Origin of the sequence: Bradyrhizobium stylosanthis, from assembly GCF_001641335.1 — a bacterium.
Lineage (GTDB): Bacteria > Pseudomonadota > Alphaproteobacteria > Rhizobiales > Xanthobacteraceae > Bradyrhizobium > Bradyrhizobium stylosanthis.
The window spans coordinates 2,240,593-2,295,670 of sequence record NZ_LVEM01000001.1; the positions used below are offsets into that span (position 1 = coordinate 2,240,593).

The following is a 55,078-nucleotide window of genomic DNA, read 5'->3' on the forward strand; positions in this document are numbered from 1 at the left end:
TATCTTTGATATCTTTGAGGGAAAACGTCTGCGGGACTACAGTGTCATAGGACTTGCGGTAATAGTCGTCGATCGCCTCGCTCATCTCCTGTGTGGGGCATCGTAGGAGAATGTCTTGCTTGATAGCCAAACCCTCTCTTCCCCAGCGTGCGCGAAACGCAGCGAGACGATTGTCCGCATGCACCTGAAGTTGCTGCTTGACGCCGTCCGGCAGGTCAGCCCACCTCGCCGTCAAGGGTATATCCGCGAGAATGACGGACACGCCGCTGCCGCCGGACTGAGCGGGTTCGATCCATGGACCGCACTGAGATTTTGAACCTTCCGCGGCTTGCGCGCGAGGTTCAAACTGGAGAGAGATAGCCAGCAACAGCAGCGACGTTAGAATCCGCATTTTGGCAGTCGCCATGTCGCTCCCCGAAATGCCTTTGACCCAAGTTCGGGTCCCAATGTCGATATGAAAACAATGAGCAAAAATGCTCCGCAGCGGCTTGAGGCGGCGGAACGTCATCACAGAAAGACTACCTCAGCTTGTCACAGCTTTTAGTTGCACGCCAGAGAAACCTTAGCCGCAGCCGGAAGGCTGCTTCTGGAAGGAGCTAGTCCAGCACCTCCACCGTCGCCGAGCGTCCCGCGACCAGCGAGACGTTTTCCGGCACCGGGTCCAGCGCAATGCGCACCGGGACGCGCTGGGCGAGCCGCACCCAGCTGAAGGTCGGATTGACGTTCGCAAGCATGCTGGCGCCCTCGGCGCGGTCGCGGTCCTCGATGCCGGCGGCGATGCTCTCGACATGGCCTGACAGCGTCGCCTTCTCGCCCATCAGGCGGACCTGCACCTTGTCCCCGATGCGGATGCGCGCGAGTTTTGTTTCCTCGAAATAGCCTTCCACGTGCAGCGTGTCGGTATCGACCAGCGCCATCACGCCCTTCCCGGCCGTGACATAGGCGCCGGGGCGCAGATCCATGTTGGTGATCACGCCGTTCACGGAGGCGCGGACCTCGCTGCGGTCGAGGTTGAGCTGGGCGACGGCGCGGTCAGCGACGGCCGCATCGAAGGACGCCTTGGCCTGCAGCTGGGTGGCCAGCACCTGCTCCTGCTTCTGCTGCGAGACCGCATCGGTCGTCAGGGTGCTGTAGCGCTTCAGGTCGGCGTTGGCCTGGTCGAGCGTCGCCTGATGACCCGCGACCGACGCATCGGCCTGCCGCAACGCCAGCGCGAAGCGTTCGCGGTCGATCCGGAACAGGACATCGCCGCGACGGACCTTCTGGTTATCCCTGACCAGCACCTCGGTGACGAAGCCGGAGACATCGGGGGCGACCTGGACCACATCGGCGCGCACGCGGCCGTCACGGGTCCAGGGCGATTCCATGTAATAGACCCAGAGCTCGCGTCCAACCGCGAGCGCCAGGACGACGGCAATGACGGTCAGCGCGAGGCGGCCGAGCCAGGCAAGATTGCCTTTCATGAGAGATACTCCGAAAGATAGACGACGCCGCCGAGAAGGCAGACGAAAATCGCGAAATCGAACAGCGCGCGGTGCCAGACCAGCCGGTAGAGGTCGAAGCGCTGCATCAGCCGGCGCAAGATCGCGCTGAGCACGTAGGCGATGATGATCCACAGCAGCAGCGCCGGCACCAGCACGCCATAGATGTCGATCACATATCTCATGCCGCAACGCTCTCTGCGCGCGGCCGATAGGCCGGCGCGTCCGGGAACAGGCCGCGGCGGATACCGACGAGGCCGATCAGGGCGTCCTCGCGCGCGCTGTCATTGGGATCCTTCACCGCCTGAGCCAGCGCCCGGTCGACGCTGATCAGCAGCTCGGCCGGCATGCCATGACCCGCATAGCTGCGGCAGGCCATGGCGAGCCGGTCGAGCATGTCGTCGATGACGGCAATGGTGGATACCGCCAGCCCATAGCGGGCGCGGCGGAGGTCGATGATGTTGATGCCGATGCGGAGCTGCACCAGGCTGTCGGCATCGCGGCGGTCGCTCTCCGAGAGGAGGGCGATACGCTGCACCAGCAGCCCGAGCCGATGCAGCATCAGGCCCGCGAACTCCGCGCGGTCGCGCTTGCCCCGCCGCTCGGCCGCGACCGCGATGGTCTTCCAGCCGGACAGAACCAGGCGATTGGCGATCCATTCTGCCCCCACCCCGCGTGCGATCCGCGTCACCAGCTCAGCGATGACGACGCCGACGAAGAAGGCGACGGCGGAATTGGCGTAGGAGGCGAAATCCGCGTTGTAGGTCGATTGCAGCGCCAGCAGCGTCGCGGTGTTGGCCGCCAGCGCCATGCCGGTGCCGGCCGTCGCCGGCCGGCTGATCAGGAAGCCATAGAGCAGGAAGGTCGGCGCCAGCGCCACGACCAGGACCTCGAGATGCGAGATCGCAGGCACCAGCGCGAACAGGTAGACCGCGACCACCACGATGGCGACCAGCGACCACAGGCCGAAACTGCGGATGAAGCGCGCGGGCTCGTCCTGCGCGGCGAAGAACGAACACGCCACCGCCGCCATCATCGGTGCCGATGCGCCATCCGGCCAGCCGGTGCCGATCCAGAATGCGCAGCAGATCAGGATGGCAATGGCGGCACCGGCCGCCGACCACAGCGCAAGGCCGCGATCCCGATGGCGCACGGGCGCAGCACCCGCCTCGGAATGGAAGGCAAGTTCGACGGTCGCGACGTTGCGGTTTTCGGCAATCGCCTCAGTCAGCTCGCGGCAGTCGCGCGAGAGGTCGACGAGCTCGCGCAACCGCGACAGCAGGCTGGTGACGATGATCCGCTCCCAGTCGGCGCTGTCGTCGAGCAATGCCTGCCGCTCGGCGATCATGGTGCGGATACGCTCCGCCGGCTGCCGCTCGCGGACGTCGCTTACGATCCATTGCGAGAGGTCCTCCAGCAGCCGCATCAGCTCCGGCTGCCGGCGCAAGGCCTCCTCCCCCAGTGCCGCCAACCGGTCCTCCAGCGAGGCGATCACCGGCAGCAACATCAGCATGCGCAACCGGATTTCGCCGAGACCATTGACGGCGTTGCGGCCTGTCAGCCGGTCATAGGCAAGATGGGTGGAGAGCGTGTCGATCTCGACGATGTCGGTCGCGAGCTTGAGCCGCTTGCCGCGGCGAAATTCGCCGGTGCCCTCGCGCAGCAGCACCGCCTGGCTGAGACGGCGCGCGTCCAGCAGCCAGGCCTCGACGCGATGGGCGACCGCGGGCGCGACACTGCGCGGAAAGACGATCGTGGAAACAAGGCTGGCGCAGATGATGCCGAGCGAAATCTCCTCGAGCCTTGCTACCGCGGTGTCGAAGATGGCACCGGGCTCGGACACCGAGGGAAAGCCGATCAGCGCCACCGTGTACCCGGCCAGCATGAAGACATAGCTGCGCGGCGTGCCGTCGAGCAGCGATAGATAAAGGCAAAGCCCGACCCAAAGCGCGATGGCAAGACACAGCAGTTCGGGCGCGTCGATCAGGTTCGGCAACAGCACCACCGTCATGACGGCGCCGACCAGCGTGCCCATCACGCGGAAGAAGGCTTTCGAGCTGGTTGCGCCTGCCAGCGGCTGCGAGGTGATGTAGACGGTCGCCATCGCCCAGTACGGCCGCGGCAGATCCATCGCGAGCGCGATGACGAGCGCCAGCATCGACGCCGCGAACGTCTTCAACGCAAAAATGAGGTCCGCATGGCGGACCAGGAACGGCTCGTCGGCGCGCATGGCTATTTCGTCTCGGAACCAGTCTTGACGTCGTGCAGGCGACTGGCTCGCTGTTCGATGCGCTGAAGAGTCTCGAATGCTATCGCAAGTTCCTCGGGCCCGATATCCCTCAACAGGCTGGCCCGAACACGCCGCAGGATCCGGTTGGTCTCCTCGACCTTCGCCGCACCCGCCTTGGTCAGATGGAGCGTTTTGGCACGGCGATCGGTCGGGTCTTCCCGGCGCTCGACCAGGCCCTCGGCCTGAAGCAGGTCGATCAGGCGCACCAGCGACGGCCCTTCGATACCGAGCTCATCGGCGAGCACGCCCTGGCGGACATTCTCGCCCTGACGCGACAGCACCAGCAGCGGGATCGCGGTCGCGTAGGACAGGCCGTGATCGGACAGCGCCTGATCCGACTCGCGTCGCCAGATCCGGCCGAGACGGGTGACGAGCCGGCCGATTTCAGCGTGGATATGGGCCTGCGACGGAGCCATGCAAATTAGATAGGACACGAACTATTAGTTTGCAACTATATATCCCTGCATCACGGCGGTGATCACGCAGAAGCGAACGAGGACGGGCGCGATGGGACCGGGTTCCCCGGCACATGCAGCGGAGAGGATGGCCGGCCACAGCGCGCTGACGCTGGTGCCGACCTTCGTCGTCGTGGCCGTGGATGCCACCGGAATGGGGATCATCCTGCCCTTGCTGCCGTTCTATTCGCAGCGGCTCGGCGCCACGCCGTTCCTGCTCGGCGCGCTGATCTCGGCCTATGCCGTCTGCCAGCTCATCGCCGGTCCCGTGGTCGGAATTCTCTCGGACCGCTACGGGCGGCGGAAGGTGCTGGTCGTCAGCCAGATCGGGACGTTCACCGGTTTCGTCCTGCTTGCACTCGCCGGCAATCTGACGCTCGTATTCGTGGCGCGGATCATCGACGGCCTGACCTCCGGCAATATCTCGGTCGCACATGCCTATGCGGCCGAGCACAGCGCGCCCGCGACGCGCAAGCAGGCGCTCGGCATGACCAGCGGAGCGATCGGAACCGGGCTCCTGCTCGGGCCCGCGCTCTCGAGCTTCCTCGTGCATTACGGCCAGACCGCGCCGGTGTGGGCCGCCGCCGCGCTGTCCCTGATCAGTATCCTCGCGACGATCGCCCTGCTCCCGCCGGATCATCCGGCGTCCGAACCACGCTCCCGGCATCGCATCCCCGAGCCGACGCTAGCTCGAAGCCTGCTCGGCCTACGCTACGCCTGGCGGCTGCTCGGCCTGCTCGTCGTGTTCTTCTTCGTCAACGCGATGTTCCTGTCGCAGATCGGCCTGTTCCTGTCGGCCCGGTTCTCCTGGGCCGGCCATGCCTTCGGCGCGCGCGAGCTCGGCTGGATGTTCGCCTATGCCGGCTTCATCAACATGGTGGTCCAGGGCCTGCTCATCACGCGCATGAGCCTGATCGCCTCCGACCGCAGTATCGTGATGGCCGCGTTCGCCTGCATGGGACTCGGATTTGCAGGTCTTGCGTCCCGCGACAATGTCGGCCAGCTCGCGGTCAATCTGACGCTGATCATCGCCGGCACCATGTTCGCGCGGAGCACGCTGACGGCTGAGTTGTCGCGAAGTACCGCGATCAACCGCCAGGGCATGATCATGGGCCTCAACCAGTCGCTGATGTCAGGCGCGAATATCGGCGCCCCGCTGGTGAGCGGCGCGCTGATCGGTCATCGGCTGTTCGTCCCCTGGGCGCTTGTCATGGCGGTAATCGCGGCAATCGGCGCGGCGCTGGCCGGCCAGCTGCTGGACACGCCGCGGACGCGCTAGCGCCCCTCGCCTCACTTCACCAGATAAACGTCCGGATCGGCGCTTGAGCTCGGATTCTTGAAGGCGGCTCGCAGGGCCGGCGACATCGGGACATTGTAGTTGATGCCGTTCGGCGGCGTCGGTGCTTCCAGCCACTTCCGATAGAGCACCTCGATCTCCGGGCTTGCATAGAGCTCGGCCGTGGCGCGATCGGCCAGCGCCTTGAACGGCGCGTCCTCCCGCCGCAACATGATCCCGAAGGGCTCGGCCTTCGCGAAGGTCTCCTCGCTGATCATGAACAGACCCGGCTCCTTCGAGCGCGCAATGGCGACCGCAAGCTGGACGTCGTCGAGCGCATAGGCCTGTGCGCGGTCGGTCTCGAGCAGCAGGAACGCTTCGGCCTGGTCCACCGCCGGCATGATCCGGATGCCGAGATTGCGCTCGGTGTTGACCTTGGCGAGCTGGTTCAAATTGACCGAGCCGGCCACGGCCGTGACGGCCTTCCCCTTGAGGTCGTCAATAGTGTTGATCTTGGCAGCCTTCTTGGCCGCGAAGCGCGTTGCGCTGAGGAAGTGCGTGTTGGTGAAGGCGACCTGCTTCTGGCGGTCGGCATTGTTGGTGGTCGCCGAGCAATGCAGGTCGAGCGTGCCGTTGACCATCAGCGGGATGCGGTTCGACGAGGTCACGGCGACATAGTCCACGGCAATGTCAGGCATCGCGAGCTGCTTCTTCACGGCGTCGACGATCTTGAGGCAGATGTCCATGGCGAAGCCGACCGGCTTCTGGTTGCCGTCGAGATAGCTGAACGGGACCGAGGCCTCCTGATAGCCCAGCGCGATCTTTTTCGTCTCCTTCACCTTCTGGAGCGTACCCGTGAGGTCCTGGGCTGAGGCTGCGCCGGCAAGACATGTCACGGCCAGAAGAATGGTGGGAAGACGCATCGGGAGGCTCCTCTTGGGGTCATCGACTACGGTCGAGACGCTATCCCGCTGATAGCCTACCGGCGCGCCAAGCGCCAGATGAGGCAGGGTTTAGCAGCTATCGCCTTTTTCTATACTTCCCGGTCGCGGCTTGGTGCTTCATTGGCAGGTGAGCTGCTGCTCGAACCAGCCGCTCAGCCGATCCGACAGAGACGGCCACATCCGCTGGAAGCTGCCCAGCTTGCCGACATTGCTGCGGTACATCGCCCGCAATTCGTCCTCGATGGCCGGCAGGTCGACGCCCACGCAGACCCCGTCCCGCGCGATCGTTCTGCCGGCGACAACGACCTCCTTCACAAGGGACGCATTGCCGCGCGCGAACAGCAGCGCCATGGGATCGACCGGTATGATCCGGTCCCGATCCAGCCGGTCGAGATCGATCACGACATAGTCGGCCGGATTGCCGGCGACGAGCTCGCCGGTGCCCGGCGCGCCGGTGGCGCGGCGCCCGTTGCGAACGGCGAGCGAAAACATCTCGGCCGGCGTCCATGTCGCCTTGAAGCCAAGACCGCCATGGGCGAGCTGCACCAGCCGCATCTCGCGCAGGATGTCGTCGTCCTCGTCCAGCGCCAGCCCGTCGACGCCCACCGTGATGGCGCAGCCGCATCCGTGCGCGGCGGCGATCGGCGCGAGCCCGGAGCGCAGATGCATGTTCGAGCTGAAATTGGTAACGATGCGCGCACCGGAGGCCGCGATCATCTCGAGCTCGTCCGGCCTTGCGTGGATGCAATGCGCCAGCGTCAGCCGCTCGGAGAGGAAGCCGATGTCGCGCAGCCAGCGCACCATGTCGGGAAAGTTTTGGTCGGCCCAGGCGCGCTGATACACCGTCTCCAGCAGATGCATGTGGATGCGGCGGCCGGTCCGGGCCGAGTTCTCGGCCACGGCTTCCAGCAGCGGCTTCGAGCACCATTGCACGCCGGCGGGGCCGAGCTGCACATCGACCATCGGCCCGGCGATGGAAGCGGCAATCGCGTCGGTCAGCTCGATATAGGCCTTGGGCGGCATCGGCGCGCGGACGAAGAGGTCTTCGATGGTCTTGCGGTCATCACTGGGAAGTCCCGCAAGCACCGGCTCGGCATCGCCGTAGACGATCGGATTCTGGTCGCGCACGGCCATTGCAAACGCGATGCGGATGCCGACGTCAGATGCCGCCTTGGCGACGGCCTTGGCCTCGTCGACTATCGGCATCGTTCCGCTCGGGCGGGTGTAGTGCACCATCATGGCAGCACAGCCGGCCTTGGCCGAACGCGCCAGTGCAGAGGCCGCGGTCAGATAGGGGGCGACCGGCGTGCCGAGCGCGGTGCGCAGGATCCAGCTTTCCAGGGGCATGCCGACCGCGCCGAAGGACGACGCAGTGGCGCGGGCATGGTCATGGGCGTTGACGAAGGCCGGAATGACGAAGGAGCGAGGCTCGCCCCCCGCTCCTTCCACAATGCCGGTGATGACACCGCCGTCGTGCCGCAGCACGACGTTGTCGCTGGTGCCGCGCTCAGGTCCACGGAACAGGCTGGTTGCCGAAATCTCCGTGGCCATGGGCGTCTCCCCGAGATCAGTTGGCAGTATACACCAACTCCCGCTCGGCGCGCGGCGGCAGGAACTCACGCGAGAACACTTCGGCCGGCGTCGGCGCGCGGGCGAGCTGATAGCCCTCGACCACGATGCCGATGGCGCGCGTCATGCGGTCGTCCTTGACATCGCCGATGCCGATCTCCTTCATCTCCGGCGAGACGATCAGCTTCTCGAAGGAATATTGCAGCCGGCGCTTCTCGACGCCGACGTCGATCAGATTGTCGTAGTTCAGCGCGGCCTTCATGCCGGCATTCTGGTCCTTGGCGACCGCGATCGCGCCCTTGTTGATGGCGCGCACGAGGCCGGCAACGGCCTTCGGGTTCGACGCGATCAGCTTCTTGGAGACCATCACGCCGTTGGAATAGAGATCGAGGCCGTACTCACCGAACGAGAACCATTTGAAGTCCTTGTCCGGGTCCTGGCGGTTGAGCACCAGGTTGAAATAGCTGGTGATGTTGAAGACGAGCGCGGCGTCGATGTCGCCCTTGATGAGCATCGGCTCCTGCAGGTTCGGCGCCATGTTGGAGATCTTGATCTTCTCGCCGTCGAGTCCGTTCTTGCGCGTGAACACCGGCAACAGGCGCGTCGTCGGCGTGCCCTGTGCTCCGCCGAGGGTGTGCCCCTCGAAATCCTTGATGGTGTTGATGCCGCTGGTCTTCTTGGCGACGATCGCGAAGGGCGGCTGGTTCCACATCATGTAGACCATGACGGGTGCTTCCTGCGGCTTGGTCGAAGCGTTCTGGATGATGGCGTTGACGTCGCCGAAGCCGGCGTCATAGGCGCCGGACATCACGCGCGTGACGGTGGCGCCGGAGCCCTCGCCCTGGTCGATGACGACGTTGAGGCCCTCCTCTTTGAAATAGCCGTTGTCCTTGGCGTAGAAGAACGCGGCGTCGCTGCCTTGCGTCTTCCAGCCCAGCGTGAACTTGATCGTGGTTTCCTGGGCCATCGCGGCGCCCGTGGACAGGGCCAATCCCAGCAGCGCGGCAGTTGCTTTTCTCAACATCGAGATCTCCTCAGCTTCGTTGCGTGACGGTTGGAAAAATCAGGTGGCGATCACGTCGTTCTTGCGCGTGGCCCAGCCGGTGACCTGCCCTTCGATCAGCGAGAACACGACGTAGAGGGCGACGCCGAGGCCGGCGAGCACGAACAGGCCGGCGAACACCAGCGGCACGTTGAAATTCGAGGACGCGGTCATCATGACGTTGCCGATGCCGCGGTTGGAGGCGACGGTCTCCGACAGCACCGCGCCGACGAACGCGTAGGAGATCGCAACCTTCAGCGAGGCGAAGAAGAACGGCATGGTCCGGGGCAGACCGACGTTCCAGAGGATGTCGAACTTGCTGGCGCCGAGCGCCTTCAGCACGTCCTCGAGCTCGGGCTCGGTGGTCGCAAGGCCGGTGGCGATGTTGACGACGATCGGGAAGAAGCAGATCGACAGCGCGGTCAGCACCGCCGGCACCGTGCCGGAGCCGAACCACAGCACGAAGATCGGCACCACCGCGACCTTGGGGATCGAGGAGAAGCCGATCAGCAGCGGATAGCAGGTGTCATAAGCGGTCTTGGAGACCCCGATGATCGCGCCGAGGGCGACACCGAGCGCGACACCGAGGACGAAGCCGAACATGGTGGTGGCGAGCGTCTGCACGATGTGCGGCCACAGCACCGGAAAGCGCTGCACCAGCGTCACGAACACCTGCGAGGGCCGCGGCAGCACCAGGTCGGACATGCCCGTCATCAGGCAGAACAATTCCCAGGCGACGAAGAACAGCACGATCAGGCCCGCCGACCACGCCTTCTGCCTGATATCGATTCCGAACATCAGCCCGCCCCCTGTTGGCTAGCGCTGCGCGCATCCTCGATGAAGGCGCGCAGCTTCTGGTTCAGCGCGACGAAATCCGGCTCGAACGTCATGGCCACGGTGCGCGGGCGCGCAAACTCGACACGGCTGTCGTCGAGGATGCGGCCGGGACGCGCGCTCATCACGCAGATGCGGCTGGCGAGGAAGCCGGCCTCGCGCAGATCGTGCGTCACCAGCAGCACCGTCGGCTTGTGCGTCATCCAGAGGTTCTGGAGGATCGCCCACAGCTCCTCGCGGGTGAACTGGTCGAGCGCGCCGAAGGGCTCGTCCAGCAGCAGCATGCGCGGCTCATGGATCAGCGCGCGGCAGAGATTGGCGCGCTGGAGCATGCCGCCGGACAACTGCCAGGGATATCGGCTGCCAAACCCCTTGAGGCCGACCTGCTCCAGCAGCGCATTGGCCTTGTCGCGGAATTCGGTCTTGCGCAACTTGCGGAAATTCGAGCGGAACGGCTCGACGATCTTCAGCGGCAGCATGATGTTCCGCTCGATCGTCATCCACGGCAGCATGGTCGGGTTCTGGAACGCCATGCCGACCCGCAGCGCCCGCGCCGCCACCTCGCGGCCGCCGACGATGACGACACCGCTGGTCGGCTGCACCAGACCGCTGACGAGACGCAGGATGGTCGATTTGCCGCATCCGGACGGGCCGACCAGCGCGACAAACTCGCCGTCGGCGATCCGAAGGCTGGTCTTCGATAGAGCGGGCACGGCCCGGTCGCCGCGCCCGAAGGTCACGGACGCCTCGGACAGCTCGATGGCGGTGACGGCGGTGCCTTCCGGAACAGGCTGGCCGTCAAACTGGTCATTGGGTTGCATGCGCATCACAGCCAAAGTGCATGCAAGCTGGATGCCAGCCGCCGTCCCAAGCAAAATCAACGATCTGGCAGATCCCGGCGCCGGACGGGCGGATTCGATTTAGGCAATCCAGACATCAAACTGCATGCAATTGGTGCGCTGAACTGGCGTGCGCCTGTGCTATGGAGAGCCGTCACCCCCTACAGGATTCGCCGATGGCGGCGCGCGCAACCAGCAAGACTTCCGAATCGTCCGACAAGGTCAGCGTGATCTGCCGCGCGCTCAGGCGCGCCATCATCGAGCAGGCACTCGAGCCCGGCGCAAAGCTGCCCGAGGACTCGCTCGGCGAGCGCTTCGGCGTCAGCCGCACCATTGCGCGTCACGCCCTGGGGCAGCTCGCCGCCGAGGGCCTGGTCGAGCTCCGCCGCAATCGGATCGCGGTCGTTGCGACGCCGAGCTGGCAGGAGGCACGCGATGCCTTCGACATCCGCATCGAGCTGGAACGGCTCGTGGTGCGGCAGCTCGCGGGCAAGCTGACCAAGGCCCAGATCGCCGAGCTGAATGCCCATGTCGACGCCGAGGATCGGGCGCGCGGCGGCACGGATGCGGTCTCGATCCGCCTCGCCACCGAATTCCACATCCTGCTGGCGCAGATGACGAACAGTCCGATCCTGGTGCGCTATGTCAGTGAGGTCGCCTATCGCTGCTGCCTGACGCTGTCGCTCTACAGCCGGCCGCATTCCACCGAATGCGCCATCAACGAGCACCGCGCCATTATCTCGGCGCTCGCCAAGGGCGACGAGGCCAAGGTGATGGACTTGATGCATCATCACCTGGATTCCGTGGCCAATCGCGCGTTGGTGGCTCCCACCCCGCAGCGCGGCCGCGATCTGCTCGATATTCTCGCGCCCTATGCGGACGACGCCGCGAGCGACCGCGTCGTCAAGATGCCTAAACTGGCTCGAAGGGGCTAGGCTTCAATCCCGCGCTGGACGAGGATGCGCTCGGCGCTGTCGTTCCAGACATCCATCTTCACGATCTGCCCGCCCTTCACGACGAAGCGGTCGACATAGCGGTTGCCCTCGAAGGGCGTGCCGTCCATCCACTCGCCATAGAGTGTGCCGACGCTGTAGACGACGGTCTCGTCCGCGCCGGGGCAGACGTCGAACCGGTCCATCTTCTTCTTCACCCAGCGATAGCGCTTCGCATTGAAGCCGGTCGGCCCGCGCGGATGATCGAATTCGCGCCCGCCGGTGAAAGTGATCACCGTACCCGGCTTCATGTAGGCTGCTGCGGCGTCGGGATCGGGTATCATCGACGCCGTGAGATAGGCCTCCACGATCTCGGCATCGGTCATCGGGCGTTCGGCTTTTGCGGGGGCGGACATGGCGGGTTCTCCGGAGCGCCGGCATTCTACAATTCAGACCTCAAAGTGAATGCACATTTTTTGAACAATTCCGCTATAGAATTGCACACAATCTGGAGCTGCCTGCTCCCCCGGCTTCCGCTAGGCTAGCACACCTGAAACTGACGCCATGACCACCCAAGCCGCCTTTGACCTGATCTTCCGCAACGCGCTGTTGCGGTCATCCGCCGCACCCGTCGATATCGGCGTGACGGGCGGCCGTATCGCCGCGATCGCGCCCAGCCTCGCCTGCGAGGGCGTCGAGATCGACCTCGGCGGGCACCTCGCCCTGCCCGGCTTCGTCGACACCCACATCCATCTCGACAAGGCCTGCCTGCTCGGCCGCTGCGGGCACAATCATGGCAGCGTCTCGGAGGCCATCCGCGCCGTGGCCGGGATGAAGAAGGATTTCACCGTCGAGGACGTTTACGCGCGCGGCGCCCGCGTGCTCGAACGCGCCATCGTGAACGGCACGACGCGGATGCGCACCCATGTCGAGATCGACCCGCGCATCGGCCTGCGCGGCTTCGAGGCGGTGAAGGCGCTCAAGCGCGACCATGCCTGGGCGATCGACCTCGAACTCTGCGTCTTCCCGCAGGAAGGCCTGACCAACGACCCCGGCGCCGAGGAGCTGCTGATCCAGGCGCTGCGCGACGGCGGCGAGGCGATCGGCGGCTGTCCGTATATGGACACCGACCCGAATGCGCATCTGGAACGCATCTTCGATCTCGCGCAGGAGTTCGACATCGACGTCGACCTGCATCTCGACTTCGACCTCGATCCGTCCTGGTGGCATCTCGACGAGGTCTGCCGCCAGACCGAGCGGCGCAACTACGGGGGCCGCGTCGCGATCGGCCACGCCACGAAGCTGTCGGCCTTGCCGCCAGAGCGAATGAAAGCGGCGACCGCGCAGCTGGCGAGATCAGGCGTTGCCGTTACCGTGCTGCCCGCGACCGACCTCTATCTGATGGGACGCGAGGCCACCCACAATGCGCCGCGGGGGCTGACGCTCGCCCACAAGCTCGCGGGCGACGGCGTGCTGTGCTCGGTCGCGACCAACAACGTGCTCAATCCCTTCACGCCGTTCGGCGATGCCTCTCTGCTGCGGATGGCGAACTTCTACGCCAATGTCGCGCACGCCTCGGTCAGCGATTTCGACACCTGCCTGGATCTGGTGACCGAGCTGCCGGCGCGGCTGATGAACCTCGATGACTACGGCATCAAGGTCGGCAATCCCGCCGACCTGATCGTGCTCGATATCAAGGACAGCCGCTTTGCCATCGCCGAACTGCCCGACGTGATGATGGGATTCAAGGGAGGCCGGCAGACGTTTGAACGGAAGCGGCCCACGCTGCTCCGTCCCGAACGCTGAACGCCCTTGACGTCCCGGCATCTTGCGCCTTGCGCGCAGGTCGCGCGACACTCATCCCAATCCATCACGGAGGAACCAAATGGCCTTCGACACCATCTTCCTGAACGCGCGGCTTGACGGCGGCGCCCGTCATCATATCGCGGTCAAGGACGGCCGCATCGCCGCGATCGCTCCGATCGACCAGCCGCCGGCCGGGGCCGAGACCATCGACCTCGACAACGCCCTCGTCGTTCCCGGCTTCGTCGAAGGCCACATACATCTCGACACCAGCTTCTATGGCGACGTCTGGCGGCCGCACAAGCCCTGCACCGATGGTTTCAACGTGCATGAGCGCGTCGCCTTCCAGGCCCAGAACATGGCCGAAGCGGCGCCGACGGACGTGCGTGCGCGCAACCAGCTCGATCTCTGCATCGGACACGGCACCACGCAGATGCGCAGCCACGTCATGGTGGACGGCTCGGTCGGTCTGAAATCGCTCGAGACGATTCTGCGCGTGCGGGACGAATACAGGGGCTTGATCGACATCCAGCTCGTCGCCTTCCCCCAGAGCGGCATCCTGGCGAGCCCGGGCACGCCGCAATTGCTGGACGAGGCCATCGGGCTCGGCGCCAATCTCGTCGGCGGCCTCGATCCGGCGAGCTTCGACCGCGACGTCGAAAAGCATCTCGACGTCGTGTTCGGCGTCGCCAGCAAGCACGGCGTCGATGTGGACATCCATCTGCACGACATGGGCACGCTCGGCGCCTTCGAGATCGAGCAGATCGCGGCGCGCACCCGTGCGCTCGGCATGGAAGGCCATGTCGCCATCAGCCACGCCTACGGGCTCGGCGATATTCCGGCGGACTACCTCAAGAAGATCGCCGACAACCTGGCCCGGTCCGGCGTGGCGATCATGACCAACGCCCCGGGCGCCCGGCCCTTCCCGCCGATCCTCGCGTTGCGCAAGGCCGGCGTCACCGTGTTCAGCGGCAACGACAACATCCGCGATTCCTGGTGGCCGTACGGCGACGGCGACATGCTGCGGCGGGCGACCACGCTCGGCTATCGCTCGGGCTTCAACATCGACGAGGAACTGCGTGCCGCGTTCGACGTCGTCACGGAGGCCGGCGCCAAGGCGCTGCGGCTCGAAGGTTACGGCCTGCGCGTCGGCGCCAAGGCCGATTTCGTCACGCTGCAGGCGGCGCACGTTCCCGAGGCCGTGGTTGCGGTGCCGCAGGGCCGCGCCGTTTACAAGGCAGGTATGCTTGTCGCTTCTAACGGTACGATTGTCGGGAAACGTCGCTGATCGCAGGGCCTTCGAGGCGGTTTTTCCGCCGATTTTCCCGAAAATCCGAGTCCGGTAGAATCCCGGACCGTAACCCAACGCATTGTGAGAACGGCCGCGCTGACCGTACTTGGACACGCGCACTGATCATCTGCGTTCTTTTGGGGAAGTTATGGATATGTTCAGCGCATTCAGCAGCATTGATTACCGTTCGATCCGGGCCAGCACGCCCGCCGAGGCGGCCGTGAAGCGATTGAACGGCATCGGCGAAGTGCTCTCCAGCCTCGATCTCTCGGCGATCCACACGCAGGACGAGATGGCCCGCGCTTTGTGGACACTCGACACCGCCGACAAGTGCATTCGCATGATCCTGACCGAGTTCGGAACCGAGCGCACCAGGGACGTCGTCCGCGAGGCCGCGAGCCTGACCGATTTGATCGAGCAAGCCCGCGACGAAGTCTCCAGCCATCGCGACGGCGGCTAGCCTCTGAGCTGAGCAGCCGCGCGGGGTCTACCGCTTGATCTTCGCCAGGATGCGATCCGCCTCGGTGCGCCAGTCGGCACTACGGGCGAACGCCTGCGTTCCCTTTGTCCCGAACAGGCCCTCGTCAGCGAGATCGGCAACCCAGGCCTGACGCTCGGCCGTGCCCTGCGCGGACCAAGGCGTCAGCCCCGCCTCGCGCACGGTCTCTGCGACCTCGCGCACTTCCTCGGCGCGGCGGCGGCCGTGCTCGATCACGCGCTGGAAGCAATAGGCGCCCTGCTTCTCCCAATCGATGGCGGGGAATGTCTCGGCGAGTGACGCCAGCACGGCGTCTTCGACACCATAGGCGCGCGCGGTCGTAAAACTCTCGATGACCATGGCCTCGAGGCCCTTGATCATGATGCTGCGGCACATCTTCACCGCCGAGGAGACGCCCAGCTTGTCGCTGGCGACCTTGGCCGCAAAACCAATCGCATTCAGGAGCGGCTCCAGCTCTCTTGCGCCGGCGCCTCCGAGCAACAGCGGCACCTTGATCCGATACGGCGGCACCGACGTCATCACCGCGCCCTCGACATAGCGCCCGGCCGCGCCGTCGATCAGCGCCGCGGCGCGCTGCTTGGCACCGGGTGAGGCCGAGTTGAAGTCGAGGAACCAGGTGCCCTGGTTGAGCGCAGCTCCGCAGGCCTTCGCGACCGGCACGGCCTGGCTCGCAGTCACCGCGGAGATGATGAAGTCGGATTTCGCCGTCAGCTCGGCGTGGGAGGCCGCAAGCGTCACGCCGTGCCTTGCGGCATGCTCCTGCAGCGGTGCGCCCTGCTCGCCGCCGAGCTTGATGTCATAGGCTGAGACCTTGATGTCCTGCTGGCGCAGATCCTCGGCCAGGATCCGGCCGACCTCGCCATAGCCGACCAGCCCTATCTGCCATCGCTTCGGATCAGCCATCAGTTCAATCCTCGTGTCGTGGCGTCGAACAGCTCCTCGACCGCATAGCGGCGCGGGATCAGTGCCTGCTGGAATGCGTAGTCGACGATCAGCTCGAGCGGCTTTCTGTTGGCTTCGATCCCGAATGGCAGGAGATCGGGTGTTGCCGCCGGCCCCACCTGCTCCTTGTTCCGCTTTAGCAGATCATAGACGCCGGCAACGACATCAGGACGCGATTTCGCGAGGCTCTCGGTCACGACCACGAGATGATTGACCGGTACGACACCGCGCCGCGCATACCATTTTGCGGCTTCCGCGGCCGGATCGGGGAAGATCGGCTTCAGCTTGGGATTATCAGAGGTCTCGCCGAGGACGGCATCGAGCTCGCCATCGAGCAGCATCTGCAGCACCTTCTTGTCCTTCGGCGCGCGCTCGGTGGTGTCGACATATTCGGCGACGTGCGGGTCCTCGAACGTCACCCATTTGATCTTGTCGAGATCAACGCCGTAATCGTTGGCCAAAATGCCCCTGATCCAGGCGCCGGTCGTCGTCGTGAACGAGCGGATGCCGACGCGCTTGCCTTCGAGATCGGAAGGACCGAGCGTTCCGTGCGCGGGATTGTAGAGCGCGTAGGAATGCTGGAAGCGGCCGAGCATGGTCGCCGGCAGCAGCACCAGCGGCTTGCCATGGGCTTTCGCCATCAGATAGGTGACGATCGCCATCTCGCAGACGTCGAACGCCTGCTCGCGCACCATCGGCTTGAACGCCGTGTTGGTCGGCGCGTACTCGATGAAGTCGAGATCGAAGAGGTCGGAGCGGAGCGCGCCACTCTTCACCGCCTGGACGTGAGGGTGGCTGCCGATCACGGCCTTCAGCTTCGGACGATCCATCGGTGCGCTCCGTGACTTTCTTCAGACGTCCTCGGGATTGTCGACATAGACGAGCCCGGCCTTCGCCAGTGCCTCGCGCATGCTGTACATGTCGAGGCCCAGCTCGCCCGAGGCCAGCCGCTTGCGCTTGCCGCCCTCGTCCGCGTTGCGCTTCTTCGCCTTCTCGGCGACCTCGGCGGCATAGCGCTTCGGCACCACGACGACGCCGTCGTCATCGGCGACGATGATGTCGCCGGGATCGACGTTGACGCCGGCACACACCACGGGGATGTTGACCGAGCCGAGCGTGGCCTTCACCGTGCCCTTGGCCGAGACCGCGCGCGACCACACCGGGAAATTCATCTCGTGCAGCGCTTTGACGTCGCGGCAGCCGGCATCGATGATCAGCCCCTGCACGCCGCGCGCCTGCAGCGAGGTCGCGAGCAATTCGCCGAACATGCCGTCGGTATTGTCGGTGGTGCAGCCGACGACGAGGATGTCGCCCTTCTTGCACTGCTCGACAGCGACATGGATCATCCAGTTGTCGCCGGGCTGCGCCAGCACTGTGACGGCGGGACCGGCAATCGACGCGCCCGCCCAGACCGGACGCAGATATGGCTTCATCAGGCCGATGCGGCCATAGGCCTCGTGCACGGTCGAGACACCGTACTCCGCCATCCCCGCGGGATCGGCTCGCTTGATGTTGCGAACGACGACGGGCTTCATGCCAGTTCCTCCGCGACGGTCGGGAACAGGCGCTGATAGGCCTCGCCATAGGTCATGGGCACGCCGGTGTTGCGGCTGCCCTGGATGCCGCGGTTGAGTGCCACGCGCTCGTAATATCCCCAGAGATGCTTTTGCGCGGCGAGGATCTGGAACGCCTCGTACTTCTCCTTCCAGACCTCGTCGATCTTGAGCAGCAGGTCCGGCTTGTAGTTACACTGCTCGGGCTGGTGCGGCTCGAACAGGAACACCGGCGGCGCGGAATATTTGTACTGCGCGCCGGGCTTGTGGCCCATCGCCTGCGCCACCACGCGGGTCTCCTGCGCGAAATGCGCCGCGTTCGGATGGTCGAAATTATAGGGGTCTTCCAGCGCGTGGGTCAGCACGAAGCTCGGGTTGAGCTCGCGGTAGATGTCGACCATGCGGTCGAAATGCGCTTCCGTCAGCTTCAAGGGATAGTCGCCGCAATCGAAGAACTCGATCTCGGCACCGAGCAGCTTGGCCGCCCGCTCCGCCTCGTCCTTGCGTCCAGCCTTGACCGATTCCAGCGTCGCGCCCTTCTCCTTCCAGGCGAACTGGCTCTCGCCGCGCTCGCCGAAGGACATGCAGACGATCTTCATGCGATAGCCCTTCTTCGCATGCAGCGCGATGGCACCGCCGGCGCGCCAGACGAAATCGCCGGGATGGGCAGTGACGACAAGACCTGCTTTCATGGGAGAACTCCCCTCTTTCTTTCGTTCGTAAACATCATAAGCCGCCCGCCTCACGCCGGCAGCAGGTTCATTTCAAGCGACGGCGGCCGCAGCGTCCTCGCCGTCAAGCACGCGTCTCAATCGCGCGCCGTCGAGCGCACCTTCCCATTTGGCGATCGCGATGGTCGCGACCGCGTTCCCGATCAGATTGGTGGGCGTCAGCCCCTGCGACATCAGGCGGTGGATGCCGAGCACCAGCGCCACGCTCGTCACCGGAATCGTGCCGGTGGCCGACAGCGTCGCCGCGAGCACAACGAAGGCGGCGCCCGCGATCCCCGCCGCGCCCTTGGAGGTCACCAACAGGATCAGCAGGAGCTCGATCTGCTCGCCGAGCCCGAACGGCGTGTTGGTCGCCTGCGCCAGGAACACCGAGGCGGCGGCAAGGTAGAGGCAGGTGCCGTCGAGATTGAAGGAGTAGCCGGTCGGGATCACCAGCCCGACCACGCTCTTTTCGCAGCCGGCCTTCTCCAGCTTGGTCAGCATCCGCGGCAGCACCGTCTCCGACGAGGTCGTGGCGATGCAGATCAAGAGCTCTCCCCAGATGTAGCGGATCAGCTTGAGCAGCGAGAAGCCGCACAGCCGCGCGACGGGGCCGAGCGCGATGACAATGAAGACGACGCAGGTCAGATAGAAGCCGCCCAGGAGCTTGCCGAGCGAGGCCAGCGATCCGACGCCGAACTTGCCCACCGTGAAGGCGATCGCGCCGAACGCGCCGATCGGCGCCGCCCACATCACGAAGCCGACGACGGCAAACACCATCCTGGCGGCGATGTCGATCAGATGCACCAGCGGCGCGGCCCTCTCGCCGAGCTGCACCAGCGCAAAGCCGCACAGCACGGAGATGAACAGCACCTGGAGGATGTTGCCTTCGGCAAAGGCGCCGATGAACGTCGCGGGTACGATGTTCATCAGGAACGGCACGAAGCCGATGGCGCCGGTCTGCTTGACGTAAGGCTCGATCGCGCTGGCATTGATGCTGGCGGGATCGATGTTCATGCCGACGCCGGGCCGGAGCAGGTTCACGGCGACGAGACCGATGATCAGCGCGATCGTGGTCATGATCTCGAAATAGATGATCGCCTTCACCGCGACGCGCCCGACCCGTGCCATGTCGGCCATGTGCGCAATGCCGTGCACGACGGTGCAGAAGATGATCGGCGCGATCAGCATCCGGATCGCCTTGATGAAGGTATCACCCAGCGGCTGCATCCTGGCGCCGGCCTCGGGATTGACGATCCCAAGCGCGATGCCGGCCGCCATGGCGATGAGCACCTGGATCCAGAGCTCCTTCCACCAGGCGCGGCCGCGCGGCTTGTCGATCGCGATCGCCGTCATCGGTCGAACTCGAACAGGCGCGCGGGGTTATCGACCAGGATCTTCTGCTGGAACTCCGGCTCCGGCGCGAACAGCGGAATGAGATCGACGAGGTCGCCGTCATTCGGCATCACCTTGACGTTGGGATGCGGCCAGTCGGTGCCCCAGATGACGCGGTCGGGCGCGGTCTCCAGGATCTTTCGCGCAAACGGCACGGCGTCGGTGAATGGCGGGCCGGCCGACGAGACGCGCTCGGAGCCGCAGATCTTGACCCAGCACTTCTCGTCACGCTGCATCAGCTCGATCAGGATTCTGAACGGCAGCTGGTCGAGCCCTTCGGACGCCTTCACCCGCCCCATGTGGTCGATGGTGTAGCTGAGTGGCAGCCTGGTCAGCATGTCCGCGTATTCAGGCAAATCGATCGCGTCGAAATGCAGGTCGATGTGCCAGCCGAGCGGCGTGACCATCGCGATGATGCGGTCGAACACGCGCTTGTCGGGAACGCCGCCGAGATGGCGGACGAAATTGAAGCGGCAGCCGCGGAAGCCGCCCTCGTGCAGCACGCGGAGCTCGCGCTCGGTGATGCTGTCGTCGATGTTGGCGACCGCGCGATAGGCTCCATTACTCTGCGCAATCGCATCGAGCGCCACGCTGTTGTCGGTGCCATGCACGCTGGCATTGACGATGACGGCACGCTCGACGCCGAGCTTTGAATGCAGGGTGCGAAAATCCTCCAGCGGCGCATCGGGCGGCGTGTAGGAACGGTCAGGCGCATAAGGATATTTCGCGCCGGGCCCGAAGATATGGCAATGCGCGTCGCAGGACAGTTTTGGAAGCTTGAACTTCGGCGTGCGCGTATTCGGATCGGGCGGCGGAATGGTCGGCGTGTACAACATCGTCATCACTTCAACCGCCGAACGAGAGTGCTTCTTCAGGCCTTGCTGGTGACAGCCGGCCGCCGCCGTGCCGGTGCGGCCTGGTCGAGCGCCGGCGCCTGGAACGCGGCGACGGTGGCCTGCACCAGCTGCTCGATCGCGCCCGCGGCATCGCTGCCATCGGCCTCGCCGCGCGACAGGCGCGAGACGCGGTCCGGCGTCACCAGCGAATAATAGAGTGCGCCGAGCAGGAAATGGCTGCGCCAGACGATGTCGGTGCGCGGAATATGCGGCAGGCTCTCGTGGATCGCGTCGATGAAGGCGTGGCTGGTGTCGTCGAAGGTCTGCGCGATGATTTTTCGCGCGACTTCGTTGCCTTCCGCCGACATCACCGCGCGCAGCCGCGTGAAGCGCGCCCCGCCGCCGGCAAGATCGCTGCCCGAAGTGAAGGCGGGCACGACATAGGCGCGCACGATCGCCTCCAGCCGGTCCTGCAGATCGCGCACGCGTTTTGCGGCGGCCAGCAGCTCGGAGCGGCGCAGGTTCATGGGACCGCAATGCCGCCGGTAGATTTCCAGCAGCAGGCCGTCCTTGGTCTTGAAATGATAGGTCACGCTGCCGGGATTGGCCCCGGCGGCCTGCGCGATGTCGCGCACCGAGACGGCATTGAAGCCGTTGGTGGCGAACAGCTCCTCGGCCGCGGCGAGGATCGCCTCGCGCATGTTCGGCTTGCGGGCCGTTTCCTTGCTGGTGGGCTTGCGTACCATGTGATTTGTACTATCGTACAAAAGATCAGGTCTCGTCAACAAAAACCATGGGTATCGCCCGGACGGCTTCGAGACCGCCGTCCGCGCGCAAACGACCTCTAGGAGTGCTGGGAATGCTGGGTTTGAACAAGACAATCGCCGGCTTGATGCTGGGCGCCGGCCTGCTGCTGGCGGGTAGCCCCGCGCAGGCGGCCGACAATTATCCGAGCAAGCCGGTGCACATTCTGGTGCCCTACGCCGCCGGCGGCGCGGTCGACGTCCTCGCCCGCACGCTCGCCCAGGCGCTGGCCAAGACCTGGGGCCAGCAGCCCGTGGTCGACAACCGTCCGGGCGCCGGCGGCATCGTCGCCTCGCAGGCGCTGACCCAAGCCGCCCCCGACGGCTACACGCTGATCCTGGTCGCCAGCGGCCATCCGCTCAACCAGTTCATCTATCCGAGCGTGCCCTACGACACCTTCAAGGACTTCACCGCGATCACCGAGGTCGCCTCCTCGCCGCTCGCGATCGTGGTGGCCAAGGACAGCCCCTACAAGACGCTCGGCGATCTCCTGGCCGCCGCCAAGAAGGAGCCGGACAAGCTCTCCTATGGCATATCCGGTAACGGTACGTCGGCGCATCTGGCCGGCGAGCTCTTGAAGCACATGTCCGGCACGAAGATCCTGGCGATTCCCTACAAGGGCGGCGCGCCGGCGCTGACCGCCGTGATTGCCGGCGAGATCCCGCTCAGCATCAATCCGCTGGCGGAGGCGATCGGCCAGCTCGAAGGCGGCCCGGTGCGCGCGCTCGCGGTGACCTCGGCCGAGCGCTCCAAGGCACTGCCGAGTGTTCCGACGGTCGCCGAATCCGGTGTCCCCGGCTACGACGTTTCGGTGTGGTGGGGCGTGCTGGGCCCGGCAAAGATGCCGCCTGAGATCGTAACGAAGCTCGAGACCGATCTGAAGGCGGCGCTCCAGGATCCGAACGTGCTGTCGACGCTCAGCAAGATCGGTGCAGCCCCGGTCGGCTCCTCCGCCAAGGAGTTTGACGCCTACATGCACGCCGAGGCGACCAAGTGGGAGCCGGTGCTCAAGGCCGCCAACATCAAGGCGCAGTGAGGTCTCCGATGAGAACCTTTTCTGGACGCCTCGCGCGCACCGCCCTGCTCGCGGCCGCGATCATTGGCCTCGTTGGCGCGCCCGCGCGCGCCGACGGCGAAGCAAAACTGCTGGCGCCGAGCGGCACCTTGCGTGTCGGCATCTATGCGGGCAGCCCGACCTCGATGGTGACGGATACGAGCGGAAAGCCGCACGGCCTCGCCTACGACCTCGGCGGCGAGCTGGCCAAACGGCTCGGCGTCGGCGTCGACTATGTCCGCTTCCAGCGCGTCGCCGACATCGTCACCGCGATCCACGACGGCCAGGTCGATTTCACCGTGACCAACGCCACGCCGGCCCGCGCCAATGACGTCAGCTTCAGCCAGCCGGTGCTCTCGATCGAGCTCGGCTATCTCGTCCCCGCGAACTCGCCGCTCGCCAAAGTCGAGGACATCGACAGACCGGCCGTGAAGATCGGCGTCACCAAGGGCTCGACCTCGGAGCGAACGCTGCCGGCGAAATTCAAGAACGCTACCATCGTTCCCGCCGAGAGCGTCAAGGTCGCCATCGCCATGTTCGGCCGGGGCGAGATCGATCTCTACGCCACCAACAAGCCGACGCTGTTCGAGATGTCCGACCAGATGCCGGGCGCGAAAATCCTCGACGGCAATTGGGGTGCCGAGCACATGGCGATCGCGATCCCCAAAGGACGCGAGGATGCGCTCCCCCTGCTCAACCGCTTCGTGACGGAGGAGCAGTCCTCCGGCGCGCTGGACAAGATCCAGCAGCAGGCAGGCCTCCGCGGCGCGAGCAAGGCGACGCGCCAGTAGGTCTCGAAAACCTGCGAACGATTGGCGATCGCAGGATCGCCAATCGTTCGGATTCCATTTGCTGCAAATCAACGCAACAATATGGACAAAGCGTCATTTGTCTTCGGCGCTGCGTTGGGCAACCAAAGCCTGGCATCGCCGGAGACAGAGAATGAGCAAACCTGTGTTGTTGACACTCCATCGCTGGATCACGCTGGTCTTTGCACTTCCCCTGTTCGCGGTCATCGCAACCGGACTGATCCTGTCCTTCGAGCCGCTGGTGCAAGTCAGTGGCACCAAGGGTCCTGCCATCGATCCCGGACGCGTCATCGAGCTGGTGAAGACGTACGATCCGGACGGCAAGGCGCGCGGAGTTTCGATCAATGCGGCTGGTCAGCGGATGACGCTGCAGGGCTCCGGCACCCTGGCGATCGACCTCGCGACCGGCGCACCTGCCGTTGCCGGCTTCGGCCTCGGCGATCTTTTCCTGTGGGCGCGGATCACGCACGAACGGCTGCTTGGCCAGGCGTGGCTGGTTACAAGCTCGACCGTCGCCATGGTCACGCTGATGGTGCTCGGCATCGTCATGGGACTGCCGCGGCTGCGCAACACGCTCTCCGGATGGCACAAGGGCACAGCCTGGTTCGCGCTGCCGCTAATCCTGCTCAGCCCGTTGACCGGCCTGGCCATGGCGTTCGGCCTGACGTTTCAGAACGGAGCCGCTCCGGCCGGCGCTGGACGACCGATTGCCCTTCTCGAAGCCGTTCGCATGGTCGCGGACCAGCACGATCTCACCCAAGTAATCTCGATCGGCACGCGCGGCGGCCGCATCATGGCGCGGCTCTACGACGGCGGCGAGCTGCGCGCCTACGCCGTCACTTCGAGCGGTGTCACGCCGCTGCCCCGCAACTGGCCGCGCCTGATCCATGAAGGAAACTGGTCGGCCCGGATCGCCTCGCCCCTCAATGTGATCACCTCGGTCGCGCTTCTGACGCTGCTGACGACAGGCCTGCTGATCTGGGGGCGGCGGAAGCTGCGCAAGCCGCGCCCGCGCGCCGGCAGGCAAGCCGCCGTCGCCGGAGCTGCCTAGCCCCCTGCCCCGTTCAGTTGCGTGCGCTCGCCCGCATCTTCTCCGGCGGCACGATGCCGCGCACGAGGTCGGCATCGTCGTTGCCCGAAGGGACCAGGATCGCGCGTTCGCGCGGCAGCGCTTCCGGCATCTCGTCACGAATGAAGGCGATCAGCTTCTCCCGCATTTCGCAGCGCAAGTCCCAGGATTGCGGCGCATTCCGGGCGCTGACCAGCGCGCGGAGCTCGATGGTGCGTGAATCCGCGTCGATCACCTGGAGATTGACGACGGCGCCATCCCACAGTTTCGACTGCTTCACCGCCTCCTCCAGCCAGCGCCGGATCCGCGGCACGTCGGCGCGATAGTCGACATGGAGCGCGATCACGCCGATCAGGGACGCGGTGTCGCGGGTCCAGTTCTGGAACGGCTTTTCGATGAAGTAGGACAGCGGCACCACCATGCGGCGCCAGTCCCACAGCCGGATCACGACATAAGTGGAGGCGATGTCCTCGACCCAGCCCCACTCGTTCTCGATGATCACGGCATCCTCGATCCGGATCGGCTGGGTGATGGCGATCTGCAGGCCCGCGATGAGGTTGCTGAGCAACGGACGGGCGGCAAGACCGACGATGATACCGGCAGCTCCTACGGAAGCGAACAGGCTGACGCCGTATTGCCTCACTGAGTCGAACGTCATCAGGGCGGTGGAGACCGTGATGATGACGATGATGATGTCGGTCACGCGCTTGAACACGCGCACCTGCGTGACATGCTTGCGCGCGATGAGATTCTCGCTGACGTCGCGAAAATTCTGCAAGTAGCGCGCCGCGCTCATGTCGACGACCCGGATCGAGATCCAGCCGATCAGGGCGATGAAGGCGACGACGAACAGACTCGTCAGCGGCGTGCGGAAGGCATCGCTCAGCGGCGCAAGCGGCAACACCAGCGCGACGGCGGCAAGACACAGCGCCAGTTGAGCCGGCCCGGACGTGCGCTCGATGAACACGCCCAGGAGCGGAAGTCGGGTTCTGAAAGCGCGATTGAGCAGCCAGACCGCGAGCCGATAGAAAGTCAGGGCGAGCAGGATCGCCGCTGCGACCAGGCCGAGACCGATGAACCATGTTGGTATCCACCCGAACATCCTGTCGATGTCGGCCATGAGGGCCTGCCAATTCATTCACGTTCCCGGATTGCATTTGCTGAAAGCGCTCAACGCCTCCCGGCCGGCTTCGCTCCCACACTCCGTGCAACGCAGCATTCCTCTGGTGCAACCGTGCCCGTTTGCGCTATTCCTAGGCATCCATGACCAGACGAACCGGCAGCGCCGATCTTCCTCTCCACACCGGGCGGGTTCCGCCGTGGCTCGCAAGCCGCATGGCGACGCTCGGCGCGGTCGTCACGCAGGCGATCGTGCATCATTACGGCCGCGATGCATTCATGCAGCGCCTGTCGCATCCGTTCTGGTTCCAGTCGTTCGGCGCGGTGATGGGGATGGACTGGCATTCCTCGGGGATCACCACCTCGGTGATCGGCGCGCTGAAGCGCGGGCTCGGCCCGCTCCAGGACGAGCTCGGCATCTATGTCTGCGGCGGCCGTGGCCAGCATTCGCGCAAGACGCCCGACGAGCTGCTGCAACTCGGCGACCGCGTCGGCTTCGACGGCGCGATGCTGACGCGTGCCAGCCGTCTCGTGGCCAAGGTCGACAGCGCCGCGGTGCAGGACGGCTTTGATCTCTACCTTCACGGCTTCTTCGTCACCACCGAGGGTAAATGGACGGTGGTGCAGCAGGGCATGAACGGCGACAAGCGCCAGGCCCGCCGCTACCACTGGCATTCGGAAGCGCTGAAGAGCTTCGTCGATGCGCCGCACAGCGCGATCGACGGCCCGCAGCAAGGCGAGATCGTCAATCTCACCGACCATCGTGCCGACGTCTCGCGTACCGCACAGCTTGAGCTGCTGAGCGATCTCGGTCCCGATCGCATTCTCACCGAATTCGAACGGCTCACCGGTACCGCGCCCGAGCCTGCGCAGGCGATGCTGCCGCATCTGATCATGCCCTCCCATCACGAGGTCCGGCCCAAGGATGTGTTCGCGCGGCGCCTGCACGGTACGCTGGCTGCGGCGGCCGAGCGCGGCCCGGTCGACTTTCCGGAATTGCTGCTGACGCCCGGCGTCGGCGCGCGCACCGTGCGCTCGCTGGCAATGGTGGCCGAGGTCGTGCACGGCGCACCCTATCGCTTCACCGACCCCGCGCGCTTCTCGCTCGCCCATGGCGGCAAGGACCGGCATCCCTACCCCGTCCCGATCAAGGTCTATGACGAGACCATTCGCGTGCTGAAAGGCGCAATCCAGAACGCAAGGCTCGGTCGCGAGGAAGAGATGCAGGCGATCAGGCGCCTCGACGACCAGGCGCGGCGGCTCGAGCGCAGCGCGAGCGGTCCGTCCGTCGAAGCCTATATTGCCGGTGAACGCGCCGCCTCGCCCGATCTCGACGGCCGCTCGGTATTCGGATGGGAGCGTGATCTGGTTTCTTCCAGGAAGTCGACCGGCTCCTGAGCGCGCCAGCGCATCGGCCTACTCTTCCGACTCCTCGTCGTCCGTGAACCGGTTGGCCGAGTGGTCCTGATATTGCTCGGTCTGGATGAACTTGCTGTCCATGCCTCTGATGTCGGAATGCTGCGCCTTGTCGCGGTTCGACAGGATCATGTTGTCGCCGATCTTGTCCTTGGGAATGTCCGTCAACGCTCCATTGCCTGCGCCCTTGCCGTGCGCGCCTGAACCGATATGCGTCTTGCCTCCGTGGGGCATGGATTGCTCCATCATGATTGTCCACATCGGGCCAACGCAGGCACCGCGGAGTTTGTTTCGCGGTTGCATCAGGGAACGATGAAGTTCCCTTTCAGCTTGCGAGCAGTTGCTCTTCCGCGCGCGGCTGCGATTTCACGCCAGCATCGGCCACCACGGGCAGTTTCGCTATCATGCGAATCCCCGGCCGCCTGCGCCAGTGAATCTGCGAGGCATCGACCGCAAGGCCAAGCCGCGGCCAGCGCGTGAACAAGGCCTGCAGCGCGCTCGCAGCCTCGATGCGCGCGAGCTGGTGCCCGAGGCAGAAATGGATCCCCGTGCCGAAGGACATGTGGCGGTTGGGCTTGCGTTCGAGATCGAGCCGCTCCGGCTGGTCGTGCACCGCAGGGTCCATGTTCGCCGCCGCGAGCATGACCATGACGCGGTCGCCCTTCTTCAGGCGCACGCCGTCCAGCTCGACATCCCGCCGCACATAGCGCGGTTTCGAGAACTGAACCGGCGAGACGAACCGCAGGAACTCCTCGACGGCGAGCGAGGCGCGGCTCCAGTCCTCCTCCAGCCAGTCACGCAGACCGGGGTTCTTCAGCAGCTCGTAGACCGACCCGCTGATCAGATGCGTCGTCGTCTCCGAGCCCGCCGCGAGCAGCAGGAATACCATCGCCACCATCTCGTCCGGCGTGATCTGCCCGCCCTCGCGCTCGACCTGCACCAATTCGGCGATCAGCCCCTCGCCGCCCTGCTCGCGCGCGAGCTGCAATTGCCCCTGCAGATAGCGTCGCATCTTGCGCAGGGCGAACATCAGGCGGACGACGCTGACGATGTTGGTCAGCGAAGACATCGCGTTGGCCCAGGCGATGAACCGGGCGCGATCGGCCATGGGCAGGCCGAGCAGTTCGCAGATGACCGACAGCGGCAGGATGCGCGCATAGCGCTCGACGAGATCGGCCGGAGCTCCGCCCACGAACAACTCCGCGGCAAGATCGTCGGCAATGGCGCGGATGCGCGGCTCCATCGCCACGATCGCACGGCGGCGGAAGGCCTCGTCCACGATGCCGCGCAGCCGCGTGTGGTCCGGCTCATCCATCGTCAGCATGTTGTTGGCGATGGTCGTGACGAGCTTCGGCATCCACCAACGCAGCCCTGCCACGTCGCCATCCTCCTTGCGGAGAGTGAAGGTCGCATTGTCCTTCAGCACCTGCGCGGTGGCGTCATGGGTCGTCGTGATCCAGACGTCGCCGACCAACGGAAAGCGCGTCGCCACCAGGGGGCCCTGCGCGCGCAGCGCCGCGATGGCCTTCGGCGGATCGCGAAAGAAGGCCTCGCTGGTGAAATCGAGGCGCGGGGTCATGGAATCACCGGCGGTTGTTGCGCCTCAACCAGATGGGATGCGGAGCAGCCGGCGCAAGGCCGGAACTCTCGTTCCGCCCGACGCGTAGGACCTAGCCGCGCCCCGGCGAGCGGTGGCCGGTCTTGCGCTGCTGCTGGTTGGTATAGGAGTCCCAATGGCTCCAGCTGCCGTTGCTGAGGCTTTGCACGTCGGTGCCGAGCGGACGTCGCGTGCGCTTGTCGTGATCGGCGATCGCACGCTCGGACTGCGCGATCTTGCGCTTGAGTTCCGCGATCGCCTTCTGGGTCTGGCCGTTCCGCTTCGAGGACGCGATCTCGCCCATCGTGAAGCGCGCGGTCTCGAGCGCCTTCAGCTCGGCGCGGTTCTTCTTCAACTGAACCCGATGCCAGGCGATGTTGCTGTCGCTGTCCGCAACCATGTGGGAACTCCCGCTGATTCGCTCCCACAAGTGTATCAAGCGCCGAATCGACGCGGCAACGCCCGCCAGAGGGCGAAAATACGGTCTTATTGCGGGCTTACCGCTCGGCGAAGGCCTTCTCGACCACGAACTGGGCCGGTTCGCCGTGGTTGCCCTCGACGAAGCCGCGCTCGCCGAGCAGCACGCGGGTGTCCGCCACCAGCGCCGGGCTGCCGCAGATCATGACGCGGTCATGAGCGGCTTCCAGCATCGGCAGGCCGATATCGCTGAACAGCTTGCCCGAGGTGATGAGGTCGGTGATGCGGCCGCGGTTGCGGAAGGGATCGCGGGTCACCGTGGGGTAGTAGATCAGCTGGTTCTGGATGTACTCGCCGAGCAGCTCGTCCTTCGGCAGGTGCTCGGTGATCATCTCGCCATAGGCGAGTTCCTTCACGTGCCGGCAGCCGTGCAGCAGCACGACCTTCTCGAACCGCTCGTAGGTCTCGGGGTCCTTGATGACGCTCAGGAACGGGGCAAGGCCGGTGCCGGTGCCGATCAGGTAGAGGTTGCGCCCCTCTTCCAGGTTGTCGATGACGAGCGTGCCGGTGGCCTTGCGGCTGACGATGATCTCGTCGCCTTCCTTCAGATGCTGGAGGCGCGAGGTCAGCGGACCATCAGGCACCTTGATCGAGAAGAACTCCAGCGTCTCCTCGTAATTGGCGCTGGCGACGCTGTAGGCCCGCAGCAGCGGCTTCTCGCCGACCTTGAGCCCGATCATGGTGAACTCGCCGTTGCGGAAACGGAAGGTCGGGCTGCGGGTGGTCTTGAAGGAGAACAGCGTGTCGGTCCAGTGGTGGACGCTCAAAACGCTTTCCTGATTGAAATTGCTCATCTCACCTATCCGTGTCGCGTCTATGCGGTTCCGAGGCGGGCAGCTATGCGTCGTTTGTACACGATCATTCGTACACTAATGAATAATCCTGCTTGATCCCGCGGTCAAGGCTGCCCAAGATCGAAAGCGTTGCAGTTAGGAATAAGGAGCCCTTTCCATGGCGCATGACGCCCCCCAGGCCACCGGACCCTCGAAGCTCGTGATCCGGAATATCGGCCTGATCCTGTCCGGCGCCCTGGAAAAGCCGATCCTGGACGGCGACACCATCGTCGCCGAGAACGGCAAGATCACCGCGATCGGCCGCTACAAGGACCTCAACACCGAAGGCGCGACCACCATCGTCGAGGCCAACGGCACCACGGTCGCGCCGGGCCTGATCGACAGCCACGTCCATCCCGTCGCGGGCGACTGGACGCCCCGCCAGAACCAGATCGGCTGGATCGACAGCAATCTGCACGGCGGCGTCACCACGATGATTTCCGCCGGCGAAGTGCACATGCCCGGCCGCCCGCGCGACGTCGTCGGGCTGAAGGCGATGGCCATCTTCGCCCAGCGCGCCTTCTGGAATTTGCGGCCCGGCGGCGTGAAGGTTCACGCCGGCGCGCCGGTGATCGAATGCGAGATGGTCGAGGAAGATTTCAAGGAGCTCGCGGCCGCCGGCGTCAAGCTGCTCGGCGAAGTGGGCCTCGGCGGCGTCAAGGACGGCCCCACCGCGCGCAAGATGGTCGGCTGGGCCCGCAAATACGGCATCCAGAGCACGATCCACACCGGCGGCCCCTCGATCCCCGGCTCCGGCCTGATCGACAAGGACGTCGTGCTGGAGGCCGACACCGACGTGGTCGGCCATATCAATGGCGGCCACACCGCCCTCCCCGACGATCAGATCCGCTGCATCTGTGAAGGGTGCAAGCGCGGGCTCGAGATCGTTCACAACGGCAATGAGCGTTCGGCCCTGTTCACGCTGCGCATCGCCCGGGAAATGGGTGACCTGCACCGGGTCATCCTCGGCACCGACGCGCCCGCCGGCTCGGGCGTGCAGCCGCTCGGCATTTTGCGCATGGTCTCGATGCTGTCCTCGCTCGGCGACCTGCCGGCCGAACTCGCCTTCTGCCTCGCCACGGGTAACACCGCGCGGATGCGGCAGCTCGACTGCGGTCTGATTGAAGTCGGCCGCTCCGCCGATTTCGTCGTCATGGACAAGGCCCAGCACTCGCCCGGCAAGAACATCCTGGAGAGCGTCCAGCTCGGCGACCTCCCCGGCATCGGCATGACCATCATCGACGGCATCGTGCGCACCCAGCGCAGCCGCAACACGCCGCCGGCCGGCCGGGTGCCGGAAATCGTGGCGAAGTGACGCAGCCTTCAAGGCGTTGAACAAGACCGCTGCCTGCGGCGTCTAACGCAGGCAGCCCTCGGCGGCGGCAGTTCATTGCTGGACCATCGAGGGGGACATGAAAAGCTCATCGCGAATAGCGGCCGGCGTTGCCGGCGCGGTGGCGGGTTATGTCGCGACCTTCGTGCTGTTCTCCCTGTTCGATTTCGGCAACCGGGCGGACCCGATCACGTCGGGTCTGCTGGGATTGTTCGTCTACGCCCCGACGGGTGCAATCGGCGGCGCGGTGTTCGCCAGCTGGCTGGTGACGCGTCCGGGGAAGGACCCGGGCAATGACGGCGTTGCGCGCAACACCCTGAAGTCGCTCGGCGTCGTCGGCCTGCTCTGCATCGCCGCTGTTGGCACCTACCTGGCCGTCGCCTACATGACGGCCACGCCCTGGCTCAACCGCAACGGCGCCAATCCACTGCTCGTGTTCGAGGTGCGCTTTCCGGCCGGGGTTAAAGTGCCGGCGTCATCGCAAGGCATCACCATCGAATTGCAAACTGATCTGAACACCATGCCGGGTGAAGTGAACCCGGCCGGCTTCTATCGTGACGGCGACCAAGCCGTCATCGCCGGCGAGGTCGAGCTGGCGTTTCGCACCTCGCACCGGCAGCTCGCGGTCACCATCCAGGGACAACCGGGCCGGCTCTATCCGATCGATCTGACCGCCCGCGCGCCGCATACACCGGAGTTCGGAACATGGCGGCGGCTCAACGACGGCAGCGAGATCCGTTACCGCGCCAAATGGCCGGGGAAGACGTGAGGGATCAGCGCTTCTTCGCGATCTCACATCGCACATAGGTCTGGCGCTTGGCCTGCCCAACCGGGCCGTTGTCCATCACCAGCCTGCCGTCCGCGGCGATGGACACGCGAGGATTGGAGCGAAACTTCTCGCCCTCGCCTTCGCAGGCGAGCTTCATGTTCCAGCCGAGCTTGCCGTCGGCCGTGATCTCGCCGGCGCGGCAGCGCGTCTCGTACCAGTACAGGCGGTTGCCGCCTTCGATGCTCATCCGGTTGGGGCTGTCGTCATTGCGGCAGTCCTTTTTGGTCGAGGCCCAGAAGCCTTCGTAAGGCTGCGCGGCAATGGCGGGCACGCATTGGACCGCAAGTGCCAACAGAACCATTGCAAACTGAGTCGCCGCTCTCATGACCAAAAACCCTCGATAATCCTATATCGAGGTTAGTCGCGAACCCCGGCAGCTCGTTCAACTGCCGTAGGGTGGGCAAAGGCGCGAAGCGCCGTGCCCACGATCTCTTTCTCATTGAGAAGAATGGTGGGCACGCTTCGCTTTGCCCCCCCTACGAGACAGTCTACGACACCGCCCTCACCGCAGCTTGTTCAGCAGCGCCATCAGGGTCTCGCGCTCCCTGGCGTCGAGCGGTGCCAGCGTCTCGCGGGTGATCGCCAGCGCGTTGGGGGCGAGTTTCTCCGCGAGCTGCTGCCCCGCCCGGGTCAGGCTGACCAGCAGACGGCGGCCGTCCTCGGGATCCTGGCTGGTCTCGGTCAGCCCGCGCGCCGTCAGGCGGTCGATCACGCCCTTGATGGTCGCGACATCCATCGCCGTCAGCCGGCCGAGCTGGTTCTGCGAGCACGGCCCGGTCTCGGCGAGCTTCGACAGCGCCGCCCATTGCGTCGGTGTCAGATTGGTGCCGATGTCGCGGGAGAAGATCGAGCTGTGGCGCTGCCAGACCTGGCGCAGGATGAAGCCGACCTGCTCGTCGAGCACGTAAGGCGGTTTTGCCGGTTTGACGCTCTTCTTGACTGCTGAGCTTCTCGCCATCCGTCCCCCGCCCTTCACAACGACAGATGCGCGTCGCGGATGTCCGGACGCGCGTCGAGCTCGGCCATGGTCCCGCCGAAGCAGATGCGGCCGCGCTCGATGATGTAGGCGCGGTCGGAGATGAGCCGCGCAAAGTGCAGATTCTGCTCGGAGACGACGATGCTGACGCCTTCCTTCTTCATGGTCAGGATGGCATCGACCATCTGCTCCACGATCTTCGGCGACAGCCCCTCCGAGGGCTCGTCGAGCAGCACCAGCGACGGATTTCCCATCAGCGTACGCGCGATCGTCAGCATCTGCTGCTCGCCGCCGCTCATGCGGCCGCCCGGCCGGTTCTTCATCTCGCCGAGATTTGGAAACAGCGCGAACAGTTTTTCGCGTGTCCAGTGCGGCGCGTTCGGACGCTTCGGCTGCTTGCCGACCTCGAGGTTTTCCTCGACGGTCAGGTCCGTGAAGATGCGCCGCTCCTCCGGCACATAGCCCAGCCCCTCGCGCACGATCTCGTGCGTCGGTTTCGCCGAGACGTCCTTGCCCTCGAACATGATGCGGCCGGAGCGTTGCGCGACGAGGCCGACGATCGAGCGGAACGTCGTCGACTTACCGGCGCCGTTGCGCCCGAGCAGCGCCACGACCTCGCCCTCGCCGACCTCGAAGCCGATGTCGAACAGGATATGCGCGGGGCCGTAATGGCTGTTGAGGTCCTGCACCGTGAGCTTCATGCCGATGCTCCCTCGCGATGCCCGCCTTCGTAAAGCAGCCCCTCGCCCAGATAAATCGCCTGCACCTGCGGATTGCCCCGCACCTCGGCCGGCGAACCCTCCGCGATCAGCGTACCGCGATTGAGCACGATGATACGGTCGGCGTGCTCGAACACCACGTCCATGTCGTGCTCGGTGAAGAGCACGCCGATCGCCTTTTCCTTCGCGATCTGAGCCGTGAGCCGCATCAGCTCGACGCGCTCGCGCGGCGCCATGCCCGCGGTCGGCTCGTCCATCAGCAGCAGCTTCGGCTGGTTGGCGAGCGCCACCGCGAGTTCGAGCCGCTTGAGGTCGCCATAGGCAAGCTCGCCGCAGGGCCGGTCCGCATAGCCGCCCATGCCGACCAGCTCGAGCAGGCGGCCGGCCTCGCCGCGATCGAAGTTCGGGGCCGAGCCGAACAGGTTGAACAGCTTCTTCCCGTGCGAGATCAGGGCGACCTGCACATTCTCGCGCACGGTCATGGTGGCGAAGGTCGCGGTGATCTGAAAGGTGCGCCCGACGCCCATCCGCCAGATCTCGCGCGGCTTCTTGCCGGTGGTCTCCTCGCCGAGCAGACGGACGTGGCCGCTGTCAGGCTTGTTCTGGCCGTTGAGCATGTCGAAGCAGGTGCTCTTGCCCGCGCCGTTCGGCCCGATCAGCGCCAGGATCTCGCCGGCGCGCAGCGAGAACGAGACGCCGCGGACGGCATGAATGCCGCCATAGGATTTGGTCAGGCCTTCGACCGCGAGAAGTGTGGGTGCGACGCTCATTCGGCGGACTCGATCGGCTTGGCGAGCAAGGGGGATCCCGGCGGCGACGACTTCCTGCGGCGCTGCGCCAGCATCTCCAGCATGCCGACGATGCCCTTGGGGAAGACGACGACGATCAGCACGATGAAGCCGCCGAGCACGAGCTTTGACAGATCGGTCTGGCTGACCAGCCAGATGTTGAGCGCCTTGTAGACGATGGCACCGATCACCGCACCGGACACCGTCTCGACGCCGCCGAGCAGCACCATGACCAGCGCATCGACCGACAGCGAGATGCCGAGATTGTCGGGGAAGACGCTGCCCTTCAGGTATGCGAACAGCGCACCGCCGATGCCGGCGGTGGTGCCCGCGATGACGAAGGCCGTCCACTGGATGCGCTTGGCATTGATGCCGATCGCTTCGCTGCGCAGCAGCGAGTCGCGCGTGGCTCGCAGCGCGTAGCCGAACGGCGAGAACACCATGACCCGCAGCGCGACGGTGACAAGCGCGGCGACGCCGAGCGCCAGCCAGTAGAAGTTCGACGGGCTCGCCGCCCATTTTTCCGGCCAGACGCCGAGGATGCCGTTGTCGCCGCCGGTGACACTCACCCACTGGAACGCGATCGACCAGACGATCTGCGCAAAGGCGAGCGTCAGCATGGCGAAATAGACGCCGGAGAGCTGCACCGCGAAGAAGCCGAACACGGCGGCGCCCATGCAGCCGAGCAGCGGTCCCAGCAACAGGCACACGATCATCGGCAGCCCCGCCATCTTGGCGAGGAAGGCGACGCCGTAGGCCCCGAGGCCGAAATAGGCGGCGTGGCCGAAGGACGCGAGGCCGCCGACCGACATCAGGAAGTGCAAGGAGACTGCGAAGATCACGAAGATCGCGATCTCCGAGCCGACGGTCAGCGCGTAATTGCCCGCGAACAGCGGCAGCGTCGCCGCGAGGAGAAGCGCGGCCAGCGAGGCGAGCCGCTCGTTCGAGGTCAGCGGGCGCCAGGGATTGACGGTGAGACCCGGCGTCTTGCGCGCCGCCGCCTCCGGCTTGCCGAACAGGCCCCAGGGACGGACGATCAGCACCACCGCCATCACCAGGAAGACCAGGATGATCGAGATCTTCGGGAAGATCAGGATGCCGAAGGCGTTCAGCTCGGAGACCAGGACGGCCGCGACGAAGGCGCCGACGATGCTGCCGAGGCCGCCGATCACCACGACGACGAACACTTCGACGATGATGCGCAAATCCATCGCATGATGCACGGCATCGCGCGGAATCTGCAGCGCGCCGCCAAGCGCAGCAAGGAAGACGCCGACCGCGAACACCGACGTGAACAGCCATTTCTGGTTCACGCCGAGCGCCGCGACCATGTCGCGGTCCTGCGTCGCGGCGCGCACCAGCACGCCCCAGCGCGTGCGCTGGAACAATAGCCAGAGAATCCCGAGCACGACCGGGCCGAGCACGATCAGGAACAGGTCGTAGCTCGGGATGTTCTGGCCGAAGAAATCAATCGCGCCCTTGAAGCCCGGCGCGCGGCGGCCGACGAGATCGTCGGGGCCCCAGATCAGCACGACGAGATCCTCGACCATCAGGGTCAGGCCGAAGGTTGCGAGCAGCTGGAACAGCTCTGGCGCGTGATAGATGCGGCGGAGCAAGACCATCTCGACCAGCACGCCGATCAGCGCCACCGCGAGCGCAGCCAGCACGATGCTGCCCCAGAAGCCGAACGCCCCCGACAGGCGCTCCGTCAGCGTGAAGGCGATATAGGCGCCGATCATGTAGAAGGCGCCATGCGCGAAATTCACGATCCGCGTCACGCCGAAGATGATCGACAGGCCCGACGCCACCAGAAACAGCGACGCTGCGCTGGCGAGACCGGTCAGAAACTGTACGACGTAAAAGGCCATCGGCGGTCCGGGTTAATTAAGTCTCGGTACTGGGCTTCATCCTTCGAGACGGCGCTGCGCGCCTCCTCAGGATGAGGTCCGGGACCCTCGTGGTGAGGAGCGCGGCAACGCCGCGCGTCTCGAACCACGAGGCCCCGGTCTCTCGTTGCATCAATCCTTCGGCCGCAGCTTCTCGACTTCGGCATCGCTCGGCAGATAGTCCGAACCCTTCTTGTAAGAAGAGTCCACCATCACACCCTTGCCGTCCTTCAGCGCGGTCTTGCCGACATAGGCGCCGAGGGTCGACTGGTGGTCGATCTTGCGGAAGGTGATCTCGCCGAACGGCGACGGCATCGACAGCCCCTCCGCCGCGGCAATCAGCTTCTCCGGATCGGTCGAACCCGCCTTGGCGAGAATGGCGGCGGCCGCCTTGATGGTCTGGTAGCCGACGATCGAGCCGAGGCGCGGATAGTCGTTGTACTTGGCCTGGTAGGCCTTCAGGAACGCATCATGCTCGGGCGTCTTGATCGAGTACCAGGGATAGCCGGTGACGATCCAGCCCTCGGGCGTCTCGTCCTTGAGCGGATCGAGATATTCGGGCTCGCCGGTCAGGAAGGAGACGACCTCGCGCCCCTTGAACAGGCCGCGGGTGTTGCCTTCGCGCACGAGCTTGACGAGGTCGGCGCCGAAGGTGACGTTGAGGATCGCCTCGGGATTGGCGGCGGCAACCGCCTGCACCACGGGACCTGCGTCGATCTTGCCCTGCGGCGGCCACTGCTCGTCCACCCACTGGATGTCGGGACGCTTCTCCGACATCAGCTTCTTGAACACCTGCACCGCCGACTGGCCGTATTCATAGTTCGGCGCGATCGTCGCCCAGCGCTTCGCGGGCAGCTTGGCGGCTGCCTCGACCAGCATCGCCGCCTGCATGTAGTTGGAGGGACGCAGGCGGAACGTATATTTGTTGCCCTTCGACCAGGTGACGGCGTCGGTCAGCGGCTCGGCCGCGAGGAAGAACACCTTCTTCTGGTTGGCGAAGTCGCTGACGGCGAGACCAATGTTCGACAGGAACGTGCCCGTCAGCATCGCCACGCCTTCGCTCGAGACGAGCTCGTTGGCCGCGGTCTGCGCATCCGCCGGCTTGCCGCCGTCGTCCTTGGAGATGACGACGAGCTTCTTGCCGTTGATGCCGCCGGCCGCGTTGATCTCTTCCACCGCGAGCTGCCAGCCCTTGCGATAGGGCTCGGTGAACGCCGGCAGCAGCGAATAGCTGTTGATCTCGCCGATCTTGATGTCCTGCGCCATGGCCGAATGAGCCATGCCGCCCGCCAGGAGCGCGAAGGCCGCGCCGACGAAGTAATTTCTTGCTCGCATCCCAACCTCCAGTTTTGAACTCTTTGTCTCGACTACGACCTTGCCGGAGAGATTGTGCCCGCCCCTCCGGACCATTCCTTATTTCAAACCGTCTTCGCCCTTGATCTCCGCAACCGTCAATCCGCCCACGCGCGGCAGCGGACGGCCGCTGTCGGTGACGGCGACCGCGACCATGATCTCGTTGGCGCGCGGCGCGTCGTTGATCTGCACTTCCATGCCGTCGAAATGGCTGCGCACGAAGGCTGCGTCCTTATGCCCCAAGGGAATGTCGAGCGTCGTGCCCGGCCCGCTGCGCTTCTTGGACGATGGGATCAGCGCCGCGCCCTTGGTCAGAACCTTGCGCACCGGGGCGCCCATCTTGGGATGAAGGATCGCGGCGGCATGCTCCAGCTCGCCGTTCTCGCCGACGGCCGCGGCCTTGCCGTAGCTGTGCGCCTTGGAACCTTCGATCCCGAGCGCGGCGACCGCGCGCTTGGCCAGCAAATCACCGAGTTCCTCGCCGATCGCGATCAGCGGCGAGAGGTCCTCGACGTATTTTCCGGCAAATGGATTTTCGATCACGGCGATCGCGGCGGCACGCCGGGTCGGCGGCGAGACCTGGCGGCCCATCTCCATCTGCGTCTCTTCGACGACGGTGACGATCTTGCGGATGATCGCGCTCATGCTTCGCTTCCCTGTTCAGGCACCGACCGCGTTCTCCAGCACGAGCGGGCGCGTTCGCTGCTCTTCCATATCCTTGGCTCCGATGACAAGCATATCACCACAAAGCCTGAGCACAGCACCCTCGATCAATCCGCGATCGAACAATTGCCGTGCACATTCCGCGCCAGATTCCAGCGCATCCGCGATCTCATTCCGCGACAATTCACCGACGCCGCGGGTGACCAGACGCGCGCCGAGATCGCTATCGGGCTGAATTTCGTTCGCAGGGGTTCGGATGATGGCGGGGTGCCCGGGCAGATCGACGGCATTGGCGATGACGGTCGCGGCCGCATCGGCCTGCGACGCCGTCGCCGCGAGCACCGTCACCGCATCGGCGATGCCGAGCGAGAAACTGCGGCCGTGCCGTCCGCTGGTGGCGATGCCGCGCACCGGATCCTCCGCATCGACCCGCATGGCTCGCATCACGCCGTCGCGATCGGGCCGGTCCATCAGGCCGACCGAGAATTGCTCGCCATTGCCGAGATGAAGCGCGATATCGCCGCCATTGTTGACATAGGCCCGGTCGAGCGTCGCGGCGCTCAGCATCGCACCCAGAATTTCCTCGGCCACGCTCCCGGCCACAGCGGCCATCGGCGTGATGAAGCCGTCGGCGGCATAGGGCACGACAGCGGCGTGCATGCGCCGCGCCACCACGCCCTTCAGCGACGTCCGTCTGCCGGCAGCCGTCCGCAGCTCCGGCAATTCCGCGCAGAGCTCGTCGAGCAATCCGGTGAAACGCTGCGCCGCGGCTTCATAGGCCGCACGCACCTCGCCCGCGGCTCCCCTCGCCTCGACGATCAGATCGATCGGTCCATCCTGCAAATGCAGCCGCCGGCCATCAGACAGCAATGCGATTTGCGGACGCCGCGTCATGCCCGCGGCCCCGGAATCGGGTTCTGCCAGGGCAACTGGCGGACATCCTCACCGTTCTGCACCTCGGAGAGCGGCTTCACATAGTCCATGTGCCCGCCGAGCGCGGCATAGTCGGTCAGCTTCATCGTGAATTCGATCGGCGCGACCAGCGCCGGCGTCGGCACGTAGCCGAACGCGCCCGCCGGCATCTGCGTCACATCGACCATGTAAGTGATGCCGCCGCCCGGCCAGACATAGACCGGCGCCCCGCCGCTGGTGACACGCGTCAGCGCATCCTTCACGGAGCGCGTCAGCCGCACCGGATTGTCGGTGACGCCGGCGCGCAGCGATCCGCCGGCACCGGCCATGAACAGCACCGTGCACAACGCCGGCTCGCAATTCTCCTGGATGCGCTCGACCGAGAATTTCAGATCGGCGGGCATCTCGGTCTCGACCGGGTTCAGGGTCTCGTCGAGCACGTAATAGGACGAATGCTCGCCCGTGGTGGAGACCATCAGCATGGTCAGGCCGGCCTTCGCCTCCTTCTTGTCGAAGGGGCCGAGAATCGCGAGCGGATCGGAGATGTTGGTGCCACCCCAACCCGTGCCGGGATCGGCGACCTGGAAATAGCGGCCGGGCGTCGAGCGGCGCCCCTTCATCTTGATGCCGGTGTCGGCGATGTCGAGCAGCTTGCCGGCCTGGTGCTCGCTCAGCACGCCGGTGATGTGGTCGTCGACCACGACGACCTCGTCGACCTTGCCGTGCCATTGCTTGGCGAACATGCCGATCGTCGCCGAGCCGCAGCCGACGCGCATGCGCTCTTCCTTGACGCCGTTGACGATCGGCGGCTGGCCCGCCTGCACCACCACGGTCGCGCCGCCGTCGATGGTCAGCTCCACCGCCTTGCAATTGGCGAGGTCCATCAACGTGTCGCAGGTGACGCGCCCCTCCTTCTTGGAGCCGCCGGTGAGGTGATGCACGCCGCCGAGCGACAGCATCTGCGAGCCGTATTCGCTGGTGGTGACGTGGCCGACCGCCTCGCCCTGCGCGCGCACGGTCGCGGTTTCCGGCCCGAGATAGCGGTCGGTGTCGATCTTCACCTTGATGCCGCAATAGGAGAAGATGCCCTCGGTGACCACGGTCACCATGTCGACGCCGTCGACCTCCGCGGAAACGATGAACGGCGCCGGCTTGTAGTCGGGATAGGTCGTGCCCGCGCCGATCGCGGTGACGAAGGTCGAGGGTTCGTGGACGATCTTGCCGTCCCAGTCTTCGGTGCGGCTGAACGGAACGAGCTTGCCGCCATGCTCGACGGTGCGCTCCAGAATCACATGCGGATCGACGCGGACCAGCTTGCCGTCGTGGTTGGCATAGCGGTCGCAGGCGCCCGCCGCGCCCGGCTTGATGTAGCACATCACCGGACAGGCATCGCAGCGGATCTTGTCGGTGGCAGCGCTCGTTGTTTCCATCACCATGTCGAAAGCCAGCGGAGACGTCGTTATCATTCGTATACGAACGATGTTGCGCGCGGTCCCCTGCGGCTGTCAAGCGGCGGTGCAGCGCAAAAGAAGCCGCTGCCGCACAAATCCTCATTTGCCTATCGGACCTGTCCACAAAGAAGGCAGACGCGCTGCAGTGCGGCATGCACGGCTTGCACGTTTGTGTACAAACGGTATCGTCGCGACCGAGATTTTGCGACTGCATAGTCCAGAGCTTGAAAGCAGGGGCTTGGGAACAGGGATGACGCCAACACCGATCCGCCTCACCGTGAACGGCAGGATCCACGAGATCACCGCGGCACGCGATACGCCGCTGCTCTACGTGCTGCGCAACGATCTCGCGCTCAACGGCCCCAAATACGGCTGCGGGCTCGGCGAATGCGGCACCTGCACTGTCCTGATCGACGGCGCGGCAGCGCGCTCCTGCGTGATTCCGGTCGGCGGCTGCGCCGGGCGCGACATCGTGACGCTCGAAGGGCTCGGCACCCGCGACAAGCCTGACGTGGTGCAGCAGGCCTTCATCGACGAGCAGGCCGCGCAATGCGGCTATTGCCTCAACGGCATGATCATGACCACCAAGGCGCTGCTTGCGATCAACCCGCGCCCGACCGAGCCCGAAGCGCTCGCCGCGCTGCGCTACAACCTTTGCCGCTGCGGCACCCATGTCGAGATCCTGCGCGCCGTGATGCGCGCCTCCGGCCAGCTCACCGAGGCCGCAGATTGATGGCCTCCCCTGTTTCGAACGGAGCTGAGCACCCATCGGGCTGGCTCGTCGTCGCCCGCAGCGTGGACGAGGTCACGTCCGAAACGTTCGTCCGCATCACCGCGGACGGCTCGGTCATGGCCTATAACGGCCATGTCGATCTCGGCACCGGCATCCGCACCGCGCTCGGCCAGATCGTCGCCGAAGAGCTCGACGTCTCCTTTGCGCGCGTCGTCGTCGTGCTCGGCGACACCGCCGTGGTGCCGAACCAGGGCGCGACGATCGCGAGCGAGACGATCCAGATCACCGCCGTTCCCCTGCGCAAGGCCGCCGCGCAAGCGCGGCAGTTCCTGATCGCGCGCGCAGCCGAGCGGCTGGAGCTTCCCGCGACCGACCTCAAGGTCGAGGACGGCCTCGTGCGCGGACACGACAACCGCAGCGTCAGCTATGGCGAGTTGATCGGCGGCGAGGAGATACGGCTCGAGCTTGCCGACGATGTCGCGGTCAAGCCCGTCGGCGACTACACCATCGTCGGCCAGTCGACGCCGCGCGTCGACCTGCCGGCCAAGGCCACGGGCGAACTGACCTTCGTGCACGATATCCGCGTGCCCGACATGCTGCACGGCCGCGTGGTGCGGCCGCCCTATGCCGGCGTCGATGCCGGCCCGTTCGTCGGCACCAGCCTCATCGCCGTCGACGAATCCTCGGTGCGCGACATTCCAGGCATCATAGCCGTGGTGCGCCTCGGTGATTTCGTCGGCGTGGTCGCCGAGCGCGAGGAAAGTGCGATCCGCGCGGCGGAGCAGCTCAAGGTGAGCTGGAAGCCGACGCCCACCCTCACCGACCTCGCCGACGTCGAGACCGCGCTGCGCGCCAATCCGTCGACGCCGCGCACGCTGATCGACAAGGGCGATGTCGACGCGGCGATATCGGGCGCGGCCAAGCCGATGCAGCGCACTTATGTGTGGCCGTACCAGATGCACGGCTCGATCGGCCCGTCCTGTGCGGTCGCGGATTTTAGGGATGGCAACATCCGGGTCTGGTCGGGCACGCAGAATCCGCACGTGCTGCGCAGCGACCTTGCCCTCCTGGTCGAGCGTCCCGAGAGCGAGATCGACGTCATCCGCCTCGAGGCCGCCGGCTGCTACGGCCGCAACTGCGCCGACGACGTCAGCGCGGACGCGCTGCTGCTCTCGCGCGCGGTCGGCCGGCCCGTACGCGTACAGTTGACCCGCGAGCAAGAGCACGCCTGGGAGCCCAAGGGCACCGCGCAGCTGATCGACGTCAACGGCGGCCTCGACGCCGCAGGCGGCATTGCTGCTTATGATCTCGCAACGCGCTATCCCTCCAATGCCGCACCGACGCTGGCGCTGTTGCTGACCGGTCGCATCGCGCCCGAGCCTACCGTGCTGCAGATGGGCGATCGCACCGCGATCCCTCCTTACGACTACGACAACATGCGCGTCGTCGCCCACGACATGCCGCCGATCGTGCGCGCCTCCTGGTTCCGCGGCGTCTCGGCGCTGCCGAACACCTTTGCGCATGAATCCTATATCGACGAGGCCGCCACCGAGGCAGGTATCGATCCCATCGAATACCGCCTGCGCTATCTGAAGGATCAGCGCGCCGTCGACCTCGTCAATGCGGTGGCCGAACGCGCCGGTTGGACGCCGCGCCCGGTCCGCGAGGAGAAGGACGGCGATGTCGTGCACGGGCGCGGCTTTGCCTACGCGCTCTATGTCCACAGCAAGTTTCCCGGCTATGGCGCGGCGTGGTCGGCCTGGATCGCCGACGTCGCCGTGAACAAGGCGACCGGCGATGTCAGCGTCACACGCGTCGTCGCCGGGCAGGATTCCGGGCTGATGATCAATCCGGACGGCGTGCGCCACCAGATCCACGGCAACGTCATCCAGTCCACCAGCCGCGCGCTGATGGAAGAGGTCTCGTTCGAGCGCGGCACGGTGGCCGCGCGCGAATGGGGCGCCTATCCGATCATCCCCTTTCCCGACGTGCCCAAGATCGACGTGCTGATGCTGCCGCGGCCGGACCAGCCGCCGCTCGGCGTCGGCGAGTCCGCCTCGGTGCCGAGCGCGGCGGCGATCGCGAACGCGATCTTCGATGCCACCGGCGTGCGTTTTCGCGAGCCGCCGTTCACGCCGGAACGCATCCTGAGGGGGCTGCACGGTGAAGCATCGCCGGTGCCGCAAGCCCTGCCCGCGCCCGCCGCAGCGTCGCCGTCCCGCATCTGGGAAAATCCGTTCGCCAAACGCGCCGGCGTCTTTGCGACAATCGCAGCCTTCTGCACCGCCGCGATCGGGATCGGCGCCGCATTGCTGCCGGGACGCGCCATCGCGCCGATCGCGCGGCCTGATGCGTCGGTCTACTCGGCGGCGACGATTGCCCGTGGCGAGCAGCTTGCCGCGCTCGGCAATTGCGCGGAGTGCCACACCAGCATCGGCGGCGTGCTCAATGCCGGCGGCCGTGCGCTTGAGACGCCGTTCGGCACGATCTACACCACCAACATCACGCCCGACGTCGACACCGGTATTGGCGCCTGGTCCTATCCCGCCTTCGAACGCGCGATGCGCGATGGCCTGCATCGCGACGGCCGCCAGCTCTATCCGGCCTTCCCCTATACGCATTTCTCGAAGACTGATGATGCCGACATGCAGGCGCTCTACGCCTACCTGATGGCCCAGCCTGCCGTGCGCGCCACGGCGCCCGCCAACACGCTCGCCTTCCCGTTCAATCTCCGCCCGCTGCTGGCCGGCTGGAATGCGCTGTTCCACCAGACGAAAGAGTTCAAGCCCGATCCCGCCAGATCCGAGGCGTGGAATCGCGGCGCCTATCTGGTCGAGAGCCTCGGCCATTGCAGCGGCTGCCACTCGCCACGCAATGCGCTCGGCGCCGAGCAGCGCAATGCCTATCTCGCCGGCGGTTTTGCCGAGGGTTGGGAGGCGCCGCCGCTAAGCTCGCTCTCGCATGCGCCGATCCCCTGGAACGAGGACGAGCTGTTCGCGTACTTGCGCACAGGCCATTCGCGCTATCACGGCGTCGCCGCCGGCCCGATGGCACCTGTCGTCAGGGATCTCAAGGCCCTGCCCGACCAGGACATCCGCGCAATGGCGGTCTATCTCAATTCATTCAACGACACCTCGCCCGATGCTCAGGCACAGGCTGCGCTCGCCGCGAAGCTGGAAAGCGCGACGCAAGTCTCCGTCGCCTCCTCCACCGGGGCGCGGCTCTATCAGGGCGCCTGCGCGGTCTGCCACGAGGTCGGCGGCCTGCCGCTGTTCGGCAGCCGGCCCTCGCTCGCGCTCAACAGCAATCTGCACAGCGCGACGTCGGACAATCTCGTGCAGGTGATCTTGCACGGCATCACCGAGCCGGTGTCGAGCGACCTCGGCTACATGCCCGCGTTCCGGAACAGCATGAGCGACGCGCAGGTCGAAGAGCTCGTCTCCTTCCTGCGCCAGCAGTTCGCGCCGGACAAGCCGGCCTGGACCGGCATCCGCGAGACGATCGCGCGGGTGCGATCATCGGCGCACTGAGGCAATACGAGCGAAGGCTTGGCTGGAAGTTCGCCTGCCGCCATCCTTCGAGACGCCCGCCTACGGCGGGCCCTCAGGATGAGGACGGAATGCGTGGCAGCACTTCGACAGGCAAAGCTGCCTCTTAGCCTCATCCTGAGGAGACCGCCACCGGGTCCGCGCAAAGCGCGGCCCGACGACAGGCTCCGCGGTCGTCTCGAAGGACGAGGCGCTTGCTCAGACCTCCGCCACAAGGGGAACGGGGAGAGCGGTGCTGCTGCTCACCCGTGCTTCTTCGCCTCCACCGGCGGCGTGCCGTGGGTGTGGAAGGACTCGATCGTCTTGAGGCCCCAGGCCTGGCCCTTCTTGCGCTCTTCCTCGGTCCACACGATCGGCTTCCAGTCCGGCGCGAGGATGAGCCGGGCGCCGGCATTGGCGACCTCGACGCGGTTGCCGCCGGGCTCGTAGACATAGAGGAAGAAAGTCTGCTGGATCGCGTGCTTGTGCGGGCCGGTCTCGATGTGCACCCCGTTCTCCAGGAAGATGTCGGCGGCGCGAAGGATCTCCTCGCGGCTGTCGAGCGCGTAGGTGACGTGATGGAAGCGGCCGGGCGTGCCGGAATGGTCGAGCGAATAGGCGAAGTCGTAGCTCTTGTTCGACATGGTCAGCCACATCGCCGCTTCCCGGCCGTCGTTGAGCACGATCTGCTCGGTGAGCCGGCAGCCGAGATAATTCTCGAAGAACTCGCGGTTGGCCTTGATGTCGACGGCGAGGCAGTTGAGATGATCGAGCCGGCGGACGTTGACGCCGCGCGCGGGAAAGCGCTGCGCCTGGTTCTTCAGCGCCGGCTTCAGCTCCGGCGGCGCCTGATACCATTCGGTCTCGTAATAGAGCTCGACGATGTGGCCGTCGGGATCGCGGCAGCGGAAGGTCGGCCCCTGCCCCATGTCGCCGTCGATCCAGCCGATGTCGAAGCCGGAGCCCTTCAACGCGGCAACACGTCGCTCCAGCGCCTGCTGGCTGCGCGCGCGCAGCGCCATGTGCTCCATGCCTGAAGTCTTCGACGCCGTGAGCTTCAGCGAATAGCGCTCGTAATCGTCCCAGCCGCGCAAATAGACCGACTCGCCCTTTTGCCCGCTGACGGTCATGCCCATCACGTCGACGAAGAACTTCAGGCTCTCGTCGGGCTTCGGCGTCAGCAGTTCCATATGGCCGAGATGGGCGAGATCGAGGATCGGTTCGGGCTGCATGATGTCCTCCAGGGCGTGGCCGCGTTCCGCCTGACGGCGCGGCCGAGACGCAGGGCAACGCCGCGCGCCTCCGCGCGGCCGGCGATTTCATTTGTACTAATGTACAAATGATTAGGTCCCGTCAACAAATCAACCACCATCTGTGACTTCTTGTGACGTGCGGTCGGACCGAGGGCACTGTTGCGGACGGATGGCGGCCTGCCCGAATGGTAAAATCTTCCTTAAGCCGTCTCGCCCCAACCAGCCTTGAAATGCAGCATTTCCCGGCCGATTCCCTCCAAAAGTATACATTGTCGACAAGGCTCCGGACCGAATTACCGCGGATTTAACGGAGCAGGCGCGTCCGGCGTTTAACCGTTTGTGCAGCGACCGCCGCATAGGGTGGAACAAATTCCTCGCTCTTGCCGGGTTCATTTATCGTGACATCCTTTGGACGCGTGATTTCGGTTCGCGGATCGCTCGCCCGGGTCGGGCTTCTGGCCGCCAGCCAGCTGTCGATCTCGGAAGTTCGGGCCACCGTCGGCCGTTTCGTCAGCATTCGCTGCGCCAGCTCGGTCATCGTTGCGATGATCACCGAGGTCTCCTGCGAGAACCTCGCGGGCACGGACAACTACGTCGCCATCGCCTCGGTCGACCTGCTCGGCGAGATCCTCAACGCCGCCGACAAGGCCAAATTCCAGCGCGGCGTCACCAACTATCCGACGATCGGCGACACGGTCGAGCTGATCACCAGCCAGGAGCTGCGCACGATCTACGCGCCGACCGGGTCGGACCAGATCAATGTCGGCTTCCTCCAGCAGGACCGCTCCGTCGTCGCCTATGTCGACGTCGAGGAAATGCTGTCGAAGCATTTCGCCGTGCTGGGCTCGACCGGCGTCGGCAAATCGACCGGCGTGTCGCTGCTGCTCAACGAAATCCTGAAGGCGCGGCCGAACCTGCGCATCTTCCTGCTCGACGTCCACAACGAATATGGCCGCTGCTTCGGCGACCGCGCGCTGGTGCTGAACCCGCGGAACCTGAAGCTGCCGTTCTGGCTGTTCAACTTCGAGGAAATCGTCGACGTGCTGTTCGGCGGCCGCGCCGGCGTGCCCGAGGAGCTCGACGTCCTCGCGGAAGTGATCCCGCTCGCCAAGGGCATCTACACCCAGTATCAGAACTCCGATCGCCTCGGCCTGAAGCGCATCGATCCCAAGCAGATCGGCTTCACCGTCGACACGCCGGTGCCGTACCGCCTGGTCGACCTGATCTCGCTGATCGACGAGCGCATGGGCAAGCTGGAAAACCGCTCCTCGCGCATCATCTACCACAAGCTGATCTCGCGCATCGACGCCGTGCGCAACGATCCGCGCTACGCCTTCATGTTCGACAACGCCAATGTCGGCGGCGACACCATGGCCGAGGTCATCAGCCATCTGTTCCGCCTGCCCGCCAACGGCAAGCCGATGACGGTGATGCAGCTCGCCGGCTTCCCGGCCGAGGTCATCGATTCCGTCGTATCTGTTCTTTGCCGCATGGCGTTCGATTTCGGCCTGTGGAGCGACGGCGTCTCCCCGATGCTGTTCGTCTGCGAGGAAGCGCACCGTTACGCCTCCGCCGACCGCAATGTCGGCTTCGGCCCGACCCGCAAGGCGGTGTCGCGCATCGCCAAGGAAGGCCGCAAATACGGCGTCTATCTCGGCCTCATCACGCAGCGCCCCGCGGAGCTCGACGCCACCATCATCTCCCAGTGCAACACGCTGTTCACGATGCGTCTTGCCAACGACCGCGACCAGGCGCTGTTGCGCGCCGCGGTGTCGGATGCGGCCGCGAACCTGCTGTCCTTCGTGCCCTCGCTCGGCACCCGTGAGGTGCTGGCGTTCGGCGAAGGCGTCGCGCTGCCGACGCGTCTGCGCTTCAAGGAGGTGCCGCCGCACCAATTGCCGCGCGGCGAAGCCACCATCAGCAGCGTTCCGTCCCTGACCTCCGGCCACGACATGCATTTCGTCGGCGCGGTGCTCGAGCGCTGGCGCGGCGCCACCTCGCAGCGCGACGTACCGAACGACCCGGTGTTCGCGGCACCCGCCGCCAAGACGATGTCCAGCCTCGAAGCCCCGATGCTGCAGCCGTCGATGGGCCTCGATCCCGACCGCTTCTCGCTGCTGAAGAAGCCGCTGCGGTAGCACGGCTCTCGTGTCCCGGACGCGCTGCAGCGCATAGCGCTGCTGCGCAGAGCCGGGACCCACGCCGCACATACCGCCCCCTCGGAAACATGGGCCCCGGCTCAGCAGCGCACCGCACCGGACGATGCTTGGCATCGCCGGAAGCGCTGCGCAGCGTCCGGGGCACGGCACGTTATGACGCCTCTGGAGCGTCTCGCCCGCATCGACTATGGTTGCCGGCCTGAAAGCCGGAACCCATGCACATGACAAAAACCGCCGCGCAACGCTTCCCCGCTCCCGCCCTCGATTCGCTCCCCGACGACATCCGCACCCGCCTTCTCGGCGTGCAGGAGAAGAGCGGCTTCGTGCCCAACGTGTTCCTCACGCTGGCCTACCGCTCGGACGAATTCCGTGCCTTCTTCGCCTATCACGACGCGCTGATGGAGAAGGACGGCGGCCTGACCAAGGCCGAGCGCGAGATGATCGTGGTGGCAACCTCGGCCGCCAACCAGTGCCAGTATTGCGTGATCGCGCATGGCGCGATCCTGCGCATCCGCGCCAAGAACCCGCTGATCGCCGACCAGATCGCCGTGAACTACCGCAAGGCCGACATCACGCCGCGCCAGAAGGCGATGCTCGACTTCGCGATGAAGGTCTCGGCCGACGCGCAGCGCGTCTCGGAAGAGGATTTCGCCGCGCTCCAGCCCCACGGCTTCAGCGACGACGACATCTGGGACATCGCCGCCATCTCCGCCTTCTTCGCCCTGTCGAACCGTCTCGCGAACTTCACGGGGATGCGACCGAACGAGGAATTCTATCTGATGGGACGCCTGCCGAAGAAATGAACGAGACGGTGACTGACGAGCGATGACCGCGCTGGACTGGCCCGAGATCATTCTGCGCCTCGGCGTCGCCACGCTCGCCGGCTGCGCCATCGGCCTCAATCGTGACCTGCACGGCAAGCCGATCGGGCTGAAGACGCTCGGCATCGTCGGGCTCTCGACCGCGACCGTCGTTCTGCTGGCCGTGCAGTTCGCCGAGGCCGGCAAGATCACCGATGCGACGAGCCGCGTCATCCAGGGCATCCTCACCGGCATCGGCTTCCTCGGTGCCGGCGTCATCGTCCACGAGAGCGACAGGTTTCGCGTCCGCGGCCTGACCAGCGCCGCCTGCACCTTCCTGGCCGCCTGCCTCGGCATCGCCTGCGGCGTCGGCCAGTGGCCAATCGTCGGGACGGCGCTGACACTGGCCTTCCTGATCCTCACCGTCGGCAACCGCACCGAGCACTCGCTGCACCGGATGCTCGGTGGCAGGCACGGGACGAACGGAGCCGAGGCGCCGCCGCAGCGCGGCCCTCCGGAGTGAGCTAGAACCGGAGCCGCCGCGCCCACAGCGGCTTCAGCGCTTCGAGCACGATCAGCACCAGCAGCCCCGCGCCGAGCGTGACCAAGAGATCATCGGCATGCAGCGGACCAAAGCGGAACAGGCTGGACGCCGGCGGCCAGAGCAACGTGGTGGCGAGCACGGCGGCGACCACCGCGAAGATCCAGGCCAAAGCGGGGTTCGGTCGGAAGAAGGCCGATGCGAACGAGGTGCTGAAGGACCGGTTGACCAGAACCAGCGCGACGAAGCAGATCACAAGGCTCACGAAGGTGAGCGCCCTCGCCTCGTCGGCGGCAAGGCCGGAGCGAAGCGCGCCCACGAATATGGCCGCGGTTAGCGCAAATGTGAGCGCACCCTGGAGAACGCTCCAGCCGACGAGAGCGAACGAGAACAGTTCGGCATCAGCGCGCCGCGTCGGACGCTTCATCGCGTCGCGCTCCTCCCGCTCCGCCTCGAACACCAGCGAGCACACGGGATCGATGATCAGCTCGAGAAACGCGATGTGCACCGGGCTGAAGATCAGCGGCAGCCCGAACACCAGCGGCAATAGCGCAAGCCCCGCGATCGGGACATGAACGGCGAAGATGAAGGCCATCGCTTTCCGCAGATTGTCATAGATGCGGCGCCCGAGGCGAATGGCCGCCACGATCGAGCCGAAATCGTCGTCGAGCAGCACGATCGACGATGCCTCGCGCGCGACGTCGGTGCCACGCCCTCCCATCGCAATGCCGATGTGCGCGGCCTTGAGCGAAGGCGCATCGTTGACGCCGTCGCCGGTCATCGCGACGATTTCACCGTCGGCCTTCATCGCCTGGACGATGCGCAGCTTCTGTTCCGGCAGGACGCGTGCGAACACGTTCACATGCCGGGCACGTGCCGCGAGCGCCGCATCGTCCGCCAGCCTGACCTGATCGCCGGTCATGACGTCCTGCACGTCGAGCCCAGCCTGGCTCGCAATCGCAACCGCCGTTGCCGGATAGTCGCCGGTGATCATGACGACGCGAATCCCGGCCGCGCGGCATTCGCGAACCGCCTCCGGGACATGGGGCCGCAGCGGATCGGCAAGCCCGACGAGGCCGACAAGGCGAAACGCGAACCCCTGTTGTGACTGCGGGAGCGAATTATCATCGCAGATGGCAGTCGCGACGCCCAATACGCGAAGTCCGTCCTTCGCCATCGCGCCGGCGGCATCCCGCACCAGCTGCTGATCGGCATCGTTCAGCCTGCACAGGCGCGCGACGGCCTCGGGGGCGCCCTTGGCGCAGGCGACGAGATCCGCCTGGCCGGCCATCCGCCAGACCTGCGTCATGGCCAGCAGGTCGGGACGCAAACCGTAGGTGCGGACGAGTGACCGCTCGCCGTCCAACGTGTTGCCGTCGCCCAAGGTCTCACGCGCAAACAGATGCAGCGCCTTCTCCATCGGGTCGAATGGTTCCGGCGAACTCGCCAGAGCGCCGCAGCGCGCCAGCTCGCTAAATTCGGGCCCGGCACGCTGTCCGGTCGAACGCAGGCGCGCCCCGTCGAGCAGGCGTAATTCCGCGACGGACATCTGGTTCTGCGTCAGCGTTCCGGTCTTGTCGGTGCACAGCACGGTCGCCGAGCCGAGAACCTCGATGGCGGCGGCGCGCCGCGTCAAGACGCGCGCCTGCGAAATCCGCCACGCCCCCATCGCCATGAAGACGGTGAGCACGACGCCGAATTCTTCAGGGAGCATCGACATGCCGATGGCGACGCCCGCGAGCAGCGCCTGCAGCCAATCTCCGCGCGAGAGGCCATACAGCGCGACGGCGGCAAGGCTGACCACGGCGCCGCCGAGGAAGCACAGCCGCACCAGCCTGGCTGTCTGCTGCTGCAGCCGGGGCGGCTCGGCCTGCAAGCCACGCAGCGACAGCCCGATCTTCCCGATCTCGCTGCGCGGACCGGTGGCTTCGACCAGCGCCAGCCCCTCGCCGCGCACGACGAGCGAGCCGGAATAGACGAAGGGCTGGTCCTCGCCGCCGGGCCGGTGATCGGCCGCGGCAATCCCGTCGGCGGCCTGCTTGCGGACCGGCACGGACTCGCCGGTCAACAGGGATTCGTCGATTTGCAGATCGCGCGCATCGACGAGCGCGGCGTCGGCGGGAACGCGGTCGCCCTCGCCCAGCACGAGGAGATCGCCGCGCACGACCTCGCGGCCCGGAATTCTACGGCGCGCGCCGTCCCGCACCACCAGCGCACGCGGGCTGGTCAGGTCGCGCAAGGCTTCCAGCACGCGTTCGGTGCGGGTCTCCTGCACCACCGTGATCACGATGGACATCGCCCCGAAGGCCAGGAGGATCAGCGCCTCCTTGAGATCGCCGAGCACGAGGTAGATCAGCCCGCCGCCAAGCAGCAGCAGGAGCATCGGCTCGCGCAGCACCTCGAACGCGATGCGCAGCGGGCTGCGCCGTTCGGGCCGGGGCAGCTCGTTGGCGCCGTCCTCGGCCAACCGCGCTTTCGCGTCGGCCTCGCTCAGTCCGGCCGGCTTCGTTTTCGCCGCGCCGCTCACGTCTTGCGCCGCAGGCTCCAGAGGCTTCCGGCGAGCAGGACGGCGGTCACCAGCAGGATGGCGACGAAGGTCTGGATGACGGTGAAGTTGAGCGCATCGCGCGCGACGAACAGCGCGGTGATGGCTCCGGCGAGAACGAACAGGATGCGAAGGATCAGGCTCATGGGGGTCTCCAAATCGGCATGATCCGGAAGCCCATTTGCCTGCGCGGGAGCGCAGCGCCGGTCAGCAGTCATGCGTGCAGACCCTAGCGGTCGCCGCCCGCGTCCATTTGCGATACGTCAAGGCCCGTCTGCGCCGCTCTGCCGCAGGTTCGAGCCGGCCACCGCACACGCGCCGCCGCAGATGGGATCGGGCAAGCCGCCTAGGCTTTTTCGACCTCGAGCGTGATCGACACTTTCAGGAACGGCGCGCCATCCTCGCTGACGTCGATGACGACGCGCTGCGCGCTGCCCGCGACAAAGGCATCACGGGCGATGGAGGCGCCGGTCATGACCGCCTCCTTGCGCGCCTCGCTCTCGTTCGCGAGATCCTGGCCGTTTTCGTCGGGAATCACCCGGCCGTTCTCGTGGACGTCGAAATGGAATCGCGGCATCGGGCGCCCTCAAAGCATTGGCGACTGATGCAGGTAACGGCCGTCGAAATCCGCCAGTTCCAAAAGTTTCCGCTCGTCGAGCACCGTGACCCGGCCGCGCTGCAGCTCGACGATGCCTTCCTGCCGCAATTGCCTGATGACGCGGTTAGCGTGCACCGCGGTAATCCCCAGCGCCTCGCCGATCTGTTCCTGGGTCAGCGGCATGTCGAAGCTGTTCCCTTCAGCACGCCCGATCAGCTTGAGCCGCTCGCGCAGCTCGACCATGACATGGGCCAGACGCGCCGGCGCCGGACGCTGGCCGACGTTGACGATCCATTCGCGAAACATCGCCGCGTCGATCAGCGTGTCCCGCCAGAACATCTCGGCGATACCAGGACTGCGCCGATGCAGCTTCTGCAACGTCTCGTGGCTGATGAAGCCGAGCGTCGACGGCGTCAGCGTCGACAGCTCGTGATCCATCACATGCAGGAACAGGCTCATCAGGTCCGGAATCTCGCCGGGAATGTGGATGGAGAGGATCTGACGCTTGCCGCTCGCGATCGTCTTGGAGCGCACGCAGAAACCGTCGGCGATCAGGCAGCAATCGGTCGCCCGCTCGCCGTCGCGCACCACCGGCGTCTCGGCGGGGAATTGCCGCACCACGATCGGGAGCGCTTCGATCTCCTTGACGTCGTCATCCGTGATTCCCGAGGAAATGCGCAGCCGTTTGACGAGCGCCGCGCGGATCGCGTCGCTGGGCACTGGAAAGCTCCTTACTGCTTGTTCTCGAACCGCACGGCGCACCGCCGTCGCAATGAAACCCGCGATCCGCTCGCCCGGTTCCAACAAAAGTTAAGGACGCCGCTTGCCGGCACATGGTTGTCTTGGCGCCTGAAAGGGCAATTCATGACCAAGAAGCGTAACCGCACGCGTCCGGCCCTGTCGCTCCAGGAGCGCCTCGACAAGTTTACGAGGGACGCCCGTGCCGCCGCCAGGAAGTTGCCGCCGGGCGCCGAGCGTCACGCGATGCTGCAGAAGGTGCGCGACGGCGAAGCCGCCGCCGAGATGGAGCGCGTTCTCTCCTCGCCCGGCCCGCACGATTCCAAATGATCTTGCAGCCCGAGTGATCCGCGCGGCTTGCGGCCGCGAAACGTCCTGCCGCTACTGCTTCGCCATCAGATCGAGCGCCGGAGCGAAGCGCTCGGCGAATGTCAGCGTCTTGGCGTGGTGAACCGCGGCGAACGACGCCGAGATTCCTGCTGAGGCGACGGCGAGCACGGCAATTGCGAAAACCATACGGCGCATTTCTGCCTCCTGTGTAGGCTCGATAGCCACACAATTGGGACGTCTCTGTTTCAGGACGGTTTCGTCGGCGCAGAAAATGATTTCGCTCAAGCGGCTGTGATGAGCTTCGGCTCGCGAGACCGCATGCCATCACCAACTAACAGATATCGCCGCTGTCTTGCCGCGGGCGCGTGCCGAACCGGGAATTTTGCGCACGCGATCGCGATCCTCAATCGCAAGGCTGCCGCGACGAACGGCAGTAAAGGAGTCGAGGAACACTCACATGGACGTCGTCATTCAGAAACTCAACGGACTATGGCACCTCATCGTCGGATCGTACCGGATCCGAACGCCCTTCCTGGCGACGCAGGACCGCGCGCTGGTCGTGAATTACGCCCGCCGCGCCTACCCCGGCGCCAAGATCTACCAGCGCGATTGACGTGACCGTCTGCGCCTAATCATCGTCCGCCGGCCCGCACCAGCCGGGCAGATAGACGGCATCCTTGCTTTTGGCCGCGGACATGGCCCTCTCCAGCGCCTTGTCGAAATCGCTGTCCACCGCCTTGCGCGACAGCTTCCGGCGCAGGAAGTCCGCCCACAGGAATTCCGAGAACGGCGTGGTGTCCTTGGCGAAGCCGCCCATGCGGCGGAGCTCGCCGGCAAGGCTGCGGAAGGGATCGTCCCTGAGATCGGCAACCGATTTCGGCAGGTCGCGGAACGGCCGCCGCTCGCCCTTGGCGTCGTAAGGGTAGACCCAGCGCTTGTTGTCCATCACGCCCCAGAACGCCTCGCGCTCGACCATCCTGAGGTCGCCGACCACGGTCACCAGCACCTCCTTGATGCCCTCGTCGTGCAGGGCGCGGCCGAGATGATGATGGTCGATGACGTAATAGCGATCGTC

57 protein-coding genes and 1 pseudogene (2 of these 58 running past the window's edge) are annotated in these 55,078 nt (G+C 65.6%); 18 read left to right on the top strand and 40 right to left on the bottom strand.

Translation table 11 applies throughout. The annotated features are described in order from the left end of the window. From A7X65_RS10880 to A7X65_RS10900, 5 genes are all read right to left on the bottom strand, one after another. Nucleotides 1–406: the start of a hypothetical protein gene (locus A7X65_RS10880; protein WP_167358226.1), read on the bottom strand. It extends 1,778 nt beyond the left edge of the window; only the first 406 of its 2,184 coding nucleotides appear in the window; it begins with the start codon at nt 404–406; its stop codon lies off the left edge, out of view. A gap of 190 nt (nt 407–596) precedes the next feature. After that, nucleotides 597–1,463 carry an efflux RND transporter periplasmic adaptor subunit gene (locus A7X65_RS10885; protein ID WP_063684534.1) on the bottom strand — a complete coding sequence of 289 codons (867 nt, stop codon included), beginning with the start codon at nt 1,461–1,463 and terminating at the stop codon, nt 597–599. Continuing rightward, nucleotides 1,460–1,666 carry a DUF1656 domain-containing protein gene (locus A7X65_RS10890; RefSeq protein WP_063684535.1) on the bottom strand — a complete coding sequence of 69 codons (207 nt, stop codon included), beginning with the start codon at nt 1,664–1,666 and terminating at the stop codon, nt 1,460–1,462. Before A7X65_RS10890 ends, A7X65_RS10885 begins: the two co-directional genes overlap by 4 nt. Continuing rightward, nucleotides 1,663–3,711, bottom strand: a complete 2,049-nt coding sequence (locus A7X65_RS10895; protein ID WP_063684536.1) for an FUSC family protein — start codon at nt 3,709–3,711, stop codon at nt 1,663–1,665. Before A7X65_RS10895 ends, A7X65_RS10890 begins: the two co-directional genes overlap by 4 nt. A gap of 2 nt (nt 3,712–3,713) precedes the next feature. Continuing rightward, nucleotides 3,714–4,187 carry a MarR family winged helix-turn-helix transcriptional regulator gene (locus A7X65_RS10900; protein ID WP_063684537.1) on the bottom strand — a complete coding sequence of 158 codons (474 nt, stop codon included), beginning with the start codon at nt 4,185–4,187 and terminating at the stop codon, nt 3,714–3,716. A 127-nt stretch (nt 4,188–4,314) separates the two neighbouring features. On the opposite strand from A7X65_RS10900, the gene A7X65_RS10905 reads away from it, so the two are divergent. Continuing rightward, nucleotides 4,315–5,505, top strand: coding sequence for an MFS transporter (locus tag A7X65_RS10905; RefSeq protein ID WP_245323387.1), 1,191 nt, complete (start codon nt 4,315–4,317; stop codon nt 5,503–5,505). Nucleotides 5,506–5,516: 11 nt separating this feature from the next. Here A7X65_RS10905 and A7X65_RS10910 read toward each other — a convergent pair whose 3' ends face one another. From A7X65_RS10910 to A7X65_RS10930, 5 genes are all read right to left on the bottom strand, one after another. Then, nucleotides 5,517–6,425 carry an amino acid ABC transporter substrate-binding protein gene (locus A7X65_RS10910; protein ID WP_063684539.1) on the bottom strand — a complete coding sequence of 303 codons (909 nt, stop codon included), beginning with the start codon at nt 6,423–6,425 and terminating at the stop codon, nt 5,517–5,519. Nucleotides 6,426–6,563: 138 nt separating this feature from the next. Then, nucleotides 6,564–7,997, bottom strand: coding sequence for an amidohydrolase family protein (locus tag A7X65_RS10915; RefSeq protein WP_063684540.1), 1,434 nt, complete (start codon nt 7,995–7,997; stop codon nt 6,564–6,566). Nucleotides 7,998–8,013: 16 nt separating this feature from the next. Continuing rightward, nucleotides 8,014–9,039, bottom strand: a complete 1,026-nt coding sequence (locus A7X65_RS10920) for an ABC transporter substrate-binding protein (protein ID WP_063684541.1) — start codon at nt 9,037–9,039, stop codon at nt 8,014–8,016. 39 nt (nt 9,040–9,078) lie between these two features. Beyond that, nucleotides 9,079–9,855, bottom strand: a complete 777-nt coding sequence (locus A7X65_RS10925) for an ABC transporter permease (RefSeq protein ID WP_063684542.1) — start codon at nt 9,853–9,855, stop codon at nt 9,079–9,081. After that, on the bottom strand, nt 9,855–10,712 hold the full coding sequence (locus A7X65_RS10930; RefSeq protein ID WP_063684921.1) for an ABC transporter ATP-binding protein: 858 nt from the start codon (nt 10,710–10,712) through the stop codon (nt 9,855–9,857). Before A7X65_RS10930 ends, A7X65_RS10925 begins: the two co-directional genes overlap by 1 nt. Nucleotides 10,713–10,906: 194 nt before the next feature. Between A7X65_RS10930 and A7X65_RS10935 the strand changes: the two genes are divergently transcribed. Continuing rightward, entirely contained in the window at nt 10,907–11,665 is a 759-nt protein-coding gene (locus A7X65_RS10935) for a GntR family transcriptional regulator (protein ID WP_063684543.1), read from the top strand. Here A7X65_RS10935 and A7X65_RS10940 read toward each other — a convergent pair. Next, a complete protein-coding gene (locus A7X65_RS10940) occupies nt 11,662–12,078 on the bottom strand; it encodes a nuclear transport factor 2-like protein (protein WP_063684544.1) in 417 nt (138 codons plus the stop codon). The two genes, A7X65_RS10935 and A7X65_RS10940, sit on opposite strands and share 4 nt — an antisense overlap. A 148-nt stretch (nt 12,079–12,226) precedes the next feature. Here A7X65_RS10940 and A7X65_RS10945 point away from each other — a divergent pair, with 148 nt between their 5' ends. Next, the gene (locus tag A7X65_RS10945) at nt 12,227–13,468 is read left to right on the top strand and encodes an amidohydrolase family protein (protein WP_063684545.1); all 1,242 of its coding nucleotides are present in this window, start codon (nt 12,227–12,229) and stop codon (nt 13,466–13,468) included. Here A7X65_RS10945 and A7X65_RS43810 read toward each other — a convergent pair. Next, nucleotides 13,459–13,533: pseudogene (locus A7X65_RS43810) on the bottom strand (hypothetical protein); the annotation flags it as partial. The gene A7X65_RS10945 and the pseudogene A7X65_RS43810 sit on opposite strands and share 10 nt — an antisense overlap. Nucleotides 13,534–13,547: 14 nt before the next feature. Here A7X65_RS43810 and A7X65_RS10950 point away from each other — a divergent pair. Further along, on the top strand, nt 13,548–14,753 hold the full coding sequence (locus A7X65_RS10950) for an amidohydrolase family protein (protein WP_063684546.1): 1,206 nt from the start codon (nt 13,548–13,550) through the stop codon (nt 14,751–14,753). A 157-nt stretch (nt 14,754–14,910) separates the two neighbouring features. Beyond that, complete coding sequence (locus tag A7X65_RS10955) at nt 14,911–15,216, top strand: hypothetical protein (RefSeq protein WP_063684922.1); 306 nt, start codon at nt 14,911–14,913, stop codon at nt 15,214–15,216. Between the two features lie 27 nt (nt 15,217–15,243). On the opposite strand, the gene A7X65_RS10960 is transcribed toward A7X65_RS10955, so the two are convergent. From A7X65_RS10960 to A7X65_RS10990, 7 genes are all read right to left on the bottom strand, one after another. Then, nucleotides 15,244–16,158 (bottom strand): DUF1932 domain-containing protein, encoded by a 915-nt coding sequence (locus A7X65_RS10960; RefSeq protein ID WP_063684547.1) that lies wholly within the window; start codon nt 16,156–16,158, stop codon nt 15,244–15,246. Beyond that, on the bottom strand, nt 16,158–17,027 hold the full coding sequence (locus A7X65_RS10965; protein WP_063684548.1) for an ABC transporter substrate-binding protein: 870 nt from the start codon (nt 17,025–17,027) through the stop codon (nt 16,158–16,160). Before A7X65_RS10965 ends, A7X65_RS10960 begins: the two co-directional genes overlap by 1 nt. 21 nt (nt 17,028–17,048) lie before the next feature. After that, on the bottom strand, nt 17,049–17,732 hold the full coding sequence (locus tag A7X65_RS10970; RefSeq protein ID WP_063684549.1) for a 4-carboxy-4-hydroxy-2-oxoadipate aldolase/oxaloacetate decarboxylase: 684 nt from the start codon (nt 17,730–17,732) through the stop codon (nt 17,049–17,051). Then, on the bottom strand, nt 17,729–18,442 hold the full coding sequence (locus A7X65_RS10975; RefSeq protein ID WP_063684550.1) for a PIG-L deacetylase family protein: 714 nt from the start codon (nt 18,440–18,442) through the stop codon (nt 17,729–17,731). The genes A7X65_RS10970 and A7X65_RS10975 overlap by 4 nt, the downstream gene beginning before the upstream one ends. Nucleotides 18,443–18,514: 72 nt before the next feature. Beyond that, a complete protein-coding gene (gene dctA / locus A7X65_RS10980; protein ID WP_063684551.1) occupies nt 18,515–19,816 on the bottom strand; it encodes a C4-dicarboxylate transporter DctA in 1,302 nt (433 codons plus the stop codon). Beyond that, nucleotides 19,813–20,697, bottom strand: coding sequence for an amidohydrolase family protein (locus A7X65_RS10985; protein ID WP_063684552.1), 885 nt, complete (start codon nt 20,695–20,697; stop codon nt 19,813–19,815). Before A7X65_RS10985 ends, dctA begins: the two co-directional genes overlap by 4 nt. 29 nt (nt 20,698–20,726) lie before the next feature. After that, a complete protein-coding gene (locus A7X65_RS10990) occupies nt 20,727–21,437 on the bottom strand; it encodes a TetR/AcrR family transcriptional regulator (protein ID WP_063684553.1) in 711 nt (236 codons plus the stop codon). Nucleotides 21,438–21,550: 113 nt separating this feature from the next. Here A7X65_RS10990 and A7X65_RS10995 point away from each other — a divergent pair, with 113 nt between their 5' ends. From A7X65_RS10995 to A7X65_RS11005, 3 genes are all read left to right on the top strand, one after another. Then, nucleotides 21,551–22,531: a tripartite tricarboxylate transporter substrate binding protein gene (locus A7X65_RS10995; RefSeq protein WP_063684554.1), complete on the top strand. Its 981-nt coding sequence runs from the start codon at nt 21,551–21,553 to the stop codon at nt 22,529–22,531. Nucleotides 22,532–22,539: 8 nt separating this feature from the next. Then, nucleotides 22,540–23,340, top strand: coding sequence for an ABC transporter substrate-binding protein (locus A7X65_RS11000; protein ID WP_063684555.1), 801 nt, complete (start codon nt 22,540–22,542; stop codon nt 23,338–23,340). 151 nt (nt 23,341–23,491) lie between these two features. Continuing rightward, complete coding sequence (locus A7X65_RS11005; protein ID WP_063684556.1) at nt 23,492–24,409, top strand: PepSY-associated TM helix domain-containing protein; 918 nt, start codon at nt 23,492–23,494, stop codon at nt 24,407–24,409. A 13-nt stretch (nt 24,410–24,422) separates the two neighbouring features. Here the strand turns inward: A7X65_RS11005 and A7X65_RS11010 are convergent, their stop codons facing one another. Beyond that, nucleotides 24,423–25,565 carry a mechanosensitive ion channel family protein gene (locus tag A7X65_RS11010; RefSeq protein WP_063684557.1) on the bottom strand — a complete coding sequence of 381 codons (1,143 nt, stop codon included), beginning with the start codon at nt 25,563–25,565 and terminating at the stop codon, nt 24,423–24,425. Between the two features lie 125 nt (nt 25,566–25,690). Between A7X65_RS11010 and A7X65_RS11015 the strand changes: the two genes are divergently transcribed. Beyond that, nucleotides 25,691–26,944, top strand: a complete 1,254-nt coding sequence (locus tag A7X65_RS11015) for a DUF763 domain-containing protein (RefSeq protein WP_063684558.1) — start codon at nt 25,691–25,693, stop codon at nt 26,942–26,944. 18 nt (nt 26,945–26,962) lie between these two features. On the opposite strand, the gene A7X65_RS11020 is transcribed toward A7X65_RS11015, so the two are convergent. From A7X65_RS11020 to A7X65_RS11035, 4 genes are all read right to left on the bottom strand, one after another. Then, nucleotides 26,963–27,196, bottom strand: a complete 234-nt coding sequence (locus A7X65_RS11020) for a hypothetical protein (RefSeq protein ID WP_063684923.1) — start codon at nt 27,194–27,196, stop codon at nt 26,963–26,965. Nucleotides 27,197–27,287: 91 nt separating this feature from the next. Further along, a complete protein-coding gene (locus A7X65_RS11025) occupies nt 27,288–28,541 on the bottom strand; it encodes a cytochrome P450 family protein (protein ID WP_063684559.1) in 1,254 nt (417 codons plus the stop codon). Nucleotides 28,542–28,632: 91 nt separating this feature from the next. Next, nucleotides 28,633–28,959 (bottom strand): hypothetical protein, encoded by a 327-nt coding sequence (locus A7X65_RS11030; RefSeq protein WP_063684560.1) that lies wholly within the window; start codon nt 28,957–28,959, stop codon nt 28,633–28,635. A 97-nt stretch (nt 28,960–29,056) separates the two neighbouring features. Next, nucleotides 29,057–29,830 (bottom strand): ferredoxin--NADP reductase, encoded by a 774-nt coding sequence (locus A7X65_RS11035; RefSeq protein WP_063684561.1) that lies wholly within the window; start codon nt 29,828–29,830, stop codon nt 29,057–29,059. Between the two features lie 157 nt (nt 29,831–29,987). On the opposite strand from A7X65_RS11035, the gene A7X65_RS11040 reads away from it, so the two are divergent. After that, on the top strand, nt 29,988–31,184 hold the full coding sequence (locus A7X65_RS11040; protein WP_063684562.1) for an amidohydrolase family protein: 1,197 nt from the start codon (nt 29,988–29,990) through the stop codon (nt 31,182–31,184). Between the two features lie 97 nt (nt 31,185–31,281). Then, nucleotides 31,282–31,971: a hypothetical protein gene (locus A7X65_RS11045; protein WP_063684563.1), complete on the top strand. Its 690-nt coding sequence runs from the start codon at nt 31,282–31,284 to the stop codon at nt 31,969–31,971. Nucleotides 31,972–31,975: 4 nt separating this feature from the next. On the opposite strand, the gene A7X65_RS11050 is transcribed toward A7X65_RS11045, so the two are convergent. The 9 genes from A7X65_RS11050 to A7X65_RS11090 form a co-directional block, all read right to left on the bottom strand. Beyond that, nucleotides 31,976–32,356 (bottom strand): hypothetical protein, encoded by a 381-nt coding sequence (locus A7X65_RS11050; protein ID WP_063684564.1) that lies wholly within the window; start codon nt 32,354–32,356, stop codon nt 31,976–31,978. Between the two features lie 177 nt (nt 32,357–32,533). Further along, on the bottom strand, nt 32,534–32,989 hold the full coding sequence (locus tag A7X65_RS11055; protein WP_063684565.1) for a MarR family winged helix-turn-helix transcriptional regulator: 456 nt from the start codon (nt 32,987–32,989) through the stop codon (nt 32,534–32,536). Nucleotides 32,990–33,003: 14 nt separating this feature from the next. Continuing rightward, the gene (locus A7X65_RS11060; RefSeq protein ID WP_063684566.1) at nt 33,004–33,708 is read right to left on the bottom strand and encodes an ABC transporter ATP-binding protein; all 705 of its coding nucleotides are present in this window, start codon (nt 33,706–33,708) and stop codon (nt 33,004–33,006) included. Continuing rightward, the gene (locus A7X65_RS11065; protein WP_063684567.1) at nt 33,705–34,496 is read right to left on the bottom strand and encodes an ABC transporter ATP-binding protein; all 792 of its coding nucleotides are present in this window, start codon (nt 34,494–34,496) and stop codon (nt 33,705–33,707) included. The genes A7X65_RS11060 and A7X65_RS11065 overlap by 4 nt, the downstream gene beginning before the upstream one ends. Beyond that, on the bottom strand, nt 34,493–36,382 hold the full coding sequence (locus tag A7X65_RS11070; RefSeq protein WP_063684568.1) for an ABC transporter permease: 1,890 nt from the start codon (nt 36,380–36,382) through the stop codon (nt 34,493–34,495). Before A7X65_RS11070 ends, A7X65_RS11065 begins: the two co-directional genes overlap by 4 nt. A gap of 150 nt (nt 36,383–36,532) precedes the next feature. Next, on the bottom strand, nt 36,533–37,735 hold the full coding sequence (locus tag A7X65_RS11075; RefSeq protein ID WP_063684569.1) for an ABC transporter substrate-binding protein: 1,203 nt from the start codon (nt 37,733–37,735) through the stop codon (nt 36,533–36,535). 78 nt (nt 37,736–37,813) lie between these two features. Further along, complete coding sequence (locus A7X65_RS11080) at nt 37,814–38,398, bottom strand: amino acid synthesis family protein (RefSeq protein WP_063684570.1); 585 nt, start codon at nt 38,396–38,398, stop codon at nt 37,814–37,816. Nucleotides 38,399–38,413: 15 nt separating this feature from the next. Next, nucleotides 38,414–39,310 carry a UPF0280 family protein gene (locus A7X65_RS11085; protein ID WP_063684571.1) on the bottom strand — a complete coding sequence of 299 codons (897 nt, stop codon included), beginning with the start codon at nt 39,308–39,310 and terminating at the stop codon, nt 38,414–38,416. Then, nucleotides 39,307–40,764 (bottom strand): hypothetical protein, encoded by a 1,458-nt coding sequence (locus A7X65_RS11090; protein WP_063684572.1) that lies wholly within the window; start codon nt 40,762–40,764, stop codon nt 39,307–39,309. The genes A7X65_RS11085 and A7X65_RS11090 overlap by 4 nt, the downstream gene beginning before the upstream one ends. Before the next feature lie 265 nt (nt 40,765–41,029). On the opposite strand from A7X65_RS11090, the gene A7X65_RS11095 reads away from it, so the two are divergent. Continuing rightward, entirely contained in the window at nt 41,030–41,512 is a 483-nt protein-coding gene (locus A7X65_RS11095; RefSeq protein WP_063684573.1) for a (2Fe-2S)-binding protein, read from the top strand. Further along, nucleotides 41,512–45,042: a molybdopterin cofactor-binding domain-containing protein gene (locus tag A7X65_RS11100; RefSeq protein WP_063684574.1), complete on the top strand. Its 3,531-nt coding sequence runs from the start codon at nt 41,512–41,514 to the stop codon at nt 45,040–45,042. Before A7X65_RS11095 ends, A7X65_RS11100 begins: the two co-directional genes overlap by 1 nt. 260 nt (nt 45,043–45,302) lie before the next feature. Here the strand turns inward: A7X65_RS11100 and A7X65_RS11105 are convergent, their stop codons facing one another. After that, nucleotides 45,303–46,271 carry a catechol 2,3-dioxygenase gene (locus A7X65_RS11105; protein ID WP_063684575.1) on the bottom strand — a complete coding sequence of 323 codons (969 nt, stop codon included), beginning with the start codon at nt 46,269–46,271 and terminating at the stop codon, nt 45,303–45,305. Nucleotides 46,272–46,690: 419 nt separating this feature from the next. On the opposite strand from A7X65_RS11105, the gene A7X65_RS11110 reads away from it, so the two are divergent. The 3 genes from A7X65_RS11110 (at nt 46,691) to A7X65_RS11120 (ending at nt 49,774) form a co-directional block, all read left to right on the top strand. Further along, nucleotides 46,691–48,430, top strand: coding sequence for an ATP-binding protein (locus A7X65_RS11110; RefSeq protein WP_167358227.1), 1,740 nt, complete (start codon nt 46,691–46,693; stop codon nt 48,428–48,430). Between the two features lie 242 nt (nt 48,431–48,672). Further along, the gene (locus A7X65_RS11115; RefSeq protein ID WP_063684924.1) at nt 48,673–49,254 is read left to right on the top strand and encodes a peroxidase-related enzyme; all 582 of its coding nucleotides are present in this window, start codon (nt 48,673–48,675) and stop codon (nt 49,252–49,254) included. A 22-nt stretch (nt 49,255–49,276) separates the two neighbouring features. Continuing rightward, entirely contained in the window at nt 49,277–49,774 is a 498-nt protein-coding gene (locus tag A7X65_RS11120; RefSeq protein ID WP_063684577.1) for an MgtC/SapB family protein, read from the top strand. A gap of 1 nt (nt 49,775) precedes the next feature. Here A7X65_RS11120 and A7X65_RS11125 read toward each other — a convergent pair whose 3' ends face one another. From A7X65_RS11125 to A7X65_RS11135, 4 genes are all read right to left on the bottom strand, one after another. Beyond that, nucleotides 49,776–52,319 carry a cation-translocating P-type ATPase gene (locus A7X65_RS11125; protein WP_063684578.1) on the bottom strand — a complete coding sequence of 848 codons (2,544 nt, stop codon included), beginning with the start codon at nt 52,317–52,319 and terminating at the stop codon, nt 49,776–49,778. Then, a complete protein-coding gene (locus A7X65_RS42605; RefSeq protein ID WP_167358228.1) occupies nt 52,316–52,483 on the bottom strand; it encodes a hypothetical protein in 168 nt (55 codons plus the stop codon). The genes A7X65_RS11125 and A7X65_RS42605 overlap by 4 nt, the downstream gene beginning before the upstream one ends. Nucleotides 52,484–52,683: 200 nt before the next feature. After that, nucleotides 52,684–52,914, bottom strand: coding sequence for a DUF6894 family protein (locus A7X65_RS11130; protein WP_063684579.1), 231 nt, complete (start codon nt 52,912–52,914; stop codon nt 52,684–52,686). Between the two features lie 9 nt (nt 52,915–52,923). Beyond that, the gene (locus tag A7X65_RS11135; RefSeq protein WP_063684580.1) at nt 52,924–53,655 is read right to left on the bottom strand and encodes a Crp/Fnr family transcriptional regulator; all 732 of its coding nucleotides are present in this window, start codon (nt 53,653–53,655) and stop codon (nt 52,924–52,926) included. A 144-nt stretch (nt 53,656–53,799) separates the two neighbouring features. Here A7X65_RS11135 and A7X65_RS11140 point away from each other — a divergent pair, with 144 nt between their 5' ends. Next, a complete protein-coding gene (locus A7X65_RS11140) occupies nt 53,800–54,003 on the top strand; it encodes a hypothetical protein (protein WP_063684581.1) in 204 nt (67 codons plus the stop codon). Between the two features lie 51 nt (nt 54,004–54,054). Here A7X65_RS11140 and A7X65_RS42610 read toward each other — a convergent pair whose 3' ends face one another. After that, on the bottom strand, nt 54,055–54,198 hold the full coding sequence (locus tag A7X65_RS42610; protein WP_167358229.1) for a hypothetical protein: 144 nt from the start codon (nt 54,196–54,198) through the stop codon (nt 54,055–54,057). A 262-nt stretch (nt 54,199–54,460) separates the two neighbouring features. Between A7X65_RS42610 and A7X65_RS42615 the strand changes: the two genes are divergently transcribed. Further along, nucleotides 54,461–54,616 (top strand): hypothetical protein, encoded by a 156-nt coding sequence (locus tag A7X65_RS42615; RefSeq protein ID WP_167358230.1) that lies wholly within the window; start codon nt 54,461–54,463, stop codon nt 54,614–54,616. Nucleotides 54,617–54,631: 15 nt separating this feature from the next. On the opposite strand, the gene A7X65_RS11145 is transcribed toward A7X65_RS42615, so the two are convergent. Further along, nucleotides 54,632–55,078, bottom strand: partial view of a ParB-like protein gene (locus A7X65_RS11145; protein WP_063684582.1) — the 3' portion only. It continues 183 nt past the right edge of the window; 447 of the gene's 630 nt are visible here — the last part of the coding sequence; the start codon falls outside the window, past its right edge; the stop codon is at nt 54,632–54,634.

Coding starts and splice junctions, on each gene's coding strand:
- A7X65_RS10885 (WP_063684534.1), bottom strand. CDS start 1,463: ATGAAAGGCAATCTTGCCTGGCTCGGCCGCCTCGCGCTGACCGTCATT.
- A7X65_RS10890 (WP_063684535.1), bottom strand. CDS start 1,666: ATGAGATATGTGATCGACATCTATGGCGTGCTGGTGCCGGCGCTGCTG.
- A7X65_RS10895 (WP_063684536.1), bottom strand. CDS start 3,711: ATGCGCGCCGACGAGCCGTTCCTGGTCCGCCATGCGGACCTCATTTTT.
- A7X65_RS10900 (WP_063684537.1), bottom strand. CDS start 4,187: ATGGCTCCGTCGCAGGCCCATATCCACGCTGAAATCGGCCGGCTCGTC.
- A7X65_RS10905 (WP_245323387.1), top strand. CDS start 4,315: ATGGCCGGCCACAGCGCGCTGACGCTGGTGCCGACCTTCGTCGTCGTG.
- A7X65_RS10910 (WP_063684539.1), bottom strand. CDS start 6,425: ATGCGTCTTCCCACCATTCTTCTGGCCGTGACATGTCTTGCCGGCGCA.
- A7X65_RS10915 (WP_063684540.1), bottom strand. CDS start 7,997: ATGGCCACGGAGATTTCGGCAACCAGCCTGTTCCGTGGACCTGAGCGC.
- A7X65_RS10920 (WP_063684541.1), bottom strand. CDS start 9,039: ATGTTGAGAAAAGCAACTGCCGCGCTGCTGGGATTGGCCCTGTCCACG.
- A7X65_RS10925 (WP_063684542.1), bottom strand. CDS start 9,855: ATGTTCGGAATCGATATCAGGCAGAAGGCGTGGTCGGCGGGCCTGATC.
- A7X65_RS10930 (WP_063684921.1), bottom strand. CDS start 10,712: ATGCAACCCAATGACCAGTTTGACGGCCAGCCTGTTCCGGAAGGCACC.
- A7X65_RS10935 (WP_063684543.1), top strand. CDS start 10,907: ATGGCGGCGCGCGCAACCAGCAAGACTTCCGAATCGTCCGACAAGGTC.
- A7X65_RS10940 (WP_063684544.1), bottom strand. CDS start 12,078: ATGTCCGCCCCCGCAAAAGCCGAACGCCCGATGACCGATGCCGAGATC.
- A7X65_RS10945 (WP_063684545.1), top strand. CDS start 12,227: ATGACCACCCAAGCCGCCTTTGACCTGATCTTCCGCAACGCGCTGTTG.
- A7X65_RS10950 (WP_063684546.1), top strand. CDS start 13,548: ATGGCCTTCGACACCATCTTCCTGAACGCGCGGCTTGACGGCGGCGCC.
- A7X65_RS10955 (WP_063684922.1), top strand. CDS start 14,911: ATGTTCAGCGCATTCAGCAGCATTGATTACCGTTCGATCCGGGCCAGC.
- A7X65_RS10960 (WP_063684547.1), bottom strand. CDS start 16,158: ATGGCTGATCCGAAGCGATGGCAGATAGGGCTGGTCGGCTATGGCGAG.
- A7X65_RS10965 (WP_063684548.1), bottom strand. CDS start 17,027: ATGGATCGTCCGAAGCTGAAGGCCGTGATCGGCAGCCACCCTCACGTC.
- A7X65_RS10970 (WP_063684549.1), bottom strand. CDS start 17,732: ATGAAGCCCGTCGTCGTTCGCAACATCAAGCGAGCCGATCCCGCGGGG.
- A7X65_RS10975 (WP_063684550.1), bottom strand. CDS start 18,442: ATGAAAGCAGGTCTTGTCGTCACTGCCCATCCCGGCGATTTCGTCTGG.
- dctA (WP_063684551.1), bottom strand. CDS start 19,816: ATGACGGCGATCGCGATCGACAAGCCGCGCGGCCGCGCCTGGTGGAAG.
- A7X65_RS10985 (WP_063684552.1), bottom strand. CDS start 20,697: ATGACGATGTTGTACACGCCGACCATTCCGCCGCCCGATCCGAATACG.
- A7X65_RS10990 (WP_063684553.1), bottom strand. CDS start 21,437: ATGGTACGCAAGCCCACCAGCAAGGAAACGGCCCGCAAGCCGAACATG.
- A7X65_RS10995 (WP_063684554.1), top strand. CDS start 21,551: ATGCTGGGTTTGAACAAGACAATCGCCGGCTTGATGCTGGGCGCCGGC.
- A7X65_RS11000 (WP_063684555.1), top strand. CDS start 22,540: ATGAGAACCTTTTCTGGACGCCTCGCGCGCACCGCCCTGCTCGCGGCC.
- A7X65_RS11005 (WP_063684556.1), top strand. CDS start 23,492: ATGAGCAAACCTGTGTTGTTGACACTCCATCGCTGGATCACGCTGGTC.
- A7X65_RS11010 (WP_063684557.1), bottom strand. CDS start 25,565: ATGAATTGGCAGGCCCTCATGGCCGACATCGACAGGATGTTCGGGTGG.
- A7X65_RS11015 (WP_063684558.1), top strand. CDS start 25,691: ATGACCAGACGAACCGGCAGCGCCGATCTTCCTCTCCACACCGGGCGG.
- A7X65_RS11020 (WP_063684923.1), bottom strand. CDS start 27,196: ATGCCCCACGGAGGCAAGACGCATATCGGTTCAGGCGCGCACGGCAAG.
- A7X65_RS11025 (WP_063684559.1), bottom strand. CDS start 28,541: ATGACCCCGCGCCTCGATTTCACCAGCGAGGCCTTCTTTCGCGATCCG.
- A7X65_RS11030 (WP_063684560.1), bottom strand. CDS start 28,959: ATGGTTGCGGACAGCGACAGCAACATCGCCTGGCATCGGGTTCAGTTG.
- A7X65_RS11035 (WP_063684561.1), bottom strand. CDS start 29,830: ATGAGCAATTTCAATCAGGAAAGCGTTTTGAGCGTCCACCACTGGACC.
- A7X65_RS11040 (WP_063684562.1), top strand. CDS start 29,988: ATGGCGCATGACGCCCCCCAGGCCACCGGACCCTCGAAGCTCGTGATC.
- A7X65_RS11045 (WP_063684563.1), top strand. CDS start 31,282: ATGAAAAGCTCATCGCGAATAGCGGCCGGCGTTGCCGGCGCGGTGGCG.
- A7X65_RS11050 (WP_063684564.1), bottom strand. CDS start 32,356: ATGAGAGCGGCGACTCAGTTTGCAATGGTTCTGTTGGCACTTGCGGTC.
- A7X65_RS11055 (WP_063684565.1), bottom strand. CDS start 32,989: ATGGCGAGAAGCTCAGCAGTCAAGAAGAGCGTCAAACCGGCAAAACCG.
- A7X65_RS11060 (WP_063684566.1), bottom strand. CDS start 33,708: ATGAAGCTCACGGTGCAGGACCTCAACAGCCATTACGGCCCCGCGCAT.
- A7X65_RS11065 (WP_063684567.1), bottom strand. CDS start 34,496: ATGAGCGTCGCACCCACACTTCTCGCGGTCGAAGGCCTGACCAAATCC.
- A7X65_RS11070 (WP_063684568.1), bottom strand. CDS start 36,382: ATGGCCTTTTACGTCGTACAGTTTCTGACCGGTCTCGCCAGCGCAGCG.
- A7X65_RS11075 (WP_063684569.1), bottom strand. CDS start 37,735: ATGCGAGCAAGAAATTACTTCGTCGGCGCGGCCTTCGCGCTCCTGGCG.
- A7X65_RS11080 (WP_063684570.1), bottom strand. CDS start 38,398: ATGAGCGCGATCATCCGCAAGATCGTCACCGTCGTCGAAGAGACGCAG.
- A7X65_RS11085 (WP_063684571.1), bottom strand. CDS start 39,310: ATGACGCGGCGTCCGCAAATCGCATTGCTGTCTGATGGCCGGCGGCTG.
- A7X65_RS11090 (WP_063684572.1), bottom strand. CDS start 40,764: ATGGTGATGGAAACAACGAGCGCTGCCACCGACAAGATCCGCTGCGAT.
- A7X65_RS11095 (WP_063684573.1), top strand. CDS start 41,030: ATGACGCCAACACCGATCCGCCTCACCGTGAACGGCAGGATCCACGAG.
- A7X65_RS11100 (WP_063684574.1), top strand. CDS start 41,512: ATGGCCTCCCCTGTTTCGAACGGAGCTGAGCACCCATCGGGCTGGCTC.
- A7X65_RS11105 (WP_063684575.1), bottom strand. CDS start 46,271: ATGCAGCCCGAACCGATCCTCGATCTCGCCCATCTCGGCCATATGGAA.
- A7X65_RS11115 (WP_063684924.1), top strand. CDS start 48,673: ATGACAAAAACCGCCGCGCAACGCTTCCCCGCTCCCGCCCTCGATTCG.
- A7X65_RS11120 (WP_063684577.1), top strand. CDS start 49,277: ATGACCGCGCTGGACTGGCCCGAGATCATTCTGCGCCTCGGCGTCGCC.
- A7X65_RS42605 (WP_167358228.1), bottom strand. CDS start 52,483: ATGAGCCTGATCCTTCGCATCCTGTTCGTTCTCGCCGGAGCCATCACC.
- A7X65_RS11130 (WP_063684579.1), bottom strand. CDS start 52,914: ATGCCGCGATTCCATTTCGACGTCCACGAGAACGGCCGGGTGATTCCC.
- A7X65_RS11140 (WP_063684581.1), top strand. CDS start 53,800: ATGACCAAGAAGCGTAACCGCACGCGTCCGGCCCTGTCGCTCCAGGAG.
- A7X65_RS42610 (WP_167358229.1), bottom strand. CDS start 54,198: ATGCGCCGTATGGTTTTCGCAATTGCCGTGCTCGCCGTCGCCTCAGCA.
- A7X65_RS42615 (WP_167358230.1), top strand. CDS start 54,461: ATGGACGTCGTCATTCAGAAACTCAACGGACTATGGCACCTCATCGTC.